Below are 57671 nucleotides of genomic sequence, written 5' to 3'. Positions count from 1 at the left end.
ATTGATACGTAGCCGGAACGTTTGGTTCAGGATAGGCGGTTAACTGAAATGAACCGCCCAACGCAAGATTGTACGCATCACTGTAAATTTGTACGATTGGCGTTCCGACGGTTATGCTGGTTGAACCGACATTGGAGCAGCCACCCGCGAATGTAGCTGTTACGCTATACGTTCCACTCATGGCCGGTGTAGCATTTGTCAACGCCGGGTTTGCTGACGTACTGGTAAATCCGTTCGGTCCACTCCATTGATAACTTGTTGCCCCGGTCGTTGGCCTAAGTTGAAATGTGCTGCCAGGGCAAAAAATCCGGTTGCTGATGTTAGATGTCGGTATAAAGCCAGAGACGTAAACAGACGGCGTTCCAACCGTAAATGTGAAGGATGATGTGGCCGTAGCTCCACTGCTGAAGGTAGCTGTCACGCTGTAAATGCCAGCCATGGCTGGGGTGACATTGGCGAGCGTGAAACTTCTGGCTGTGCTGGCAAATCCATTGGGGCCACTCCATCGGAACGTAGCATTGGGCGATGATGCGCTTGCCATCAGCTCTGGTGAACTGCCGGGGCAGGATGTGCCCCTTACAGACTGTAGTCGTCCGTTTTCGGAGCTATATATAGTAACCGAGGGCGTAACAACATTGACAAAATAAAAAGCGATGGCCGTGCCGGAACAGTTCCCGCTGAAGGTAGCGGTTACGCTGTACGTTCCGGTCATGGCCGTTGTGGCGTTAGCGAGGGTAAAGCTCTGGTTACTACTGGTAAATCCATTCGGTCCGGACCACTGATACGTGGCCGTTGTATTACCGCTGGATTGTGCTGATAACTGAATATTGTCGCCCTGACTGATATAGGAATTGCCGAAAATTTGTACTGAGGGTGTACCAATTGTTACCGTTGTTGACGCTGTATTGGTGCAGCCGCCGGGAAACGTCGCCGTGACGCTGTACACTCCGGTCATGGTTGTATTGGCATTCGTTAGGGTTGTGCTGGCCGTATTGCTCGTAAATCCATTCGGGCCGGACCATTGATACGTCCCGGCGCCAGAAGAACTGGACGCAAACACCACAAAATTGCTACTGGGGCATAGTGTCGGGTTTGTGTATATGGTGTTGCCGCTAAGAATGTAAGCCCAGACCGTTGGTGTATCAATAGTGATGGCGCGGGATGCGGTCGCTGTTCCGGAGCAGGTGCCTGAGATGGTGACCGTTACGCTGTAGGTGCCGCTCATCGCGGCTGTGGTGTTGGTGAGCGTAAAACTTTGGGCGTTGCTGGTGAAGCCGTTAGGTCCGCTCCACTGATACGATGTGGTGGCACCCTGAGGGATAAAGGATAGGGCAGCCTGAAAGCTGATAGCCTCACCAGGACATACCACCGTGGTAAACTTTGGAGTTGGCTCGACCGTGAGGGTGTTAATATAGGCCGATGGAGAAAAATTAGAAATCGTAACCGTGTCTTTGGCGGTGCCGCAGTTGCCCGGATACGTAGCTTCGACGATGTAAAGCCCCGCAACGACCTGGGGTACAACGGGTCGCTGTTCATCGCTGGTGAAGCCGTTCGGCCCGGTCCACCGATACGTTGCCGGGTTCAAACTCCACGCCCGATCGGGAAATGCGGTCAGCGATAAGCTCGTCGGGCTGCATATGGAATACGAGGGGCTCCAGTTCTGAAAGCCATTCGAGAAATACGTGACGTAGGCTTCAGGTTTGGATAGGCCGAGTGCTACCGTAGTTGAAGCCGTAGCCGTACCATTCGCCGTACCGGAATACGTCATTGTTACTGAATAAACGCCGGCCGTTGCTGGTGAGGCAATGATGTTATTCAACGTAGAGCTACCTTCACTGGTAAAACCATTCGGCCCGGACCAGCGGAAACTGGTTGTCGTACCGGTCGGAAAGGACTGGTACGTCGCATACATTCGGAATGATTGCCCTTCGCAGACGGGGCTGTTACTGATGATCTGAAGGTAAGGAGGAGAAGACTGGGCAAAAACGGAAACGGCTGTACCAAGTACAGTAAGCAACGAGTAAAGAAGGCGCATAAACGGTGGGTAAAAACACGCTCAAATGTACATAAGAAACCAAACAGGTTTTTATGTTGCCAACGGTTAATTTCCCACGGCGCTATTGAGCACAAACGCCGTGGGAAAACAAACGATTACAACGTTATGCCGAACCGCTCACCCAGTTCGTCCAGGCTCTTGATCACCGGTTCCAGCACCGGTATGCCCGTGACCAGGCGTTCGGCTTCCATGGCCCGCTCGGGGTCGCCGGGGACCAGCACGCGCTGCCCGTCTACGGCCTTCGCCGACCGGAACCGTTGAATCCAGGTATCCATGTGGGCTTTGAACTCATCGGCCGGGCGGAAGGCGTCGATCCGCATCGCCCCGAAAAAGTGGCCCGTTCCGATACCAACGCCTTCGTCGGCCTGCATGAATCCGGCCGTAGCAAAGGGCGGTACCCACGGGCCGTAGTTCGCTCCCGACAAGACGCCCGAAAAAATGTCGACGATAGCGCCCAGGCCGTAGCCTTTGTGGCTGCCGTGTTCGCGGTCAGAACCCAGGGGAAGGAGGGCCCCGCCGTTTTTGACCGCGTTGCTGTCGGTAGTTGGGCCACCATTCGCGTCCTGTGCCCAGCCGATGGGCGCGGGCTGACCTTTGCGTTGCAGAATTTCGAGTTTGCCGTAGGCAACGGCCGTTGAGGCAAAATCAGCCAGGAAAGGCGGTTCGGTAAGGGCTGGTACGGCCACGGCGATGGGGTTCGTGCCCAGCATCTTCTCCAGCGAAAAGGTCGGGGCTACGAGTGGTGCGGCATGGGTCATGGCCTGGCCGATCATGTCGTGCTCGGTAGCCAGCAGGGCGTGATACCCCGCAATGCCGAAGTGATTGGAATTTCTGACCGCTACCCAGCCGGTTCCGGCCACACGGGCTTTCTCAATGGCGATCTGCATGGCGGCTGGTCCAACCACTAGCCCTAGACCCCGGTCGCCGTCGACTACGGCCGTCGATGGGGTTTCGTGAATGACCCGGATGCGGGGCTGTGGATTGAGTCGGCCGTGGTCGTAGAGCCGGACGTAACCCGGTAGTCGGGCTACGCCGTGCGAGTCAACGCCCCGCAGATCGGCGCTGATCAGCACATCGGCGGAGAGTCGGGCGTCGGTCTCGGAGCAGCCGATTGCCACAAATATTTGTTCAGTGAAGGTACGAAGTCGCTTGGCGTCAATCATGGTCGCAAATTAGCCAAGAGCCGTCGAATGGGTTAAACTTTCCAAAAAATTCGGACCGATTGGGTGCATTTGGCGTTATTGAAGACAAATACCGTCATTCATTCTATGAAATTGGAGAACGTTCGCTACTTGCTTGTCTTGCTCTTAACCGGCTGTATGGCACTGGCGGCTACCGGCCTGATGGCCCAGCCAACCGATACCTTAACGACTGAACAACTCCTGCAACGCAAAGGAGCTTCCTACACAGCCCTGCTACGGCCATCCCGCTATCTCGCCCTCGATGTGACCCCGGCACTCGGTGGGTTTCGGCGGTATCGCTTCTTCGAAGGCGACGAAGTGCATTTCAAAGCCCGGGGCCAAAAATACCGCGAACAACTCTACGCCGTTTCTGATACGGCATTCACAATTTTACTGGCCAATGAGGTCATGAACCGCGACGAGCCCGTTACGTTCCGGCTGGATGAAGTGCAGCGCATATACATTCACCGCCGGATTCCGTTCGTAACGGCCGCCGGTACCATGCTGCCCATTGCCGGGGTGGTTTATTTTGCGGCCAGCGTGATTAATTCCGGGCAGGTTGATCCCACGTTACTGCCCGTCACCGGTATACTGGCCTTAAGCGGGGGCATTTTCCACCAACTGAGTAATCCACGGTACCGAATCAACAAAAATCATCGGTTGCGCGTGTTGCGGACGTATTGACGTTTTTCAGTGCTGAAGCCGGTAACAACGTCAGACTAAAAACATCAGGCTAAACAAGGTAAACCGGTCGGTGTTAGCCTCGCGCTTTCGTCTACCAATAAGGATACATTCTTTCTGTATATGGGTATTTTCTAATTTTTTAGAAAAATAGTATTAAAATATAGGTTAGCTTTTCCCGAAAATTTGATCATCATACCAAAGGCACTCCTGGTTATGGTCAGACGGTTACCCTCGGATGAAGCACAACAACTTTGGCAGGAATACCGGGCGGGCGACATCTACGCCCTCGCGAAGCTCATGCAAAGCTACTACGCCGACCTCTTTCACTGGGGGGTGCGTCTGCACGCGGATCGTGAGTTTGTAAAAGACTGCATCCAGGAGGTTTTTGTCAATCTCTGGAAGATTCAGGATTCCATCAGTTCGGTTGAGAATGTGCGGTCTTATCTGTTGGTCGTGCTCAAAACCCGCATCCTGCGTGAGTTGTCAAAAACGCAGGGTGCTCATCAGGCCGATCTTTCTGATGACTATTCGTTTTCGGTCGAGTTTGCTGCCGATATCCGGCTCATTGAAGAAGAACACGAAGTGTATCAGATCCGGCGGCTGGAGCGCGTACTGAATCATTTACCACAGCGCCAGAAAGAACTCATCTACCTGCGTTTCTACCAGAATCTTAGTTTCGAGCAGATTGCGGAGATCATGCATCTCGGTCGGCAATCGGTGTATAATCTGCTGCAAAAGTCGCTGAACAGCCTGCGTAAGAACTGGACAATCAGCACCGTAGGGGTACTGGTTCACCTACTGCAAAGTCTCGTATCCTAATCCATAGCCAACAGCGATGAAAAACTACGAAACCTATACGGTAGCGGATTTTATCCAGGACGAAAGCTTTCAGGAGTGGGTGCAGGGACAGGGCAATCGGCAATCCTTCTGGCTATCGTTTCCTGAGCGTTATCCCGAAAAACAGGAAGCGTTTCGGCAGGCCGAACAGTTCATCCGGGCGGCAACGGTTGCTCCCGAACGTATCAGTGACGCTGAAATCAGACGAGAAACGGAGAAGCTAATCGAAAGCGCCAGCTCGTACAGCCCCTATCGCCAACTGGTTTCGTCAGATCTCAGGGATGATGACGCACCGACGCCGTTCCGATACGCGTTTCGGTGGGGCATGGCCGTGGCCGCCGTTGTGGCGGTTGTTAGCGGCCTGATGTGGTACGGTTCGTTGGACAAGCCCGGTCAGTTACCGGCTCAGTTACGGGAAGCCCCAATCAACCAGCTGGTTGAGACAATCAACAACACCCGACATCCGCTTCGGGTCGTGCTGACCGACGGTTCGGACGTGTTGCTGAGTCCAAAAAGCCGGCTTCGTTATCCGTCCCATTTTGCCACTGATTCCCGGGTTGTACACCTGACGGGAGAAGCCAGTTTTTCGGTGACGCGACGTAACCAGCCGTTTATGGTCTACTCCGGTGAAACAGTCACGAAAGTGCTTGGTACCCGCTTTGTTGTGCGGGCTTTCGATTCGGACCAGAAGATCACGGTACAGGTGCTGTCGGGGAAGGTGTCGGTGTACAAAGCCAGGGTTACCCAGAAACCCGGCAATAAAGAGGTCAGTGGCTTGATTTTACACGCGAATCAGGCCGCCATTTTTGAGAAGAGCGATGGAAATCTGACGAAGACGCTGGTGGCTAACCCAGCCGTAGTTTCCAGAAGCAGTCAGGAAACGCAGTTTGTGTACGATGCCGTAGCGCTGTCGGTGATTTTGCGCCAGTTGGAAAAGAGTTACGGAATCCCGATTCAGTTCGATGAACAAAATTTTCAGGCGTGCAGAATTACGGCTACGCTGTCGAACGAATCGCTCTATGAAAAGCTGGATCTGCTGTGTAAGGCAGCTTCGGCAACCTACCAGATAACGGATGGTCAGATTGTGATCAGCCGACAGGCTATCCATTGATGCTTTTCCTTGCTCAGGGGCCACTCGTTGCGAGTGCTCTCAATCCTAACCCCTTTAACCGTCAAAACAATGAGAAAACACCTTTACAGGCAGCGCTGGCTGAAGCTCACGAGTTTTTCGCTGACGCAGGGTTTAGTTATGTTTTTGCTGGCGGGCGTATCCTACGCGCACCCCATAAAGGCGCAGGAGTATCTGAGTAAACGCCTGACGTTACGTGCCGAAAACCAGGAGATTAAAAAGGTATTGACCGACATCGAAAAGGCGACCGGTGTGCAGTTTGTGTACAGCTCCGAAGTAATTGACGCGAAGCAAAAGGTCAGTGTTCAGGCCACTAACTCAACCCTGGAGGAAGTCCTGATTAAATTCCTGAAACCCCTCAGAGTCAGTTATGAACTGGTAGGGAGAAAGATCGTTTTGTCAGCTACTCCGTCGGTTTTTAACCAGACTGGGGCTGTTGATCTGCACGAAAAGGCTACTGAACCCGCATCGCCCAAACGCACGGTGGGAGGCAGGGTGACCGACGAAAAGGGCACGGGCCTGCCCGGCGTAAGTGTCCTGATCAAAGGAACGCAACGCGGTACGAGTACGAACGCCCAGGGCGACTTTCAACTGGATGTTCCTGACGTACGCGATGCAGCTACGGTGTTGGTGTTCAGCTTCGTAGGGTACGAAAGTAAGGAGGTGATCGTGGGTAATCAGTCCCGGATAGAGGTGTCCATGACCCCGGAAAGCAAGGCGCTCGGCGAGGTGGTCGTAACGGCGCTTGGCATCAAAAAACAGGCGAAAAGCATCGGGTACGCGACGGCTACGGTAGCGTCGGAGCAGATAACGGTAAACCGTACGACCAACTTCATGAACGCCTTGCAGGGCAAGATTGCCGGGGTGAATATCACCTCGCTGGGATCGGGTCCGGCCGGAACCAGTAAAATTCGTATCCGTGGTCAATCGTCTTTCGGAGGGAATAATTCACCCCTGATTGTCGTCAATGGCGTACCGATCGATAATACGACTTACGGGGCCAGGGGGGACGTATCGGAGCGGGGCAGCAACCGTACCTCCGACGGTGGGGACGGCCTGAGCAGCATCAATCCCGACAACATCGAAACGATGACGGTTTTGAAAGGAGCCGCAGCTTCGGCCTTGTACGGGTCACGCGCCAAAGACGGGGTGATTATGATCACGACCAAAAACAGAGGCTCCGGGAACGGCATCGGACTGGAGTACAACACCAACTTCACGACCGATACACCCCTGGATTACACCGACTACCAGTACGAATACGGGCAGGGTGAGAATGGTGTTCGCCCGACGGCTCCTTTTCCAACTTCGGGGCAGTGGAGTTTTGGCGAGAAGTTTCAGCCTGGCATGACGCAAATTCTGTTCGACGGGGTGGAGGTACCGTACGTGCCGCAACGCAACCAAATCACAAATTACTACCGTACCGGAAGCACCTGGACCAATACCTTGACGCTTTCGTCGGGTAACGACTTTGGTGGGTTTAGCCTGTCGGTATCCAACCTGGACAACAAGACAATCTTACCGGGTTCGGGCTATAATCGGAAAACGATCAATCTGGGGTTTACGCAAACGCTGGCCAAAAAGCTGACCGTTTCAGGTAATGTCAACTATTCGAACGAAAGCCGGAAGAACCCGCCCAACATCGCCGAGCAGGACTACAGCCCGGTTGTTCTGTACAACATGGCTAATTCCATGCCGCTGGACCTGCTGGAAAAATACGCGACGGATACGAACGGTAATGAGGTAGTCTGGTCGAGGTTCACGAACCGGACAAACCCGTATTTTGCCCTCCAGCGTTTCGATAATATCAATACAGACCGCGTTTTCGGCAACCTGACGGCGCGGTACAATTTTACGGACTGGCTCTTCCTGCAGGGGCGCGTTGGTCAGGATTACTACTCGCGCGAACAGGATTACAACCTGCCTACCGGTAGCCAGCGGCAGCCTCCGGCCCCGGTTGGCTTCGTTAATGGGCAGTACGTGCAGGATGTCCGAAACGTACGTGAAATTAATGCTGACTTCCTGTTGGGTGCGAATCGTACGTTTGGCAACATAGGCGTCAACGTCAACGTAGGTGGTAATCAGATGTACCGGAAGATTAGCCGCCATAATGATTTCGTCCAGGACTTTTTCACAAGGGGGCTTTACACCTTAGGCAATGGCCGTCTTCGTGACCCTGTTTATGAACTATCAGAGCGGCAGGTAAACTCACTGTATGGGTCGGCTGAGGTGTCTTACAAAGACGTACTATTTCTGAACGGAACCGTGCGGAACGACTGGTTTTCCACCTTGTCGCCCGCCAACAGGAGCATTCTGTATCCGTCTATCACGGCCAGTTTTGTGTTCTCCCAGGCGTTTGCGTCCGTATTGCCGGGCTGGCTGACGTTCGGTAAAATCAGGGCCGCTTATGCCGAAGTAGGCAGCGATACCGACGTGTCGCCGTATGCCAATAACCTGTTCTACAGCATTAATTCCCAGCAGTTTCCCTCGGCTGGCGGAACCCCGCAGCCCCTAGCCAGTATCAGCGGTGCCACAGTTCCCAATGCGAATCTGCGCCCCATGCGGGTGTCCGAAAAGGAAGTCGGGCTGGAGTTGAAGTTGTTCAATAACCTCCTGGGGCTGGACCTGACGTACTACGATAAACTGTCGTCGGATCAGATTCTGCGCGCTCAGATCTCCAACGCGGGCGGTTATGCCAACCAGCTAATCAACGTAGGGGAAAGCCGGAACCAGGGCGTCGAAATGCTGGTCAACTTTTCGCCCATTAAGGTGCCCCGGTTTGACTGGAATATCACCGTCAATGCGGCCTACAACGTCACGAAAGTGCTTAATCTGGGCAGTGGCATCAGCGACAATATGATCACCGTTGGCACCGGCGATTTTACCGGTGAGCTCCGGCAGGTGGTTGGTTTGCCGATAGGTCAGTTGTTTGGATTTGGCTACCTGCGGGATGGGATGGGCCGGCAGGTTTTCGACGCCGGTAACGGACGACCGTTGCGGACACCCACGCAGATCAGCTTTGGCAGCGCATTGCCGTTGTGGGTAGGCGGTGTTACGAACAGCTTCAGTTACAAAGGCATAAACCTATCGTTCCTGATCGATTTCAAGCTAGGCCACAAGATGATTTCGGGCACCAATCATAACGCCTGGCGTCATGGTCTGCACAAAGCTACGCTGGTCGGCCGGGCCGAAAACTACGTGATCGGGAACGGGGTCAATCCGAACGGTGAAGTCAACCAGACCAAATCCGGCGTGCAGGCTTACTACGAAACGGTACGCTCGCAGAACATCGCCGAAGAGTTTGTCTACAACGCGGGTCTCTGGCAGCTTCGGCAGGTAACGCTTGGTTACGATTTCAGCCGTTTTCTGCCAACCACTTTTTTCATTAAAGGCGTCCGGTTGAATGCCGTGGCCAACAACGTCGCCGTACTGAAGAAGTGGGTGCCCAATATCCACCCCGAACAGTTTGGTTTCCCCTCCGACAACCTCATCGGCCTGGAAGCCACCGGTTTGCCCATCACCCGCAGCGTTGGCTTCAACCTTAATGTTCGGTTTTAACGATTTCATAGTGGCTAATTCCTGAACCACCAAACCGAGACGACCATGAAAAAGATTAATACACGCCTTCTGAGTTGGCTCATTGCCCTGTTCTGGCTGGCATCGTGCGATAGCGGGTTTGATGAAATGAATATTAACCCGATTGCGCTGACCGCCGTAGAACCCAGTTATCAGTTAAACACCGCCATTGTGGCCAGCACACCCGGCTACGGTAATCTGAGTTACGAAACGACCATCGTAAAGCAGATGATTACGCCGTTCAGCGGACAGGGGTCGGCAGCTAATTTCAATCAGGACAATCGAAACGTAGCGGCCGGAAACTGGAATGCCTACTATCCCAATATCATCCGGGAACTGGTTGATGTGATTGCCAAAACAAAGGATAATCCGGATCGCTCCAATCTCTACAACATGGCCCGGATCTGGAAAGCATATTCCTTCATGGTGTTGACGGATACCTACGGCGATATTCCGTACACGCAGGCTGGAAAAAGCTATCTGGAAGGCGTAATTGCCCCTGTTTATGACACGCAGGAATCGATTTACACCGACATACTGACCGAACTGGAAACCGCTTCGGCGGGGTTGAACGCTGCAAAACCTAAAGTGGCCAACGATGTACTGTACGACGGTGACATCGTCAGATGGAAACGGCTCGGCTATTCGTTGCTGCTGCGGGCGGCCATGCGGCTTTCTAAAGTCAACCCGACCAAAGCCGGCGAATACGTGGCCAAGGCAGTAGCAGGAGGTGTTATGCAGTCCAACGACGATAATGCCGTTATCCGTCATACCGCTAACTTTTCCAATCCGGTTGGGTCTCAGTTGAACGGTGGGCAATCCGCATTTTTCTATTTGGCCGACGATTTCGTCAGTTTTCTCAGCAAGACGAACGATCCGCGGCTGGCTTCCATCGCCGTCCGGTACGTGGGCGCTACGAGCGGTGCGCAGCAGGTGGAGTCGCGGGCGAACCGCAGTCCGGGTGTGCAGATTGGCGCACCGTTAGGCTACGATAATACGACAATCAGTGCCGCCGTGACAGCCAGTAAACTGGCCAGTTTGTGGGATTACAGCCAACTCGACCGTACACGCATGGCCGCCTTGCTGGCTCCGAGTTTTCTGGTTACCTACGCTCAAACGCAACTGTTACTGGCCGAAGCTGTGGTGCGGAAATGGACAACGGGCGATGCCGCGACTTTGTACGCCAATGGCATACGGGCTCACATGCGGCAGTTAGCCCTGTACGGTGCGAGCACAGCTATTGCCGAACCGGCGATCACCACGTACGTGCAAGCTAATCCGCTGGTAGCTGGTAAGGAGCTGGAGCAAATCAACACACAGTATTGGGTTGCTTCGTTCCTGATTGGGCCCGAGACCTGGGCCAATTTCCGGCGAAGTGGTTTCCCGGTCCTGACCCCTAATCCGTATCCCGGCAGCGATCTCAAAACGGAGCCTTTTATCCGGCGGCTGACCTACACCGACGCCGAGTTAAATGTGAACAAAATCAACGTCGAGCAGGCCATCGCTCGTCAGGGGCCTAATCTGCTGGATACCAGAGTTTGGTGGGATAAAAAGTAGAGCTTTCTCTTTTCTGTCTTCCTGCTACATGAAGAATCTCAAGCAACGATTAAAGCAAGGCGAAACCCTCAATGGGTGCTGGCTGAATCTGGGTAGTTCACTGACCGCCGAGATTGTCGGGCAGGCCGGATTTGACTGGGTACTGATCGATCTCGAACACGGAGCCGGGTCTGAAAAAGACGTACTGTTCCAGTTACAGGCGCTCGAACACACGGCCGCGGGTGCTATTGTGCGGGTGGAGAGCTCCGAAAGTCAGCGCATCCATCGGGTGCTCGATATGGGCGCAGAAGGCATTATGTGCCCCAAAATCACCACGCCCGCCGATGCGCAGAAGGTAGTCAACGGCTTGCATTATCCGCCCTATGGCAGCCGGGGCGTAGCGAAAATGGTACGGGCCAGCGGCTTCGCTCAGAATTTTAATCAGTACTACCAGGAATCGAGAGAAACGATTCTGGGCGTGGTGCAAATCGAGACCGTCGACGTACTGAACCACCTGGACGACGTAGCGGCCATTGACGGCGTTGATGTGCTGTTCATTGGTCCGGCCGACTTGTCTATGGAACTGGGTATTTTCGGGCAGTTCGATCACCCCCGGTTTAAGGAAGCGTTGCGGGAAACGGTCAATGCAGCCCAAAAGGCGGGCAAAGCGACCGGTATCCTTTTCTTCAATCCGGACGATTATCAGACTTACCACGACCTGGGTATTCGGATGATTGCCTGCGGAGCAGACGCTACGTTCGTTGCCGACGGTGCCCGAAATCTGGCCAGGAAGCTGAATGCTTTCAGGACTGCATATAAAGAAGCTTGAGTGTGAATAGAACGCTGATTGTTATGATTCTTATGTTTAATTATGATTTACAGCATCTTAGCTGATCATAAGAATCATAGCAATCAACGTTCCATTCATCGTTTTATCCTAACCATTCCTTAACCCTTTTCCTGAATGACTGACCCTCTTTTCATCTTAGCCGTCGGCGTGCTGATTGTGGTTGGCGGCATCATCGGGTTGAAACTGCACCCGTTCCTGGCCCTGCTGCTTGGTGCGTTTGTGGTAGCTCTGTTGACCCCGGCCACAACCATAGAACAATACGCGCTCGCAAAAGGAAGTGCCCCAACGGCAGCCGTGGCGTTGTCTAAAAAAGGAATTGGCGAACGCATCGCGACCGAGTTTGGTAACACCTGCGCCAAAATCGGTATTCTGATTGCCATGGCCGCCATTATTGGAAAATGTATGCTCGAAAGTGGAGCCGCCGAACGGATCATCCGGTCGATGTTAAAGCTGACGGGCATCGAAAAAGCACCGGTCGCGTTTTTGGTGAGCAGCTTCTTTCTGGGGATTCCCGTGTTTTTTGATACGGTCATTTTCCTGATGATGCCGCTGGCAAAAGCCATGACCCTGCGGATCGGCAAAAATTACCTGTTGCTGGTGCTCTGCATCATGGCGGGAGCTGCCATGGCAAACTCGTTGGTGCCACCCGCGCCCGGTCCTTTGTTCCTCATTGGTGAGATGAACATTCCGATCGGCATGATGATGATCGGCGGTACGATTGTTGGCCTGTTTACGATTACGGCCGGGTATTTCTTTGCGCGGTGGGCCAATCAGAAATGGCCTACTGCACTGCGCGATTCGCTGGATGCACGCCTGGACGATATTAAAGCCATTGCGGCTAAAGAGGACAAACACCTGCCTCCGTTGGGCGTATCGCTGCTGCCGGTTCTGATTCCCCTGGTCTTCATCTGCGCAGATACGGCCCTTGATGCACTATCAACCCCAAAAGTGGCCGTTACGCAGGCGTCTATCGGTAGCCAGTTGTTTGGACTTGTGCAATTCTTTGGAGATAAGAACATTGCGATCGTCACCGGTGGTATTGTGGCATTGGTCATACTGGCTAATCAGAAGAAAGACAGCAAAGAAGGGCTGACCTCCTTTGTTCAGGCAGCCCTGATGAGTGGAGGGGGTATCATTCTGATCACCGCAGCAGGCGGAGCGTTTGGGGGAATGCTCCAACAAACCGGCATCAGTGAACGCATTGCTGACATGACCAGAGGTTACCAGATGGCCCTGATTCCGCTGGCTTTTCTGATTGCGGCTATCGTCCGGACCGCACAGGGTTCGGCGACAGTGGCCTTAATCACTGCATCCGGTATTCTGTCGGGAATGGCGACTAACGCCAATCTTGGTTTTCACCCGCTGTACCTGGGCCTGGCAATTGGCTGCGGCTCAAAGCTGGTTCCCTGGATGAACGACGCCGGTTTCTGGATTATCTGTAAACTGAGCAATCTGACCGAACGGGAAGCGTTGAAAACCATTTCGCCCCTGCTGGTCGTGATGGGATTAACCGGACTCGTCGTCATCATGATTGCGGCTCAATTGTTTCCGCTGGTTTGATTGTCGTCCTGGCCAAGCTCTGGCTTGGCCTTTCATATACACGGGCCAAGCCAGAGCTTGGCCTAGACACAAGATGGAAAAAGTAGGATTTATTGGCCTGGGTATCATGGGCAAGCCCATGGCCCTGAACGTAATTAGGGCAGGTTATTCGGTATCAATATTGAGTCAAAGCAAAGCCGCCCAGGCATTGATAGCGGCTGGGGCTCAGTCGTTGCCATCGCCCAGGGCATTGGCCGAACAGTGCGACGTCATTATCACCATGCTGCCAGATTCGCCGGATGTGGAGCAGGTTGTGTCCGGGCCGGAAGGCGTGCTGGCTGGTATTCGGCCGGGGGCACTGTTCATTGATATGTCGACCATCGCGCCGGCTACGGCTCGGAACATTCATGCGCTGATGCAGGAAAAGGGCGTCGAAGCGCTGGATGCACCGGTGTCGGGCGGACAGGTAGGGGCGGAGGGCGCTACGTTGTCGATTATGGTTGGCGGTAGCGAATCGGCTTTTGAGCGAGCCTTGCCGCTGTTTCAGGCGATGGGTAAAAATATTGTGCACATTGGCGAGCCAGGAGCCGGTCAAACCACGAAAGCCTGTAATCAACTGATTGTCGGGATGACGATCCAGGCGGTAGCCGAGGCCTTTACGCTGGCTACCAAAGCCGGCGTGAACCTTGAGAAAATGCGGGAGGTCCTGCTGGGTGGTTTTGCCCAAAGCCGTATCCTTGATCTGCACGGCAAACGGATCATTGAGCGAAATTTTACGCCCGGTTTCAAAATTAAATTACACAGCAAAGACATGGGCATCGCCTTGCAGACCGGGCAGGAGTTTTCTATTTCGCTCAACGGCACCGCCCTGGTAGCCGCCCAGATGGAGGCCGCGCTGGCTCAGGGAAACGGTGAGTTAGACCACAGCGCCCTTGTGTTGCTATTAGAATAAGAATCAAGCTCTAAACCCTTAACACCATGAATCGTAAGAAGTTTATCCGAGTCGTTGCAACTGGCTCCGTAGGGGCGGCTGCGTTTGGAACGGAACAGGCTACGGCCAACGCCGAACGGAACAAGGCTAAGCCGAAGAAAGTGCTCATGAAAGTGGGTTGTCAGACGGGTGGTACGTCAAAGGAGAACCTGGAGTTTAAGGCGCGTCATGGCGTATATAATCTGGATGGTGGAGCGCCCAAAACAATCCCCGGAAAAGGCTGGGACCTCGATGACTCGCTGGCAAAAAAAGAAGCTTGTGAGAAATATGGCATTAGCCTCGACGCCTATCACTTCCCGTTGACTTCGGCAGGAATCGATAAGGTAGAATACCCAAACATCATGCTTGGGAAAAGCCCGGAGCGGGATCGTGAAATCGAGATTTTACAGCAAATGATACAGGTGGCCGGAAAAACCGGTATCAAGGTGCTGAACTACAACACCACAATTCTGCCGGTTCTGCGCACGGGAAAAACGATTGATCCCAAGCGGGGAAACGCCATGTACAGCACCTGGAATTATGCGGAGGCCTTGAAACGCAATGACCCGAAAACGATTGCGGGCGATGTATCAATTGACCAGATGTTTGAACGCATCACGTATCTTCTCGACAGAATCCTGCCGGTTGCCAAAGAGTATAAAGTCAAATTAGCCAACCACATCGCCGATCCGCCGACGCCCGTCGGTTACCGGGGCATAACACGCTGGAATAGTCCCGATGTGTTTGAAGGCATTAAGCGCTTTGCCAAACTGTACGACAGTGAGTACCACGGCTTCAACTTCTGTATCGGTTCCATTGCCGAAGGGCTGAAAGACCCCAAAACCGAAATCATGCCGATCATTAAGTGGGTTGGGGAGCGAAACCAGCTATTTAACGTTCACTTACGCAACATTAAGGGCGGTTGGAACAACTTTCAGGAAGTTTATCCCGACAACGGTGATATGAACTTTCTGCACGTTGTCAGAGCCCTCCGCGATGTTGGATTTAATGGTATGGTCATGCCGGACCACGTACCGACCCATCCGGACAGTAATAGTGGCCTACAGGCGTTTGCATTCTGTTATGGCTACATCAAGGGACTCCTTCAAACCGTAGCCGATGAAGCCGCATAGCGTGTTAGCTGACAATGGGCGCTACAGGAAAACTGGTCCCTTGATCCAGCAAATGTACATTACGCCCATTGCGATCGTGGACCCACCTTTGTTGAATGCGGCTGGTTTGCACGCGCCTTATGCGCTCCGGACAATCGTCGAATTAGTTACGGATGACGGTATTTCGGGCATCAGCGAAATTCCGGGCAATAGTGGTATCAATGCGGCTTTGGAGTCATCCAGAGACTTGCTTATTGGGATAGATGTATTCCAGTTAAATGAAATTCGGCAGGCTCTGGTCAATCGCTTCGGTACGGAGACGTCTGCGCAACGGGGTGAAGCTCCCTGGGATCAGCGGAAGCTGGTGCATATTTTCAGCGCCATTGAGGTCGCTTGCATGGACATCATCGGCAAGGTCGTTGGGCGGCCGGTGGTTGATCTGCTGGGCGGAAAGATGCGCGACCGGGTGCCTTTCTCGGCGTACCTGTTTTACAAATACGAAGGTGCAGGCGGTGAGCTTGGCTTTGGCACCGACCCTGCTGCCACAGGCTGGGCGGCCGCCCGACAAGCCGCTGCGTTAGATCCGGCAGGCATCGTGGCTCAGGCGAAAGCCATGTGTGCGGAGTACGGCTTTCAATCGATCAAGCTGAAAGGGGGTGTGTTTGAACCCCGCCAGGAGGTAGATGCCATGTTTGCCCTGCGGGAGGCATTCGGTCCGGACGTACCGCTACGAATTGATCCCAACGCCCTCTGGAACGTAGAAACGGCTATTCAGTACGGTCGGGAAATGGAACCGATTCTCGAATACCTGGAAGATCCGGTCAGGGGACAGGAGAACATGGCAAAGGTCCGTCAAGCCCTAAAAACTCCGCTGGCCACCAACATGTGTACTACGTCGTTTGACGAAATTGTCTCCAGTATCGTGCTCGGATCAGAGGATATCATTCTGAGCGATCATCACTTCTGGGGTGGTTTACGGTCTTCTATGACGCTTGCCGGCATTTGTCAGACGTTCGGGCGGGGTTTGTCTATGCACTCGAACAGCCACGTAGGCATTTCGCTGGCTGCTATGGTGCACCTTGGCGCGGCTTTGCCCGAACTCCCGTACGCGCTGGATACGCATTACCCCTGGCAGTCGGATGAAATCGTCACGACCGGACGATTTGCGTTCGACGAAGGAGCCGTAGCGGTGCCGCAGGAACCCGGCCTGGGAGTTGAACTGGACCGGGATGCATTGGCCAGGCTCCATCAGAACTACCTGAACTGTGGCCTGACCAGGCGCGACGATGAGATTGAGATGCAGAAAGTACAACCCGGCTGGCGGTTCCAGTCGGTTCGTTGGTAGACTTGTCCGGGCCAGGCAAGAACGGTCCGCCGTGCGGCCTGGCCCGGACTTTTTGCGTCACGTAAGTAGAAATTGCCCTACTGCAATCCTTTTACGGAAACACTGACGCTCCGCTGCCATGAACCGCAACGCTTTCCTGAAACAGAGTACTTTAGCCGGTTTCGGCCTGTGGGCCTCGGGTGGGCGTATCTGGGCCGCTGGCCGTACTGGAAAGCCGCTGGTGGTGCCGGTCAGGCCCCTGACGACCGGCCCACAGTTTCACTGGTTCGGCTACTACGATAAACTCCAGTTCGATCCGACGAACCGCTACGTGCTCGGGATGCAGGTCAACTTCGAAGGCCGTTCGCCGACGGCTGATGACGTGATAAAAATCGGCGTGGTTGATCTGCAACGAAAAGACAAGTGGATTGAACTGGGCGAAAGCCGGGCCTGGGGCTGGCAGCAGGGGTGTATGCTGCAATGGATTCCTGGGCACGCCAGCTCAGGCCCAAGGTCGGAGGTTATCTGGAACGACAGAATAGGCAATCAATACGTTAGCCATATCGTTGATGTGGCCACCCGGAAAAAACGGACCCTGCCGAAAGCTATCTACGCGCTGAGTCCAGATGGGAAATGGGGTATTGGCACGGAGTTCAGCCGGATTCAGGACCTGCGGCCGGGGTATGGCTACGCCGGTATTCGCGATCCGTTCTACGATGAGAAAGCACCGAAGGCGATTGGTCTGTACCGCATTGACCTACAGACGGGCGATACCAAACTGCTTATGTCGCTGGCCGAAGCTGCCGAGATGCTGCATAACGGGCAGTCCGTAGCCGACAACTTCCACTGGTTCAATCACCTCTTGGTGAACACGGACGGCACCCGCCTGACGTTTCTGCACCGCTGGCGGGCGAAGCGCGAGGACCGGCAGGTCATGGCCCGGACCAACTTCGTTACGCGGATGTTCACCATGAACCCCGACGGCTCCGACCGTTTCATTATTGATCCGTCGGGCTTTACGTCGCACTTCGTCTGGCGCGACCCGACCCATATCTGCGCGTTTACCAAACCGGAAGGACAGCCGCAGTCGTTCTACATCCTGGAAGATAAAACCGGCAGGATCGACCGTATTCCGACCGACAAGATGCCGGTCAATGGGCACCAGACCTACGTACCCGGCCGCGATAATCAATGGTTGCTGAACGACAACTACGCCGGGGCCAAAGATCGGAACCAGACGCCCTACCTCTATCATCTGCCAACCGACCGACGTATCGACCTCGGCAGCTTTCCGGCGGGTGAAAGCTACGTCGGCGAATGGCGATGCGATCTCCATCCGCGTAACAGCAACGACGGCAACTTCGTCTGCATCGACTCGACCCACGGCGGCAACGGTCGGCAATTGTACTTACTCGACCTCCGGCCCATATGGGAGCAGGAATTGGCTAAGCGCTAAAATTTCGACTTTTAGAGTGCAATTAATTATTGGTAATATTATAGCTTTGTTGGCTTTTCATAGAGGGAACTACTCAGTGTCACCTAACGTATGCATTCATTTACCCGCCTTGATGAGAATGGCTTACAAGGTCTCTGGCAGCGACTGCTACAGGGAGAGGGGGATGTTATGGCATCGCTCATGCAGGCGGTTTTTCGGTCGTTGTTTCACTATGGCACCAAGTTTACCACCGATCATGAATTAGTAAAAGACTGCATCCAGGATGTCTTCGTCGACGTATGGCTACACCGGTCGTCAGTTGATGGGAAAATACCGGCGAAGGCGTATCTGATGGCGTCGCTTCGGCGCAAAATTCACCGCAAATCCGTTAAACAGGGTTATTTTCAATCGTTCAGCGAGGTCGACGAATTATTGTTTCAGGTTGACTTCTCGGTGCAGGACGCCATCATCAGCGACGAAGTCACCCGCCAGACGGCCTATCGCCTGAAGCACATACTTGACCTGCTTCCCAAACGCCAGCAGGAAGTTATCTACCTAAAATTCTTCCATGATCTCGACCGGGAACACATTGCCGACGTAATGGGCGTGGCTCCGCAAACGGTCTCTAATCTGCTGCAACTGGCGTTGCAGAAACTCCGTCAGTATGCATCCGAGCTGCCACTGCTCTACCTGTTGCTGCCATTGCTCTCCTAATACGCACCATCTTACGCAACGAACACATAGATCGGTGACAAAGACTGCCTTTCTCAAATACGCCGTTGTACCTACTTCTACTTACTCTAAAAAAGTCTCAGAATTTAAAAAAGTAAAAATTTTTCCCGGAAAATTGGTATCTGCTTCAGTTCCGTGACTAATCGTCAGTAGAAAGGCATTTAGCAGCCAATGACTGATTATTCAACCTACACGGCCGACGACTTTGTATTCGATGACTCCTTTCGCCGATGGGTGCGCGGATCGGCTACGTTGGCGGAACAGGCGTTCTGGGAATCGTACGGTATCGATCATCCTGAACAAGCGGCCATACTGGCACAGGCCCGCCAGGTAGTGCAGGCGCTACGGGCCAACGAACCCGAATTGTCCGACGCGGAGGTGGTTGCTACTATCCAGCGAACGATCGAGCGCATGGAGGAGGTTCAGCCGGACGTTCCTGTGCGTCCGTTGCCGGTTCGGCGTTGGTATCAGCATCCGGCCGTTCGGGTAGCGGCCGTGCTGGTGGTTATGCTGAGCCTGGGATGGGCGTTGTGGCCCACCACCCGCTCTGTCGATCGGCCTATTACGTATCTGCAACTCACCCGGCAGGATGACCAACAACTGACCGAGCAGCATAACGAGACAAACCAGCCGCAGCAACTGACCTTGCCCGATGGTAGCCGCGTAACGCTTCAGCCGGGCAGTCGGCTGAGCTATCCAGCCCGGTTTGCTACTGACACCCGAACGGTTTACCTCACCGGCGATGCCTTCTTCGACGTAGTCCGGAATCCCCGGCAACCCTTTCTGGTCCACGCCAACGAACTGGTAACGAAGGTGCTGGGCACCAGTTTCCGCATTCGGGCGTATGAGCAGGCCAGCGAAACAACGGTCGAAGTCCGAACTGGCCAGGTGTCGGTGTCGGTGCGGCCGGGAGGGATTACGGGCAAGCCGAAAGAGCAGGCCTGGCAGGGCGTGGTACTGACGCCCAACGAAAAGGTGGTGTTTTCGCGGCCGGATGCCCGCCTGACCAAGATGCTGGTGGAGGAACCGGCTATGCTGATCGACAAACCGGCCGAAGCAGCTTTTGCGTTCACCGATGCGCCCGTGACGGAGGTATTTCAGGCGCTGGAGAAAGCCTACGGTGTGGACATCATCTACGATAGAGAAGCGATGCGGCATTGCCTGCTGACGATCTCGCTTACCGATGAGTCGCTGTACGACAAACTGACCATTGTGTGTAAAGCAATCGAGGCCCGGTACGAAATTCTCGACGCTCAGATCGTCGTGACCGGGCAAGGGTGCCAATAGAAGCGATCAATTAACCCGTTAGCGAATGATAGAGTAAAGAGTACCTGGAAAACTGGAGCCATGCGCCAACATGGCTCCAGCACAAACCCCGAACCGGATTGGCGTCCGGATGCATCCCGGAGTGGATGACGGGGGCGTTTCGTTGAATCCTCAAATCCCACAAAACCGATCAAACGTATGAAAAAACCTCCACTTCTGGAGTTGGTACGTACAGCTATGCGGCTCACGCTGATGCAATTAGTACTGCTTGGCCTGTTTATGGGCGTCGCCCTCGGGCATGACGGCAAAGCACAGGAACTACTTACCCGGCGCATTTCGGTGCGGATGGATAATCAGCCTGTGCGAACGATCCTGAATGACATTGAGCAAAAAGTGAAGGTGCGGTTCGTGTTCAGTTCGACGCTTATTCAGCCGGATCGGAAAGTAACCTTGCGGATGGAAGATCAACCCTTGGCCGACGTGCTCGATCAGTTGCTGAAACCCCTGCGGCTGAATTACGAACTGACGGGTAAGGTTATCATTCTAAACCGGCAGCCGGGTACGTCGCAGAACGAGACGGAGTCCGCTGACACCGAAACCCGCTACGCGGCCGTGCCGACCGATCAGACTGTTTCGGGGCGCGTAACGGACGGCTCGACGGGCAATGGACTGCCCGGAGTCAGCATCGTGGTGAAAGGCACTGGTCGCGGCACCACCACCGATAGCGAGGGCAGCTACCGCCTGAGCGTACCGGATGGCAACGCGACGCTGATTTTTTCGTTTATTGGCTACCTGACGCAGGAGGTTACGGTCGGCAACCGGGGCACCGTAGACGTAACGCTGGCTGTGGACGACAAGACCCTCAGCGAAGTAGTCGTTGTCGGGTATGGTACGCAGAACCGGCGCGAACTGACTGGAGCCATTGCTTCTCTTGAAACCAGAACACTGAAGGACCAGCCGATCACGAACGTAGTGGAAGGTCTGACCGGTCGGATGCCGGGCGTGCTGGTGCAGCAAAATACAGGGGCTCCCGGCAATAGCCCATCCATCAAAGTACGTGGTCTGGGATCGATCAGCGCCGGCAATGGCCCGCTCGTCGTGATTGACGGGCAGCCGGTCAATTCCGGTGGTTTGACGAACGCCGGTGGCCTTAACCAGTTGAACCCGAACGACATTGAGAAGATTGACGTATTGAAGGACGCGTCGGCAACGGCCATCTTCGGATCGCGGGGGGCCAACGGGGTAGTGCTCGTCACGACGAAGCGCGGTAAATCGGGCCAGAGCCGCATCAACGTCGACTACTACACCGGTGTGCAGCAGGTGAGCAAGAAAATGGATTTACTCAACTCGCAGCAGTTTGCCGAATACGCCAAAGAAGCGGCCAACAATGCGTATCTGGAGCGGGTGCCCGGTTCGTCGATTAACGATCCAAATGCCCAGCGGGCCTCCGGGCAGCGCTACCGGTACCCCCGTGGCGAATTTCCCGGCATCAACTTCGACGACCCCGCGAATCTGGCGTATTACGACTACCAGGACCTGATTTTTCAGCAAGCGCCGATCAGCAGCTACCAGGTCTCGGCGGCCGGTGGGACGGATCGGGTTCAGTTTTACGTATCGGGAAACTACCTGAAGCAGGACGGGATCATCAAACAGTCGGGGATTGACCGCTATTCGGTACGGTCGAATCTGGATGCGCAGCTTTCGTCTAAGCTGAAAGTAGGGGTGAGTTTTACGCCCGTTTACACCACAGAAAGGCGGGCCAATTCAGATGGTCACTGGGCCAGCAACGGGGTTATTAACGCGGCCCTGTCGATTATGCCGTTCCTGCCGGTTTATCAGGCCGACGGCATGACGTACAACTCCCAGGCCTCCATCGCCAGTCTCTACGACTATCCGGGGATCACAAACCCCGTGGCTAACATCACCGAAATCAGCAACCGATTCAATACGCTCCGGTTGCTGGGCAACGCCTACGCCGAACTGGCTATCTGGAAAACCCTGCGCTACCGTGGCACAATCGGGGGCGACCTGAACTATGTCCGTCAGAACCAGTTCCAGACGTCGGCGCTGCCCCTGAACCAGTTACTACCCCCAAATCTTAACACCGGGGCGGCCATTTCGTCGCAGAACATCAACTGGGTAACAAACCACACGCTGAACTACACCTGGGATCGGGGCACGGACCACCACCTCGAAGCGCTCGTCGGTCTGGAAGCGCAGCGGAACGACTACCAGGAGAACCGGGTAACCGCGAACAACTTTCCCAACGACAATATCCGTACGGTCAACGCAGGGGTGATTACCGGGGGAGGGTCGTTTCAGGATCAGTGGTCGCTGGCGTCGTATTTCGCGCGGGTCAACTACGCGTTTAAGGATCGCTACCTGTTCAATGCGTCGATCCGGCGCGATGGTTCGTCGCGGTTCGGGCAGAATCGCCGGTACGGTACGTTCCCGTCGGCGTCGGTCGGCTGGCGCGTCACGGAAGAGTCGTTCATGAAAACCATACCCGTCATTTCCGAACTGAAACTGCGGGCCAGCTACGGGTTGTCGGGCAACAATGCGTTCCAGAATTCGGATGGTACAACCAATAACTACCCGGCCATTGGCGTGCTTGGCAAAGAAAACTACGTGTTTGGTAATACGCTGGTTAACGGACTGGCGGCCAGCACGATCAGTAACAGTAATCTGACCTGGGAAAAGAGCCGCCAGACGGACATTGGTCTGGATCTGGGGTTGTTGCAGAACCGGATTTTCCTGACCGTCGACTACTACAACCGCATCACGACGGACCTCTTGCTGTCGGTGCAGGTGCCGACGCTGACGGGCTTCTCTTCGGCTGTTCGGAACATAGGAAAGGTTGAAAACAAAGGGATGGAATTTGCCGTCAGTACCCGCAACCTGACCGGGGCGTTTACCTGGACGACGGACCTGAACCTGTCGTTTAACCGGAACAAAGTGCTGGCGCTGGGACCCACCGGCGATCCCATCCGGAGCGGCACGGGGGTGGGCGAAACCAACATTACGGTCATCGGCGAGCCGCTGGGCAGCTTCTACGGCTACCGGCAGATCGGTGTCTTCCGCGACCAGACCGACCTGGACAGCTACCCGCACTTCGCCGACAGCCGGCCGGGGGATGTCAAGTTTGAGGATGTCAACAAAGACGGGCGCATCAACGCCGACGACCGGACGCTGATCGGTAACAATCAGCCTAACTTCGTGTATGGCATCACCAACAGCTTCTCCTTCAAAGGCTTCGATCTGAACGTGGTGATTCAGGGCGTTCAGGGCGGGCAGATCCTGAACCTGTCGCGCCGGTTTTTCGAGAACCTGGAAGGGAATGCCAACGCGCTGACGACGGTGCTCGACCGGTGGCGGTCGCCCCAGGAGCCCGGCAACGGCGTAACCCCCCGCGCCAACAGCCGCAGCACCGGCAACAACAACCAGGTGTCGACGCGCTGGGTAGAAAGCGCCAGCTACTTCCGGATTCGGAACATCACGCTCGGCTACAACGTACCACGCACGCTGCTGCAACGCATCAAGGTGCAGTCGCTGCGGGTGTACGCCGGGGTGCAGAACGCCCTCACCATCTCCGACTACCTGGGCTACAACCCGGAAGTGAGCGGCTACGAAGGGCCGCTGACGGGGGGCGTCGACTACGGTTCGTATCCGTTGGCGCGGACCATGACGGTGGGTTTAAATCTGGGTTTTTAATCGGTTAATCGCACAGGCAACATGAAAGCAACCTATATTTTCGCCAGTCTGCTCACGCTTACCCTAACGGCTTGTCAGGAGAAGTTTCTGGATCTGGCCCCTGTTTCGCAGGCCAATACGGCCAGTTTTTACCGGACCCAGTCGGATATGCTGATTGCGCTCAACGGTACGTACAGCGCCTTGCAGTTAGCCGGTCAATACGGTCAGTACTACGTCGTAGCCGAGATACCGTCCGACGATACCCGGCCTGTTTTGTCGGGGTCAGTGACTGACCAGGACGAATTTGACAAGTTCTATCTCCGCACGACAAATCCATTCCTGAATACGCGCTGGTCGGATGGGTACCGGGGGATTTACCGGGCCAATGCCGTCATCGATCGGATCGGGGCCGTTTCGATGAACGAGGACCTGAAGAAACGGTACGTAGCGGAAGCCAAATTTCTGCGCGCGCTGATGTATTTTAACCTGGTTCGGGTGTTTGGCGACGTACCGCTGGTCGTCACCGAAATCACGGACCCCTTGCAGGGCTATGAGTACAGCCGGGCGCCGGTGGCCGAGGTGTACACGCAGATTGTGAAAGACCTGACCGACGCGGAAGCCGTATTGCCCGCAAGCTACACCGGCGCGGAGGTGGGCCGGGCCACGCGGGGCGCTGCTAAGTCGCTGTTGGGCAAGGTGTACATGACCCAGCGCAAATACACCGAAGCTGCTGCCAAGCTGAAAGAGGTCATCGACGCCAACACCTACGACCTGCTGCCGAACTACACCGATCTGTTCAAAGCGGCCAACAAAAACAGCAAGGAATCGATCTTCGAGGTGCAGTACAGGAAAGGTAACCTGGGCGAGGGCAGTAACTTCGGGAATACCTACGCGCCGGAAAACTCCGGCAATGCCGTAATTCAGTTTGGCGGGGGCGGCAACAACCAGCCGACGCCCGATCTGATCAACAGCTACGAAGCCGGGGACGTACGGAAGGACGTATCGCTGGCGACCAGCTACGTCAATGCCGCCGGCCGGACGGTCGATTACAACTATATCCGCAAATACCTGGACCCGCCGGTTGTCAACGGCGATTCGGACGACAACTGGTACGTGCTCCGCTACGCCGACATCCTGCTGCTCTACGCCGAAGCGCTGAACGAAACCGGCCGGACCGCCGAGGCATTGCCATTCCTGAACCGGGTTCGGCAACGGGCCAAACTGCCGAACAAAGCTAGTACGTCGCCCGCCGAGATGCGGTTGGCCCTGGAGCAGGAACGGCGGGTCGAACTGGCGTTTGAAGGCCACCGCTGGTTTGATCTGGTCCGGACGGGCCGGGCGCTGCCGGTGCTTCAGGCCAAAGCGCAGACTATCGGCGTGAAAGGTAACCTGACGGAAAACAACCTGGTCTTTCCGGTGCCGCAGAGTCAGATTGACATCAACCGGCAAAAAATCACGCAGAATCCGGGGTATTGATTGGGCTGTCTGGGGCAAGCCGCCACGGCGGACCGTTCTTGCTTGACCACCTAGTATTTGTTCAAATCATTCACATGGGCCAAGCAAGAGCTTGGCCAGGACAAAAACACTGCTTTCCAGAAGGAGGGCAGTGTTTTTTTTATAAAAAATAGGTGTCAATTCATGTGATTTCAGGGCTCCTTGTCTTTTCCATAAATACGTTCGTGAAATACCGCCGATATGCCATTCCTGCAAACACGTTTTCCGCTTATGAAAAGAAGAATTCTATACACTGCGCTCCTGAGCGCCTTTGTTGCCATACATGCCCTGGCGCAGAAGTTTGGAAAGTTGCTGCCCGAACCTCCGGGCATTGTGTCGTACACCTTCCGTGAAGACTTTAAGAAAGACGTGCCCGGCACCCTCGACCGGGTTAAAGCGCTGGGCGTTACCAACATTGAATTCTCCAATCTATTTGGTAAAACGGCCGCCGAACTCCGCGCCGAACTGGATCGGCGGGGGATGCGCTGTACCAGTTTCGGAGTGAGCTACGATGACTTGCTCAACAAACCCGAAACGGTTATCCAGAACGCAAAAACGCTGGGTGCTGAGTTTGTACGGGTGGCCTGGATACCGCATAAAGACGCGTACGATCTGGATGAAGCCAAAAAGACCGTCACGGATTTCAATCGGTTTGGTAAGCAGTTGGGGGATAACGGCTTAACATTCTGCTATCATAACCACGGCTACGAATTTGAGCGCTACGGCGATGGTACGTTGTTCGACTACATCGTCGAGAACACCGACCCGAAGCAGGTCATGTTCGAGATCGATATTCTGTGGACATTTTTTCCGGGGCAATCACCGGCCGAACTGCTCAAGAAATATCCCAAACGCTTCGCCCTGATGCACCTCAAGGACCTGAAGAAAGGCGTTCAGGGCAATATGTCGGGAGGGACCCCGCCCGAGAACGACGTGACGCTGGGAACAGGTCAGCTCAATCTGCCGGAAATCCTGAAAGCGGCCCGTAAGACCAGTATCAAGCACTACTACATCGAAGACGAAAGCCCGACCTCCTGGGAGCAGGTGCCGAAGAGTCTGGCGTATCTGAAGAGCTTGTAACCCGGAGTCGATGCAACGAATTGGTTTACGTTTCTGTCGGATGGTCGGTTGTCTGCTGATCCTTATCGGCGGACCAAGTGTTCAGGCGTTGGCCCAGCCGTACAACACCGCCAGGCCCTGGACGTACTGGTGGTGGATGGGCAGCGCCGTCAACGAAAAAGACATCACGCACCAACTGGAGCAGTTTGCGAAGGCGGGTTTGGGGGGCGTCCACATCATTCCGATCTACGGCGCAAAAGGCTACGAACAGCAGTTCATCCCATTTCTGAGTGATCGCTGGCTGGCGGTGTTTAGCCACACGGTTAGGGAAGGGAAACGGCTCGGCCTTGGCGTCGACCTGACAACCGGTACCGGCTGGCCATTCGGCGGACCGAACGTAACGCCGGAGATAGCCGCCAAGCAATGGAAGGTGGAGAATGGCAAGCTGACCACGACCTTAACGAAACAGCAGGTGAAGCGGGCCGCGCCGGGGGGAGCGGGGCTGGTTGTCGACTATTTCAGCAGTGAGGCTATGCAGCGCTACTTGCAGCGGTTCGACTCGACGGTAAACCAGTTGCCCGACAAACCACGGGCTGTTTACAACGACTCGTACGAAGCCTACGGAGCTAACTGGACAACCAACTTTTTGGCGGAGTTTCAGAAACGGCGGGGGTATGACCTCAATAGCCAGCTACCGGCGTTGCTGGATACAACCGGCTCCGAGATCAGCGTGCGCGTACATCAGGACTACCACCAGACGTTGTCTGAACTGCTGCACGACGGTTTTACGGCTACCTGGACGAACTGGTCGCGGCAACGTGGCTACCAAAGCCGCAACCAGGCCCACGGTTCGCCGGGAAATCTGATCGACCTCTACGCCCTGGCCGATATTCCCGAAACGGAGTCCTTCGGCAGTAGCCGGTTCCCCATTCCGGGCCTGCGCGTCGATGAAAACTACGAAGTTGACCGCTTCGGAACGCCCAATCCGCTGGCTATGAAGTTCGCGTCGTCGGCCGCGCATCTGACGGGCAAGAAGCTTGTCAGTTCGGAAACCGGTACGTGGCTGGCCGATCATTTTAAGGTGTCGCTGGCGCAGATCAAACCCCAGATTGATGAACTGTTCACGTCGGGCATCAACCACGTGTTCTACCACGGGACAACGTACTCACCGCAGGTGGCATCGTGGCCGGGCTGGTTATTCTATGCCTCGACTAATTACGGGCCGTCGTCGCATAGCTGGCCGCACCTGCCGCTGCTGAATCAGTACGTAGAGCGTTGCCAGTCGCGGTTACAAAACTCCCAGCCCGACAACGATATGCTGGTTTATTTCCCGATGCACGACTTATGGGCCAAGCCGGCGAAATCGTCGGGAGGAACGCATCAGTTGGAGGTTCACCACGTTGACCGGTGGCTGCTGCAACTGCCGTTCGGACGTTTGTGTGAGCAACTTCAAAAACAAGGCTTCGCGGTAGATTTTATATCAGATGCCCTGCTTAAACGCCTGACGGTCGGTCGCAACGGCGTATTGCAATCCGGTAAAGCCACATACCGTGTCATTGTCGTTCCGGCCAGTACGTTCATGCCTGAAACGACGCTTCAGATCTTGTCGACATTGGCTAAACAGGGGGCACGTATCATTTTCGAAAAGGCTATGCCGCAGCAGGTGCCTGGCTATCAGAACTGGCAAGGACGGACAAACGAACTCAGACAACTCGGCCGATCACTGGAGAAAATGAAAAATGTTGCTGTCGGTAAGGACGTAGCTACAGCCCTGGCGCAGTCCGGAGCCCGGCGCGAAAGCTGGGCCGAACGTGGTCTGTCGTTTATCCGCAAAAAGCACGGCGACACCACGCAGTATTTCGTCGCCAACCTCAGTAATCAATTCACCGAAGACTGGATTGCTTTATCGACGGCGGGGCAATCCGTTACGAGCTATAATCCGTTAACCGGCGAAACCACACCACTGGCGACCCGCAGCGGAAAGGCTGGTCAACTGGACGTTTGGCTGCGGCTTCTGCCGGGGCAGTCGTGCTTTCTGAACGTAGTACCTCAGCAGGTGGAACAGGCTGGTCGGCTGATCCAACCGCCGAGCCGTCGTCCACTCCCCGAAGCTGGTGCCGTTACGTTGTCCAGTCCGTGGCAGATTCAGTTCGGCAGGGGTCGCCCGAACGTAACAACGACGGCTACGATGCCTGCGCTTACCTCCTGGACGACCCTCGGCGATTCGGCGGCTTACTTTTCGGGTACAGCCCGCTACACCACTACGTTTGATCTGCCCGCGAACGTAGACCTGACCCGGTCATTTACGCTCGACCTTGGCGATGTCCGCGAGGTCGCTGAGGTTCGGCTCAACGGCCAGCCGCTGGGAACGGCCTGGTGCCTGCCGTATCTGGTAACCATTCCGGCCAGCCAGCTAAAAAAGCAGGGAAACCGGCTTGAGGTAGATGTAACTAACCTGTCGGCCAACTACATGCGGCTGTACGACCGCCAGCATCCCGAATGGAAGCGATTCTACGACATCAATATCGTGGACATTCGTTATCGCCCGTTCGACGCGTCGCGGTGGGAACCGGTGCCGTCGGGATTGCTGGGGCCGGTGCGTATGAAGTGGTGACAACATGACGCCCAAGTGCTGAATTTATTACGTCTGCTCCTCCAGGGCTTCGGTTAGGCGATCCCTGCTATTTTTTTGGGGCAGTGTCTTTGCCAGCAGTACGTATCCGAGTACGCCCGACAGGAGCGAGGCAATCAGAATAGCCAGTTTAGCTATACCCTGTGAGGCAGGTTGTTCGGCAAAGGCCAGCAGCGTAACGAAGATGGACATGGTAAAGCCGATACCCGCCAGACAGGCAACGCCGATTAACTGCAACCACCTGACACCGGCGGGCAGACTGGCAAAGCCCAGCCGAACGGCAAGCCAGGCCAGCAGGCTGATGCCCAGTGGTTTTCCAATGAAAAGGCCGATCATGATACCCAGCGGCAATGGCGAAAGCAGTTGGTTAATCAGTCCCACGTCGATGAGCAGACTGGTATTGCAGAAAGCGAACAACGGAATAATAACAAACGATACAGGTCCATGAAGCTGGGCTTCGAGCCGCTGGGCCGGTGAGCTAATGTGCTCGTTGATGTCCTCTAACTCTTCGGTAATATCGCGCGGCTGAACATCGTTAACCTGAATCGCTTCCCTGATAACGGTCATTCGGTGGTGAAGAAACCGCATCAACTCCTGTTGTGTGTACCGAATCCGGAACGGAATGGTGATTGCCAGCAACACCCCGGCGATGGTCGCGTGGACGCCGGATTTAAGCGTGACGTACCACAGGACAAGGCCAAAGAGCAGATAGATGGTCAGAATTCGGACTCCCAGGTGATTCAGGATCAGCAGCAATACCCATATGCCACCTGCCCAGGCGAGGTAGTCCAGGTGGATGTCGTGGGTATAGAACAGGGCAATGACCATAACCGCGCCAAGGTCGTCGGCGATGGCCAGGGCGGTCAGGAAGATTTTCAGCGAGAGCGGTACCCTGTCGCCAAGCAGGTACAGGATCGCCAGGGCAAATGCAATATCGGTAGCCATGGGAATGCCCCATCCTGAATGCGTGGGTGTCTGCCAGTTGGTCAGGAGGAAAAGGAGGGCCGGTACCACCATACCGCCGACGGCACTGACCAGGGGCAGGGCCGCCTGCTGGATGGATGATAGTTCACCTTCCAGCACCTCCCGCTTGATTTCCAGGCCAACCACCAGAAAAAACAAGGCCATCAGGCCATCGTTGATCCAGTGGGCTACGGTCTTCTCCAGCCGGAAGTCATTCACCGACAGGCTAAGTGTACTGTCCCAGATGGCCGGAAAATAGCGGCCAATGCCAACATCGATGTTTGCAAGTAGCAACGCCGTTACGCTACTACCGAGTAGAATCAGTCCGCTGGCCGACTCTGTTCTGAAGAACTCGGCAAAAGGCCTGATTAACGGGTTGTTCGAGGTACTTAATAAATTAGTCATGATTGAAGGTCTTGGTAGCTACATACATTTACAAGGGGTAGTCAGGGAACTAACAGCAAAGCGTTTTTTGAAGTTGGGCAGATCGGCTGTTCGGAACTGAATCTAAGTTTTTTCTAATACCAACATCTCGTTTATGCAGCTTTTGACTCACTATTTGCTGAAGACAACGTTCCCGGTCTGGATTCTCTGCGTACTGCTCATAACCCACCCGATGTATGCCCAGAAACGGCCGGTCGCTTACGTCAATCCGCTCATTGGATCGGCACCGAGTCAGACGCCAACCGCCAGGAAACACAGCGAAGCGGGGAGCGAATTGAAAGGTCAGATTGTGCCGGCTATTGGGCAGCCACATGCGATGACGACCTGGACTCCGCAAACGCAGGCGACTGAAACCAAGTGCATTGCGCCGTACTACTACAACGACACCAAAATCAATGGCTTTCGCGGTACACACTGGCTGAACGGCAGTTGTGTGCAGGACTACGGTTCGCTGACCATCATGCCCATTGCCGGAACGCTGGCACTACGGCCCGCTGAGCGAGGCTCCCGCTTTAACCACGCAACCGAGACCGTTACGCCCGCTTACTACGACGTTCGCCTGACCGATTCAGACATTCGGGCCGAAATATCGGCGCACACGCGGGCGGGGCTGTTGCAGTTCACGTTCGGTAAGGGTGGCGAAAGTGCCATTCTGATCGAACCGAACAGCGATGAAGGCGAAGGGTACGTCGAAATTCACCCCGAGCGGAACGAGATCGTCGGCTACAACCCTGTTCACCGCATTTACCAGGGAGCGGGGCAGTCGGCCGGGTTCAGCGGCTATTTCGTTGTGCAGTTCGACCGGCCACTGGTAAAGGTGGGTACGTGGACTAATTACGAAGCCAGAGAGGGGCAACGACAGGCGAAGGGTGGGGGGCGTCGAGAAGCCGTTGGGGCCTACGTTGGCTGGAACCTCAGACCCGGCGAGGTGGTTCGGGTTCGGGTCGGTACGTCGTTCGTTGACGAAGCCGGTGCCCGGAAAAACCTGGAGTCAGAAATCAATCACTGGGATCTGGCCCGGGTTCGCCAACAGACCGAAGCGGCCTGGAATGCCGAGTTGAGCCGTATGCAGGCCAGGGGCAGCGATACCGATAAAACGCTGTTCTACACGGCGCTCTACCACGCAAATCTGACCCCTCGTATCTTCTCCGACGTGGATGGCCGTTACCCGGGTTTTGCTGAAGATACGACCATCCGGCGGGCCGAAGGATTCACGTATTACTGCGATTTCAGCCTATGGGATACGTTTCGGGCGTGCCAGCCGCTCCAGAACCTGCTGAATCCGCAGCGGTCAGGCGAGATGATGCAGTCGCTGGTCAAAAAAGCCGAACAGGGGGGCTGGATGCCGATTTTCCCTTGCTGGAACAGCTACACGGCGGCCATGATCGGCGATCATGCGCAGTCGGCCGTAGCGGATGCGTACGTAAAAGGCATCCGCAACTTTGATGTGAAAACGGCGTATCGGTACCTGCGCCAGAATGCCTTTGATGTCAACAAAGACCCGAAAAGCTACGAGTCGGGCAAAGGTCGCCGGGCGCTGGCGTCGTATCTGCAATACAACTACATCCCGCTGGAGGATTCGGTCTGGCAGGCGTTTCATAAGCGTGAACAGGTGTCGCGTACACTCGAATACGCATACGACGATTTCTGCCTGAGCCAGTTAGCGAAAGCGTTGGGCCATGCAGACGACCAGCAAGCGCTGACCAAGCGGGCGATGAATTACCGGAACGTACTGGACCCCAAAACCGGCTACGTACGCGGTCGCTACGCCAACGGGAACTGGGTCGACCGATTCAATCCGTTTGCGCTGCGCGCTTCCTTCATCACGGAGGGTTCACCGGCGCAGTACACCTATTTTGTGCCGCAGGATGTTGCCGGACTGATTGAGGGCATCGGTGGTCGCCAACGATTTGTGGCCAAACTCGATACGTTGTTCGAAGGGGGATACTACTGGCACGGCAACGAACCGAACAACCAGATCGTTTACCTCTACGCCTACGCCGGAGCGCCCTGGCAAACCCAGGCACGTGTTCGGCAGATTGTTCGGGAGGAATACAGCACCGGGCCGGGAGGTCTGAGCGGGAATGAAGACGGCGGACAGATGTCGGCCTGGCTGGCGTTCAGCATGGCCGGGATATATCCAGTTTGCCCCGGCACACCCTACTACGTGCTGGGCAGCCCATCGCTCGACGCCGTGACGATCAACCCACCCAGCGGCAAGCCGTTCCGGATTCTGGCCAGGAATAACTCGGAGCAAAACGTGTACATTCAGTCGGCTACGCTGAATGGCAAGCCGTTCACACGCACGTACCTGAGCCATGACGAAATCCTGAACGGTGGCGAACTGGTGCTACAAATGGGACCGCAGCCGAATAAAAACTGGGGTAGTCGGCCGGCAGATGCACCCCCGTCGTTGAGCCAGGCGGGCACACGACCTTAGCGAATTCTGCGCTATGGTAAGCTAATAACCTAACTGGCTCGTTATCTTCGTAGTATTACACCCCCTTCAGGATGTTGGGGGTGTAACGCCAAACCAGTCCAAGCTTACTTTCCCGGATGAAGACCTGTCTTGCCTTTCTTGCTGTCTGGCTGGTATGCAGCGTTTGTCTGCCCGCCAGGGGGCAGTCCGTAGCCGTCATCAAACTGGCCCAACTGGGACCGTTGCTGAACAAGACCGACGATACACTGCGTGTTGTCAACTTCTGGGCAACCTGGTGCGCCCCCTGCGTCAAGGAACTGCCCCAATTCGAAGCCGTCCGGCAAAAATACGCCGACAGGAAGCTGAGCGTGCTGCTGGTTAATCTGGACGAACCGGATGCACTGGAAACGAAGGTGAAGCCGTTCGTGAAAAAGCGGAACCTGCGTTCGCGGGTGGTACTGCTCGATGAACCCGACCAGAACGCCTGGATCGAAAAGATTGCCCCGGAATGGTCCGGGGCGCTACCCATGACGCTCGTTGTCAACCGGGCGAAAAATATTCGTAAGTTTATTGGTAAAGCGGTCAAAGAAGGCGAATTAGAAACCATAATCAACGCGTATAAACCACAATAACCATGAGAAAATCGAAGCTTTTACCGGGAATGGCGATGCTGCTGGCGGTGCTGCTGATGAGCATGCGGTTTGTGTCGGATGGCTACAAAGTTGGGGATACGGTAGCAGATTTTAAGCTGAAGAACGTGGACGGCAAAGCTGTGTCGCTCGCCGATCGGAAGGATGTCAAAGGGTACATCATTGCCTTTACCTGCAACACCTGCCCGGTTGCGAAAGCCTACGAGAGCCGGATCATTGCCCTGAACGAGCAGTTTGCGCCGAAAGGCTACCCGGTCGTGGCGATTCAGTCGAACGACGAGCAGCGATCGCCCGGCGATTCGTACGGCGCCATGCAGCAGCGCGCCAGGGGTAAATCGTATGGCTTTCCGTATCTGCACGACGAAACGCAGGCAGTGGCCAAAGCGTTTGGGGCAACGAACACCCCCCATATGTTCGTGCTCAAAAAAGAAGGGGACGCTTACAAAGTGGCCTACATCGGTGCCATCGACAACAACCAACGCGATGCAGCAGCCGCTGATAAGAAATACGTAGAACAAGCCGTGACTGAATTGCTGGCGGGTAAGCCCGTCACGATGCCCACGGCACGGGCCATCGGTTGCGGAATAAAATGGCGCGATGCCTAAGTTTCGGCCAGGTCCTCCTGAATAATAAATAGCTAAAATTCAGTTAAAAAGCGCGATTCAGACGTCTGGGTCGCGCTTTTTGATTTTTTATGTGCAAAATTTTCTTTGGTTCTATAAACTATATAGCAAAACTGTGGTAGTATATTTGTTTAATTTATCCAATACGAAGTATGAAAAAAATAGCATTACTACTCAACGTTTGGTTGTGGGTTGGCTTGTCGTTCGTTATGGCGCAACAGCGCGTAACGGGCACAGTCACAAGCGCTCCGGACAACTCGCCTTTGCCCGGTGTCAGCATCAGTATTACAGGGACTACACGGGGAACTACCACGGATGTGAACGGAAACTACTCACTCCAGGCAAATGACGGCGAAGTACTCCGCTTTTCTGCCATCGGTTTTACATCCGTTGACCGGACCGTACAGGGACCAACGCTCAACGTCGCGCTCCAGGAAGATACCCGTTCGCTGAACGAGGTGGTGGTAGTGGGTTACGGTACGCAGCGCAAAGCCGACGTAACAGGGGCCATTTCGTCGGTAAAGGCGCAGGATATAGCGAACCGACCGGTATTGTCGGCCGAGCAGGCGCTGCAGGGAAAGGCGGCCGGGGTGCTGATCACGACGGGGCAGGGCGCGCCCGGTGCGGCTCCGTCGGTTCGGATTCGGGGCGTTGGTACGACCGGAAACAGTAACCCGCTCTACGTCGTGGACGGAATGTTTGTGGACGATATCCGGTATCTGGCTCCCAACGACATCGCAAGTATTGAGGTCCTGAAAGATGCCTCGTCGCTGGCCATCTACGGCGTCCGGGGGGCAAATGGGGTCGTATTGATCACCACCAAAACCGGTAAGCCTGGCAAGGCGACGGTTACGTACGACGGTTACGGCGGCTTTACGCAGGTGACCAATCCTATTGAACTGGCCAATGCTACCCAATTTGCAACGCTGGTAAACGAAGCACTGGCCTATGAGGACCCCAACGCAACGCCCCGCTTCCCCAATCCGCAGTCGCTGGGCGAGGGTACGAACTGGTTCGATCAGGTGCTGCAACGCGGAGCCATTCAGAACCACCAGTTAACAATCGCCGGAGGCTCCGACAAATCGACCTTCAATGTGAGCGGTGGGTATTTCCGGCAGGAGGGCGTGGTGAAAGGATCGGCCTATCAACGGTTCTCGCTGCGGGTCAACAATACGTACCAGGTCCTGCCGGTACTGCGGCTGGGCAACAACATCGCGCTGACGCATTACACGTCGGACAACGTACCAAACGGCGTTGTACAGACAGCCTACGGGGCCGATCCGACCGTTACGCCCATCAACGCCGACGGTACGTATGGTTTCTCGAACGTGAATCTGGTCGCTAACCCAACGGCGCAACTGGCGTACAACGACGACCGCAGCCAGGGCGAACGACTGGTCGGTAACGTATTTGGGGAGGTGACGTTTCTGAAGGATTTTACCTTCCGGTCGAGCTTTGGCGTGGACGTGGGCTACAACCGGGGCCGGGTCTTTCTGCCACGCTTCCGCGTTTCGGCAACTCAGTTCCGCGAACGTAGCCAGTTAACCCGTACCAACGACCTGACGAGCACCTGGTTGTGGGAAAACACGCTGACCTACACCAAAACGTTTAACAAGATTCACAACGTAACGGTACTGGCCGGAGCCACGGCGCAGCAAAGCCGCTTCGACATCCTGACCGGCTCGGCGCTGGACGTACCGGGCTACAATGAGGACGTGAAGTACATCAACCTCGGCAACGAAATCGGCCGAACGGCCAATGACCGGGTTGGCGGACAGGTGCCCTACGTGTTCTCGTATGCGTCGTACCTCGGCCGGGTTAATTACAACCTGCTCGACAAGTATCTGCTGACGGTCAGCGTCCGGCGCGATGGTTCGTCGCGGTTCCCGCCCAACAACCGCTATGCTACGTTTCCGGCCGTGGGGCTGGGCTGGCGGATCAGCGAAGAACCCTTCCTGCGGGGTAAGATCGATAACCTGAAACTACGCGTCAGTTACGGAAAACTGGGTAACACCAACATCCCGAACTATCTGTACTACGCCCGCGTGACGCCTAACCTGAATGCTGTGTTTGGGCCGGATCAGAATCTGTATCCTGGGGCCACCGAATTGAATCCCGTTACGTCGAACCTGACGTGGGAGGTGGTAACCCAAACGGACATCGGTCTGGAATGGGGCTTCTTCAACAACCGGCTGTCGGTAGAAACGGATTATTACAACCGGAAAACGAACGACGTTGTGCTGACGGCCGACATCGGAAACGGTCAGAGCATCCAGACCAACGCGGGGAGCGTACAGAACCGGGGTTTCGAATTATCGGCCAACTGGCGCGATCAGGCGGGAGATTTCAACTACGAAATCGGCGCGAACCTGACCACGCTGGACAACAAACTGACGAGCCTGGGCAACGGCGGTATCCCGATCATCGGTGGTGGGCTGGGTAATGGCCGTACGGTTACGCTGACCAACGTAGGCCAGCCGATCGGGGCTTTCTACGGCTATGAGGTAGCGGGTATTTTCCAGTCGGAGGCCGACATCGCCAACAGTCCCACGCAGGCCAACGTCCGGCCGGGCGATCTGCGATTCCGCGACCAGAACAACGACGGTAAAATTGACGGCAACGACCGGGTGTATCTGGGCACACCGTTGCCGAAAGCGTTCTGGGGTTTCAACAGCCGGCTGAGCTACAAGAGCTTCGACCTGATCCTTGACCTGCAGGGCTCACACGGCAACAGCATCTATAACGGGAAGAAAGCCGTTCGTTTCGGTAATGAAAACTTCGAGGCTTCGGTCATCAACCGCTGGACGGCTGCCAACCCGTCGACAACGCAGCCCCGTGTTTCGACCGGCGGCAACAACTACGAAGTGTCGGATTACTTCCTTGAAAGTGGCTCGTTCGTTCGGATTCGTACGGCGCAATTGGGGTATAACCTGCCGGCTAAGCTGATCAACAAGGCGAAAATCCAGCGAGCACGTATCTACCTGAATGCACTGAACCCGGTTACACTCACGAAGTACACCGGCTTTTCGCCCGAGGTGGGTAGCAACGATGCCAACCAGGCCGACCTCAGCCGTGGGGTGGACGTGAGCCTGATTCCTGTATACGCTACGTACACAGCAGGGTTGAATATAACGTTTTGAAAACTTCACTTCCTCCCCTGAATGAGCTGGAGGTGTAACGATAACGATCAATGAAAACAGTCAATAAATTTCTAACTACCGCCCTGACCGGTGCTTTGTTGCTGGGCAGTCAGAGTTGCAGCGAGTCTTTCCTGGAGCGGAATCCGCAGGGAGAAGAAATTGTACAGGATTTCTTTCAGAGTGAAGATGGGGCCATCAAAGCCACCAACGCCATCTACGCGCACCTGCGGGCCTGGCAAACGCACGTATTTGCGTTTATCGCCGTGTCGAGCCTGACCTCCGACGATGCCGATAAGGGCAGCGACCCGACGGATGCGCCGTTTATGGGTGAGTTCGATCAGTTGACGATGACCCCTACTAATTTCATCCTGAACGATTACTGGACGGGTCAGTACCAGGGCATCAACCGGTGCAACGAGGTGATTCAGCGGGTGCCGCAGATTACGTCCATGAACACCACACTGCGTGATCGGCTGGTAGGGGAGGCCCGATTCCTGCGCGCCTATTTTTACTTCAACCTGGTCCGGACGTTCGGGGGCGTACCTCGCGTAACGGACATCGTGCAGGCCGGTGATCCACCGCAGCCACGGGCGTCGCGGGAAGAGATCTATCAGTTAATTGAGCAGGACCTGAACGCGGCCATTGGCGTACTGCCCGAGAAATCTGGGTATCCGGTTGCTGACTTGGGGCGTGCAACGAAAGGAGCGGCCAAAGGATTGCTGGCAAAGGTGGCTATGTATCAGAAGCGCTGGTCGGACGTGCTGCGGCTCACCGACGAGATTATTGCATCGAACGAGTATAACCTCAATACGCCCTACGAGCGTATTTTCACCGAAGCCGGAGAGAACAGTTCAGAATCCCTGTTTGAGGTGCAGAACGCAGCCCTGCCGCAATGCGGGGGCGGTTCACAGTACGCCGAGGTGCAGTCTGTTCGGGGGCAGTTGGGCTGGGGTTTCAACGTACCGTCTAATGATCTGATCAATAACGCTTACGAGACGGGCGATCCGCGCCGGGATGCCACGATCATCTTTCCGGGCGAAACCCTGTTTGATGGGGTGTCGATCAATCGGAACACGCCTAATCCGGCCTATAACCAGAAAGCATACGTAGCGCAGAGTGAAACCCGCTCGGCCTGCGGGATCGGCGATTCGAACAAAAACATCCGAATCCTGCGCTATGGCGATGTCGTGCTGATGAACGCTGAAGCCGCGAACGAACTGGGCAACGGCGCGCAGGCGGCTCAGCGTCTGAACGCCGTACGGGCCCGGGCGCGTGGTACCCGGACGGGGGTTCTGGCGGACGTAGCGTTTACCAGTCAGGAACAGATGCGACAGGCCATCTGGCGCGAGCGTCGGGTGGAGCTGGCGATGGAACACGATCGCTTCTGGGATCTGGTACGTCAGGGCCGGGCAGCTCAGGTGTTACGGGCGGTTGGTAAAAACTTTACGCCGGGTGTCAACGAGGTCATGCCGATTCCGCAAACCCAGATTGACGCCAGCGGTGGCGTGCTGACGCAGAATCCGGGGTATTAAGGTGGTGGGTAAAGCTGCGTCAGACGTACCGTCAGACGAGTATCCGAGTACTCATCGTCTGACGGTACGTCTGACGCAGCGCTTACAAACCAGTGTATCTTGACAATACTCGTCTGACGCAACACTACGCCAGGTGAGTGAGTACTCGGGTAGCCAGCGTCAGACGTGCCGTCAGACGATTCATACTCGGCTACTCGTCAGACGAATACTGGGCGTCCGACGCAACCTTCACAAACAGTACAATTACAGTGCTTTATCAATCATGATAAATAGAAACCTGCTATTTCTAATCATCAACACGGGCTTGCTGCTGGCTTTCTGTCGTCCGGAACCGCAACCTTTGTCTGTCGAAACGCCCCCAAAGCTCTCCGATAAGCAGCTTTTTGATAAGGTACAGGAAGCGGCTTTTCGGTATTTCTGGGACTTTGGCCATCCGGTATCGGGGCTGGCTCCTGAACGTACCAAAACACCGGAAGTGGTGACCAGTGGCGGGTCGGGGTTCGGTATCTCGGCGATTGTTGTGGCTACGGAACGCGGCTGGGTGAAACGCGACGAGGCCGTGGCCCGGCTGCTGACAATGGCGAAATTTCTGGAAAAAGCCGACCGTTTTCATGGCGCGTGGTCGCATTGGCTCGATGGAAAAACGGGCAAGGTGGTGCCGTTTGGTCAGAAAGATAACGGCGGTGATCTGGTCGAAACGTCGTATCTGGTCAATGGTCTGCTGATTGCACAGCAATACTTCAATCAGAACAACGCCCAGGAAACCGAGTTACGCGATCGCATACAGAAGCTGTGGGAAACGGTTGAGTGGGATTGGTACGTACATAATGGCCTGCTGCATTGGCACTGGTCGCCCAACTACGAGTGGGCCATGAACATGCCGATTCGCGGCTACAATGAGTGTCTGATTACGTACGTGCTGGCCGTCGCGTCGCCGACGCATGGCATTGATCCTGATGTGTACCAGAAGACCTGGAAAAACAGCCCGAATTATTTAAACGGCAAAACGTACTTAGGCTATAAACTGCCGCTGGGTTTTCCGTACGGTGGGCCGCTGTTTTTCACGCATTACTCCTATCTGGGCCTTGACCCGCGACAGGTGCAGGACAACGTGACCAACTACTGGGACCTGAACGTAACACACACGCTCATCAACCGGGCGTACTGCGTGTACGAAGCGCCGAAAGATCACCAGTATTCGGCCGAGAACTGGGGCCTGACCGCCAGTGATGATTTTAACTTCTACGGCGCGCACCAACCGACCGAGGACAACAGTACGATCAGCCCCACGGCGGCTTTGTCGGCATTTCCGTATACGCCCTATTACTCCATGCAGGCCATGCGGTTTTTTTACAACGAACTGGGTGACCGGCTCTGGAAGGAGTATGGATTTACCGATGCGTTCAGCCTAAAGAAAAACTGGTTTTCGCCCCAGTACCTGGCTATTGATCAGGGGCCAATTGTGATTATGATGGAAAATTACCGGACGGGCCTGTGCTGGGATCTGTTCATGAAACTACCGACGATCAAAACGGCTTTGGCGAAAATGCAGCTTGATCAGGTTCGATATCCGACGGGCTTCCATCTGGCTATCCCGAATGCGAAAACCGGCCAGTATGACATTCTCAAACATCCGCATCTTGGCCAGTACCCGATTCACGTTTATCTCAACCAGGCCGGGGCAGTTAGTCTGGATTTGCTGAAGCCAGACGGTACGGTAGTCAAGCGCATTGTGTCCGAGAAATCGATGCCGATAGGTGCCCAGCGCCTGACGTTTGATGCGCCGGCCGGCCAATACCAGCTTCGGATGAAAGCGCCGGACCAGACAGCCACATTGGCCGTAACCCTGCATTGAGTGAGTAGCTATCCGTCAGCCAACGGGGCAGGCTGAGGGATGGCGAAGTAGAAAGATTAATGCATCGCGATTGAAAAGTTAAATTGTTCAGTTTGGGTACGGACAAAGCCGGAATGGGTGGCAGACATGGGTAGAACTCGAGTTTACAGAGCAGCCAGCGTTTGCTGTTTGCCGGGTTCGCGGAGATACCTGTTCGTTACGGTGAAATACCGGTGACTGCCCAGAAACGACCGCTGAATGGAAACCCAGTTGGCAGTATCGGCCAGATGGCCATAGGCCAGCCACTCCAACAGCAGTAAATGACTAATCCGCGCGTAATCGTCGCGCCCGAGGTAGTCTAAGTCCGCATCGCACAGAATGGCCTCGGGAAAGGTAGTCGGTGCCTGCGGAACCCGCGTTGACCGGATGAGCTGGCAGACCTGGGTGACCTGAGCAGGCGCGTAGCCAAACGTTGGCAGGTACAGCGTGGCAAGCCGGCAGCTTTCGGCCTCGTGTTCGGCATAAGCGTTCAGAAATCCCGCATCATGATAGCAGGCTGCCGTCTGGAGCAGCTGCAGCAGATCAGGATCGTTGATCCCTTCGGCCCGGGCGATTCGGTCGGCCTGCTTCATTACGTCCTGCGTGTGGTGAACGCTGTGGTAGGTAAGCAGGGGGGACAGGTGTGCGGTCAGGGTATCCAGCATAAACTGGCAGGCAAGTTGCGTTTGCATGAATGCGGTTACTTACGCCCGTAACCGGGCAAGTTCATCGGGATGAAGTCCGTTGAGCACCTCTACAGCGTGTTCATAACCTTTCTGCACGATTTGGTCGTATGAGGTCCAGTTCATGATGCCGTAGCGGCTCACATCGGGGTTGAAATACAGATCAGTATGACGGATATTTTCGTTGCGCCGGGCGCTGCTGTACAGTAGGGTGGCATTGAGCATGAGCGACAAGAGCGAAGGGAGTCGGTATTTCCGTTGTCGTTTAGACCGAAACCGATCCCGGAGCAGGCTCGTCGGGCTGGGAATCTGCTCCATGGTCAGCTTGCGGGGTTTGTCGATGCTTAGGTCCACGCCGATGACCTTACCCACCCCGAACCGGCTCATCACATCGGCGGGGAAATTATTGAATGATCCCCCGTCCACCAGCAGGTCGTCGCCGTCGATTACGGGCGGAAACACCCCCGGAATGGCCGAAGTCGCCAGCAGGTATTTGAGCATGGGCCCCCGCGTGTGAATCTCCTCGCGGGCGCGGGTGTAGTTACTCGACAGAGCAAAAAAAGTTAGCCAGCTATCTTCAATGTAGGGGGTCGGGTTGCCGGTGAAATCGCTGATGCAGGTTTGAATCATCTGCTCGATACGTCGGCCCCGGATCAGCGAAATAAACGGCAGAACGTTGTAGTCTTTAGTAGGGTTGAAATGGGCGGCTTTGCGGAGGTGCCAGGTGGTGGGTTCAATGGCCTCGTCGAAAGAGAACGTAGCGGCTACCAGCCCCCCCACGCTCGTCCCACCCACAACATCAATCGGGATGTTCCACTCCTGCAACGCCCGCAGAACGCCAATGTGGGCGAAGCCTTTGGCTCCCCCCCCGGCCAGTACCAGCCCAACAGAGGTGCCGCTCAGAATGCGGGCCAGCCGGGCCATGTCACGGTTCAGTCCGGGGCGCAGGTGGTAATGCCGCTTCACCGCCGGACGCGGGGCCAGCCAGTGAGCCGTATCGCGCGGATGGGTCGTGTCGGACGGATGCAGCAACAGCAGCGTGTGCGGAGCGCCCGTCCACAGTTCATTCATCAGGTAGTGCTTTTCGATGAAAGTCAGGTCGGGTGGCTGGGTGGCATCGGCCAGCAGTAGGATTTCATCGGCCTGCCGCAAACATCGGCGCGTCCACTCCGAGAGAACCGGAAGGCCATTCCCCGAATGTTCGGGCCGGAACGGGTCTGCCAGGTACAGCATAAACTCGTGCTGCGACTCCTGGTCGTCGAGCCACTGACTCAGTTGCCGGTAGGCTATCGGATTGTCTTTGTCAACCTGAGCAAAATTAGGCTGGTTGAAGACTTCGTTTACCTCGTCGCTCGACACCACGAAGGTCGTTCCTTTCCGGCGCAACAGGGGCGACAGTTCGGCCGCCAGCCGCGTAGCCGGGCTGATGGAGTCTGCCGGGCCGTTGTGCAGAGCCAGCACACAGATGTTAACGGGTTTCTTGGTCGGGTGCGATCGGGTTGGGCGAGAGGTCACGTCTGACCCGGCTGCTCTGGGCTGCTCCTGCGAGGTACGAAGCCGGTTGATGATAAGTTTGGTTACGTTTATTGACACCGTGGGATAGGCGGCAATAACCTGTTCAAAGGCGTTTTGGGATAATTTTACCAAAACGCTGTCGCGCAGTGCTACAATGGTTGCACTGCGTGGGTCGCCGGTAAATATGGCCATCTCGCCCACGGTTTCGCCCCGGATGATCTCACCCATTACCTGATGGTTACCCTGTTCGTCGGTTGTGTACGCCTGCAAGCGACCGCTGATGACGAAATACAGGCAGTCGCCGGGTTCATATTGCCGGAACAAAACCTCACCTCCGCTGATCTCCACCCACTCCAGCATGGGTTCGAGCAGGGCGAGCATAGTCGTATCAAACTCACCGAAAATACGGTGCAGGTTCGTCAGTAGCTGTTCTTTCTGATGGGCGTTAGCTAAGGGTTCAATTGTAAGTCTCATTGGAAAACGTCGATTAACTACTTACAGGATTTAAGAGTTTGTCATGCTGACTATCAACAAAGTACATACGCATGTTGGCTTTATTCTTAGTGGCTATTTCACCCCGGTGCCGACAGTTGAACCGTGTCTGTACCCGCTCATAGGTGGCGCCGGAGATATTAATCTGCCCCGGCTCACTGGCTGATTCGAGCCGGGCCGCCGTGTTGACCGTGTCGCCCCATATATCGTAGGCGAACTTGGTAGCGCCTACCACCCCCGCAATCACCGGCCCGGTATGAATGCCAATCCGAATCTGAAAGCCTATTTTGCCCTCGCGGGCGCGTTGAGTTTCAAGTTCGCTGATGAAGTCCCGGATTTCCAGGGCGGCTGCTACCATCTCATGGGCATGATCGGGGTGAGCCGCGGGTAACCCGCCCGCGCACAGGTAGGCATCGCCGATGGTCTTGATTTTTTCGAGACTGGGGTATTTACCGATGATGTGGTCGAAGTGGCGGAAGCAGTAGTCGATCTCCTTCACCAGATCGACCGGCGAAAGCTGTTCGCTGATTTTGGTGAAGTCGCGGAAGTCGGTAAACATGATCGTCACCTCCTCGTGGTGGCGGGTGCGGGTGATGCCCTGGACCTTCAACTCATCAACCAGTTCACCGGGCAGGATATTGAGCAGCAGTTCATCGGAGCGTTTGCGGGCCAGATCGAGCTGGGTGTTTTTCTGAGCCAGTTCGCGGTTGGCGCGTTGCTTATTGATAATGAGTCGCCAGAGCAAAGCTGCCAGAGCCACCAGCAGGCCGGCCCCTACCAGCAGGGCATTCCGAATAGTGCGTTCATGCTCGACTTCGGCGGCTTTGAGGGCTTTCTCCTGTTCAAGAATTCGGAGTTGATCCTGCTGAAACCGTAGCGACAACTCCCGCATGGTCAGCATTGAATCTTTCTGACCAATCAACCGGTCTTTTTGCCCGATGAGCTGGTCTTTCTGCCCCATCAGCTTGCCTTGCTGCTGGAGTTGCTGCGCACGTAGCGAGAGTTGTTGATCCTGCTGAGCCAGCAAGGTCTGCTTTTGCTGGGCTTCGGTACTCAGCGTACTCACGGCCTGCTGGGAGTTGGCGGCCGTTTCTTCGGCCTGTGCTTTCTGGGTTTCGAGCCGGTTCAACTCGGCCATCAGATCAACCGAGCGCAACGCTTCCTCAGCTCGTTTGCGAAATCGCCGGGCTTTGGCTTTGTTGCCGAGGGTGGTGTGGAGTCTGGCAAGTTGCAAAGCAGCCAGTCCAATTACTTTGGTGGCGTTGAGCTTTTGACCGAGGTCGAGGGCATGCTGAGCGTAGACAAGCGCGCCGTTTGGGTTACTGGATTCAAGGTCTTTTGCCATGAAGAGCAGTACCTCAGCTTTGCGGGTAGAGTCAGTTTGCCGAGCCAGTTCGGTGGCCCAATGCGAAGCTGGAAGTGCGCCATCCTGCGCCCATCCGGGTGACGACAACCTGAATAGTAAGCCAATCAGGATAAGGCGAAGCAAATGATTAGTACGCATAACAAAGAGTGAAAAGTCGAAAATTTATTATGTTTTCTACCGTCAGGATGACGCTCTGCTCAAGAGGGTCGTTGGTAGCTGTCAGGTTCTGGCTGAAGGTGAACATCGGTAGTGGTAGCTGCCGAACGGACGTTGCGGGTTGGGCTGAGGGCTGTTACCACGGGTGCCTGGGCCAGCGTGGTCAGGCTACCAGTCATCCCTATCATTAGCGTGAGTAAACCCCGGATTTGGCTCACGAACAGACGGGAAGGATTGAGGTAGAACGATTGAATAAAAGGTGTCATGAGTACAAATAGATGCGTTCTGGGAATGGGGAGCCGACCTGCGTGAATGTGTCCTGGGGCCAAACCTTCGGCAAATACCCCAACGCCCAGCTTTTTCGCTAACACATTTGTTGCATTGTATACCAACTATGTAACATATGCTAAGAAACTTAATTGATTGCTGTAAAAGGCGAGCTGGAAGCCCATAAGGTATTGCTGAAAAAGCGTCGCCGTAAGGTGCGAACTCCCTTTTCTAAACACTGGCCGAATCGACCGCCTAAGCGACTCAGGCCATCCTGATCAATAATTCATTGCGAGCGCAAAGCCGTTGTGGCATGCTGAGCCCATAACAAGCCCATCAACCAAAGGGCGATTAGCGAAGACGCTGGAAGAATTACGATAAGAAAGAGGAGATAGATCCGGAAGTCGCCGACTGCTTTTAGGAGGGATACTGTAAACGGATAGTAGGGCTATAAGCTTGAACCAATCATATTCACTTAAAAAGTAAACTTATCTTAGGCCGCCATAAGCATCGTTGTTCAATACGTTTGGCCTGCATCTCGCTGTTCTGGATCTTGCTCACCAATGAGATACGGCCCTGTTGATCGGAGTTAAAGATAAGAGTCGCATCCAGGGGACGCCAATGCCCATGAGCTGATAACCACTGACCGTTCCCTGGGTGTCCCGTTCATACTGTAGTGTGGTCAGTGGGCTGGCCATGTAGAACAGATCTTTACCATAGGGGGGCAGGCGCGTTTTACTGCCGCCCTTGATGATGTAAAGCAGTTCGTCATCTTGATTCACTACGTAGCGTTCACCCTCATAGGGGTATAGGGTCTTCGGGGTCCCGTTTTGATACGGGGCTAAGCAAACTCCCCATTTTACACTATAACAGGCGGGTAAGAGCTCGCTATAATAATATCATGAGTCGCTCCTGCCCGCGTTTTTGTCTGGAAATGGGGGCGAAACAATACATTAATAAAGGGAGGAAGGTTACTGTACGAGTCAACATACATCGGAACGGCTTCCCCCGGACGGATACCCCGTTGCTGCGGTGACAGAAAAACAGACGAGAAGTAAGTCCAATCTCAAAACCTCTGTTCCTTGACGTTTAACTCCATTCATAGGAGGCTTAGCCAAAGCCCATTATTGGAAGGTATTTGTCACTAGTTCCGTATCCATGTACTCATTGATCGTTTGTAGTTTGCCCTCTCCCATACGGCATACCCAGCAGTAGCGATTATTATAGAGCTTGCCATCAGGCGTCATGTTTTCACCAGTTGCTTCCACAACTACGTAATCACCATCTGCCAGGATACGAGTAGCAGTCGCTTTATAGGGAGGAATCAAGGTAGTCTTTACCGCCCCCCAGAGATCGTTAACTACGGACTGCTTTCCCTGAAAGGTCTTCGCCCATTGTCCACTGCCCATCCAGATCCATTGCACATCTTCAGCCATCGCTTCCAGGAAAGGCTGATCGTTGCCTTTAGATAATTCAGAAAAGATGCTCTCTATCAGGCGTTTATTTTCTGTGGTGCTCATTCTTTAGTCAGGAATTAGTGGACGATATGTTATTGCCTGATCGAAACCTGGTCAGGTAAGACAGTTAGTAAAGTAGGTATAAATCATAAAAACGGTCCCATTTTAAACGGCTACATCGACCGGATAATGGAGGTATTAACAAAATGCTACAGGGAACCTATGCCTAAAAAACTACTATCAACCCTTACCTATTGGCTTTTGAAAGGTACGTCAAAATGTGTCAGCTTTTCCCAGTTTTATATCAATCCAGATTCCCGCTTCGTCTCCAGCTTTGCCTTATCATTTTAAGCAGAAAAATTAATGAGCAAAACCATCCTGATTACTGAAAGTAGACCAAAGCCTTTTTGCTTATGACCCCATGAAGGCGAGATTGCAGGCCGGATATGCCGACCTCTCAGTGGGTCAGCTCGAAGCAACTACCGCAGCGATTCTGCAACTCATCGAGAACGAACAGCCCCGATGCGGCCACTGCTGGACAAACTAGCCTATCCCTTGATTCAACAAGGCTACAGCAGCCGGTTTGCCGAATGGGACGCCTGAGCCGATATCGCTACGGCCACTCATGGCGATTAATCAACAAACGTCTTAAGCTGTTATCGACCGCATCAGCACCCGTCCGCGGCCCCGCGCAGTACGATTGTTCATAACCTAACTGCCTATTCACTCTTCAGAACTTCCGTTGGGTTACGCTTGGCTGCCTTCATGGTCTGCGATCCAATCAAAATGAAAGCAAGCAGCCATACGGCCAGCAAGCCCACGAACAACTCAGCGACCTGCACGGGTGTGTGATACGGAAACCGGGTGAGTACCACGTTTTCAAAGAAAAGATACGTTATCGGCAGTGCGATGAGTGCCGCTATCGACAACTGTACGAGAAAGCCGCGGCTCAATAAGTAGATGAGGTTGCCCGAACTGGCACCCATCACTTTGCGGATGCCGATCTCCTTCAGGCGGGTCTCGGTCGTATAGGCTACCATGCCAAACAGGCCCATCGATGCGATTGAAATGGCGAGGAAGGCAAGGAAACCAATAATGTTGATCAGGGTGGAAAATTCACTGTATGCTTCTTCGATGGCTTCGTCATAGAACTCAGCCCGAAACGGATGAACCCGATCGAGCTCCTTCCAGGCAGATTCGATCTTGGCTTTGGTTGCCAGCATGTCAGTACTTCGTATTTTGGCATTGATGACTGTTGGGTCTTCGGGCGTCCAGTGCAGGAAGGCAACCGGCCCGATGAGGTTGTCGAGCTTGCCGTAGTGGAAGTCGTTCATGACGCCCACGATGGTCAGCCTGCGCGTTCCACCGAAATTGCTGAATGTAACTTTCTCCCCGATTGCTTTCTGGGGGTCGTTGTTTCCAATGGTAAAGCGTTTTAAAAACTGCTGGTTAACGATCACCTCCGTGGCGGCTTTGGATGTAGTAGGTCGTGCCATAAAGTTTCCTCCGGCAATGAGTTTGTATTCATGCAGGGCCATGTAGTTTTCGTCGACGTGGTTGGTCATGACCAGGGCAGAGTCGCGCGAATCCTTATATTTCATGTAGCCGCCCCAGGCATTTCCAACGCTGGTGACGATTAAGGAGCGGGACAGTGCGGCTACTTCCGGCATCTCGCTCAGCTTCTTCTGGAACGCATCCGGCTTATTGCCCTGCATCCTGATGTTCAGGATATTTTCAGTATTGAATCCCAGGTCGAATGCCAGTAAGTTTTTATACTGCACGTAGCCGATGGCGGTTGTTGTGATAAAGATCAGCGTGAGTGTATATTGAACCACCACCAGCATGCGTCTGAGCGTCATGTGTTTGAATACTTTCACCGTTGCTACATTTCTGAGTGCACTGATCGCGCTGACTTTCGAAAAGAACAGGGCAGGCATAAAGCCGGCAATAGCACCTACGGTGGTTGAAAAGACGATAAAAGCTACGACCATAGTTGACGTGAGCTCAAGTTTCACCGTTCGCTGCATTTCCGGAGCCAGGTTTATCAGCAGCGGTCGTAGTATGAGAAAGAGGAGGAATGAAAGAACAAGGGCTGCCAGGGCGATCATGATCGACTCCGCCAGGAATTGCTGCCGTATCTGGCTTTTTTCGGCTCCAATCGCTTTGCGAAGACCTACTTCCTTAAAACGACGCATGGCTCGTGCCATCGACAGATTGGTATAGTTGAAGCAGGCCGACAAGATCACCACAAGGGCGAGCCCGCCGAGTATCCAGAGGGTACGGGGAGACATGTGAGGCCCCACAAACCCTGGTCCCCCTTCGGAAGGGCGGAACTTTTCTCCCACCACGGTTTCATATAAGGGAAGAAGCTCAAGCTGAATTTTCGTGTTTGCTTCAGCGAGATTTTCCACCCTGGCAATGGCGTCGAGCTGCGATTGGATGGAAGTCATGTCGGCATCTGTCGGTAGCCGGAGGTACACGAAGTTCGACGCTACGTTCGTCCAGTTGTAGAAGTTGTTGTCGTTCCTGTTAAGTTGTTCGGCCGTCGACAGTGATACCAACGCTTCGAATTGAAGGTGCGAAAAGAAGGGGACGTCCTTCATCACACCAGTCACCCTGTAAGCGAGGGTATCGAACCTGATTGCCTTACCAAGTGCCGATTGATTGCCGAAGAGTTTCCGGGCAGCGGTCTCGGTCAGGACGATCGAGTAAGGATCGTTCAGCGCCGAGTTGGGGTTACCTTCCAGCATCGGGAACGTAAAAATCCTGAACAGCGACGGCTCCGCCCAGAAACCCTTGATCGGGATAAGATCGTCGCCAACCGTTGCATCACCCGAAAAATCGTTACGTAGAATAGCTACGTCCTCAATGCCAGGCACTTTCTCCCGGATCAGCTTTCCGGTCTTTACGGAGGTAGTGGCAAACTTGCCCCGGTCACGATTGACAGTCACAACACTGGTAATGCGATAGATGCGGTCGCCATGCTCGTGGAATCTGTCGTATGAATGCAGGTCGAGTAAGAAGGCGATCAGCAGCAACCCGACGGACATGCTGATGGCCAGGCCAACAATGTTGATGAACGAGAAAAGCTTGTTGTGCATCAAGTTGCGTCTCGCTGTTTTGAGATAGCTTCCGATCATGATCCTGTTGATAAGAAGGTTAATAAGTTTTAAAGGAGTCTGGGTTATAACTTCGCTTCGTGCGACGCCCCCAGACTCGGCTCGACGTATTCGAAGCGCGTACACGAGTAAGCGGCTGCAAAATACCGGATTGGCACAGGTAGCATGAAAAAATGGGGTGAACTGGTTTAAAAATGGGACGAAGGCTTGGTGTCATTCAACCTCTTAGGCGGGTATTGTTGGAAACATATGGCGTTATCGGATACAGTTAGTTCGCAAAAAATGTAGAACTAATGGCGTCTGAACGTACCAAAACGCTCTTTTTATGTGATAGGCGTATTTGGGGTCCAACGAGATTCAAACGATGCTCGCTATAAAGCGACTCATTGGTTTGCTACGTCGGTTCAAAATGCGGGCTAATTTTTGTTGTTTTGCACAGTTTTGACTGCCAATAACCCCGCTTAATTTTGAACGCCGTTCGTTTAACTCCTCCTTCTGGCCCTGTTCGGGCAACAATTCCGTTAGCTTCTTCAAAGAGTGAAAGCAACCGCGCCCTGATCATCGACGCATTGACGGGCTTTCGCTGCCAGCTTCAGAACCTGTCGACCGCCCGCGATACGCAAACGATGATTCGGTTGCTGTCGTCGGAGGGTCAGAGCGCCGGACCGTCCACCGCCGACGTACTGGATGCCGGAACAACCATGCGCTTCCTGACTGCCTACTTCGCCGTGACGGGCCAGCAAAAAGTCATGACCGGCACACCCCGCATGTGTGAGCGGCCCATTGGGATTCTTGTCGATGCGCTACGGACGCTCGGTGCTGAAATCACGTACCTGAAAAACGACGGCTACCCACCTTTGCAACTGAACGGCTTCCAGGCGTCGGGGGTAGATCGGTTGAGCATCCGGGGCGATGTGAGCAGCCAGTACATTTCGGCCCTGGCGATGATTGCCCCGATGCTGCCGGCCGGCCTGACTATTGAACTGACCGGTGCTGTCGGCTCACGGCCATATATCGAAATGACCCTGGAGCAGATGCGCCATTTCGGGGCCGACGTAACCGCCGACTGGACAAATAACACCATCACCGTAGCTCCGAGGCCGTACGTCCCCACTACGTTTGCGGTTGAATCCGACTGGTCGGGGGCGAGTTACTGGTACAGTGTTGCAGCACTGGCCGAAGATGAATCGTCGGAGATTGACCTGCTGGGCCTCAAAGAAAAATCGTTGCAGGGCGACAGTGCCATCGTTGACATTATGCGGGCGATGGGCGTCGACAGTACGTTTACTGACAAGGGGGTTCGACTAACCAAACGCCCGGCTGAAACCTCGCTGGCCTGGGACTTCACCGACTGCCCGGACCTGGCCCAGACGGTCGCTGTCTGCGCGGCTATGAAAGGCGTTACGTTGACGCTAACGGGCATCGAAAGCCTGAAAATCAAAGAAACCGACCGCGTAGCCGCCCTTCAGGCTGAGCTACAAAAGATCGGTGCAGAACTGGTCGAGGTAGAAGCAAACCTCCGCTACGAGGTGCGCTCCCTGACTCCTCAGACCTTACAAGCTACCCCCCAAATTCATACGTACGACGACCATCGCATGGCAATGGCCTTCGCGCCCGTAGCGATGCGGCAGGAGGTTATTATTGAAGAGCCGGGCGTAGTGGCTAAATCCTACCCGTCGTTCTGGGATGATATGAAAAAGGTAGTAGAGGTTAGTCAGTTTTAATTGCCACAGATTACGCAAATTACGCTGATTGAACGTGCGGTCAGGTTGAGAACCTGACCGTACGAATTTCGGGTCTCGAAACCAGTCAATCCGTGTGATCTGCGAAATCTGTGGCAAATACGATTTGTGGCAAAGAATTAAGCAAGTTTTTCGTAATCCGTCATTCGGTTTTCATATTCTGTCACCTCCTGATCGGCGTTTGCGGCTGACCTTTGTATCAAACAAAAACGCAAACGAAAGTCATGAAAACGGTATTGAAACTCGAAGAATTCGCGCAGTTCGCCCTGTCTATCGTCCTGTTCAGCCAGTTGCCTTACGCCTGGTGGTGGTTCCCCGCCTTGATTCTGCTGCCGGACATTAGTATGGTCGGTTACTTCATCAACCCACGTATTGGGGCTATCGGTTACAACCTGGGGCACCATAAAGGTATTGCGCTGCTGGTTGGCACAATTGGCCTGTTGACGCAGCAACCGATCCTGATGCTGGCCGGGATTATCCTCTTCGGACACGCCAGCATGGACCGGATGATGGGCTACGGTCTGAAATACAGTGATAGTTTCAAACACACGCACCTGGGATTTGTCGGTAACCACGCGAAGTAGCCATGAACACACAACCGACAATTCTCGTTTTGGGTGCCACCGGTAGCATTGGTTATGCGGTAACTGAAAACCTGCTGGCCCGTCAACTGCCCGTTACCATTCTGGTCCGCAACCGGGCCAAAGCCGAAGCGCTATTTCTCAACCAACCGACGCTCACCGTTGTGGAGGGGGATGTGCAGGACGCTGAGTTGCTGAAACGCGTTGCGGCTGACAAAGACTTTATCTTCCACGGCATCAATTATCCCTACAATCAGTGGTTCGGCAACATGGATACCGCCACGCAAAAGGTCATCGATGCCGCGAGTCAGCGGGGAGGAGCTGTGATTGTCTTTCCGGGTAACATTTACGGCTTTGGTAAGGCCACGGAGCCGATTCGGGAGGACAGCCCTGTCAACCCAATCGCCAGAAAAGGTCAGCTACGGGTCGAGATCGAAGCGATGCTGGAAAAAGCGGCTAAGGCGGGGCACTGCCGGGTGTTGAACGTTCGGCTGCCGGACTTCTGGGGGCCAAACGTTTTGAACGACGGCGTTCGGCCTATTTTCGAAAATGCCCTGCAGGGTAAGGCGTTGCCGTGGCTGTATACCATTGACATTCCGCACCAGGCAGTATACACGAAAGACGCGGCTGAGGTGATTGTGCGGTTGATGCTGCGCTCGGTGGGGGCGGGGAACGCGTCTGACGCTGGAAAGTTGTCTGGAATCGCGTCAGACGCTGGAGTGCTGGGCTACTCGTCTGACGGTACGTCTGACGCTGGTTCAACCCCTGCCTACCAGGTTTTCAACTACGGCGGTCAGGTCCACCCCTCCATGCGCTCGTTTTTCAGCCAGATTGCCGAACTGACCGGTAAACCGCTCAAAACACAGGTGTACAGCCCGCTATTCGTATCGGTCATGGGTTTGTTTTTACCGATTCTACGCGAGGTGAAGGAAATGGGGTATCTCTACCAGAACACCGTCGTGCTCGACGATACAAAGGTCCGTTCACTCTTCCCGGACTTTCAGGAAACACCCCTAAAGCAAGCCCTGGCCGAAACCCTGACCTGGTTTGCCAATCATCAGCTTAAGATTGAGTTCACGCCGTCTGCCGGAGCGTTGAACCCCAGCCGTAATTCGTCGGCAAATGCGCAGCCCGAAACGCGCCAGGGGTTGATCCGGTCCATTTCTTGAACGATCGGAAAAAGACGCTGGGTTCAGAATAGCCCAGCAAGTAGGCTACATCCGTCGTGCTGAGGTGCGGTTCGCGCAGGTGCTTAACGGCCAGGTCGCGCCGTACTTCATCCAGTACCTGCTGGTACGTAACGCCCTCGTCTTTAAGGTGCAGTTGCAGCGTCCGGACACCCATCGCCAGCCGGTCGGCAACGGTCGCCAGGGTTGGTTCTTCGCCTTTGAGCATGGTCACGATTTCCTGCTTGACCCGGGCTGTTAACGACGGTTGCTGAAGTTTCCGGAGCAATTCGTCGGCGTGCTGCTCGAACAGCGTAAACAGACTTGGATTGGCGTTCAGAATGGGTGTATCGAGCAGGGGGGCATCCAGCACCAATACGGTTTCAGCTACGTCGAATACCAGCCGGGCCGGAGCGAAAATGCGCTCGTGTTCACGAATGTCGAGGGGGCGGGGGTAGGCAAATCGAATTTCCCGGGCGGTAACCGGTTGCCCGGTCAGCGCCCGGATAGCCGACAGGTAAATGGATAATTCGGAATTGAATACGTGGTCGGGAAAGATGATATCGTCGCTGATGATGCGCAGGGTCATCTCGTATCGATCATCGATCTGTTGCCCGGTCGTGACGAGACCCTCACAGACGATATCCTGATATTGACAGAGTTTTTCAAACGCCTTACCGAGCGTTGGGCAGTGCATCATAACATAGGCCAGCACACCCACCGAAACCGGATTGATCAGATTCCCCAGATGCAAGGGCAGGTAGGGGTCGCCGGTGGCCTGGATAACCTCCCGCCAGAGCGATTGCATCTGCCGGATCGGAATGCGGCCGTCGGGGTCGCGAAGCTGTTCGGGAGCGATGCCAACCGACTGGGCTATTGCATCCGTATCAGCGCCTTTCAGCCTGGCTGCAAATAGGACCAGATTAACCGAAGAAGCGGAAAGGGTGTCGTTCGTCGTCATGATGGACGAAGATACGACACCCTTTCTGAATTTGGTTCGCTACGGCGTTACCTATTGAACCTTGAAATCCACCTCAGTATCGGCCCACATCATGGCGACGGTTCCCTGCGGTTTAATGTCGATGGTAAACTTCTCCATGAACTCTTTGGCTTTCTTGGCCGGAACCGTCACCCGCAGTACGTCTTCGTCTTCCTTGTAGCTAAACGCCCCCCACTTCGGTGTTTTGTTGAAGATGACCGTCCATTCTTTTTCGCCCGGAATAGTAAACAGTGCATACTTACCTTTGGGCAATGACTTACCTTCAATTTTCACGTCGTCGGAGAACTCAATCGTCGTCGACTCATTGGCACCCGTCCGCCACACCTTACCGTAGGGCGCTACTTTACCGTTCGGGTCCCATACGCTACGACCTTTTACGGACGGCTGGCTGTAGTCAATCGTGACGGTTTTGCCGTTGACGGTTTCTTTTTCCTGAGCGGGTGGACTTGGCCGTTTTGACTTATCGTCCTGAGCGAACAACTGTACGGCTGCGAGCAGGAACACCGCAATAAAGGCTACTTTCTTCATGGTATTTTGTGTTGTTTGGTTGGAATTAAACCTGTTGACGACTCAAAAGTCGAGAAAGTGTCGCAAACTACCTATTCAGGCGCTGTTCAAATGTGTTCAAGTTTCGTCACACTGAGGATCAGTGGCTTGCTAACCGTATATTCTGCCGTAATGATTCGAGGTAGTCGGCCGTTTGCAGTAACCGACTGCCGTACCAGCTAAACAGTTCGCCATCGACCAACATCACCTGCGCCGATGGACAGATGGCTTGCAACTCCGCGATGTGTTTGTCTTTAAAGGGATACGGCTCGGATGACAGGAAAATACAATCTGGTCGGGCGGCTTGCAGATCGGTTTCGGAAATCGCTGGGTAGCGAGACAGATTGTCAAATGCGTTTTGAAATCCGGCGGCTTCGAGCATAGCGTTGATGAACGTATCGCACCCGGCAACCATATAGGGTTTCCGCCAGATGAAGTAGGCAACGGATACCCCCCAGCCCCCTGAAGGGGGAGCCGACCCTGGCATTTCCGGCTTTTCTCCCCGTTCAGGAGGCTGGGGGGCAATCTTTCCGAACGAAGCAGCAATTTGCTGGGCCATCCGGTCTGCTTCCAGCTCTCTCCCGACCAGCCTCCCCACCTCCCGAATCATTGTCAGCGCGTCGGCCAGCGTACTCATATCCGTTATGTGAACCGAGTAATGCCGTTGGAGTTCTTCGATCTGCTCGCGGGTGTTTTCCTCCTTATTGGCAATGATCAGATCCGGCTGCAACTCGTGAATGCGCTCGATGTGCAGTGTTTTGGTACCGCCAACGATGGGTTTGTCCTTGACCTTGTCAACTGGGTGAATGCAGAACTTTGTAATGCCGACGATATCTTCGTCTAAGCCGAGGTCAAAAAGCAGTTCGGTTTGCGAAGGAACGACGGAGATGATACGTTGAGGAAGCATTTGAAGATCTATTAACTATTGACAGGTCGCCCTTACAGGGCTTTGTTTAACACGAACACTAACCGGAATTTGATGTCAATTCCTCGCTAAAAATCGCTAAATTTGTTTAAACTAATACTACTCATTCGGTGAAGACAGCCACTGCAACGAAACCCACTAAACCCGCTAAAGAAACCCCCTTAAATCGGCAATATAACCAGGTTAAAGCCAAGTATCCCGGCGCTTTGCTGCTCTTCCGCGTCGGTGATTTTTACGAAACCTTCGGCGAGGACGCCATCAAAGCCAGTAAGATTCTGGGTATTACGCTGACCAAGCGGAACAACGGCGGAGCCAATGAAGAACTGGCGGGTTTTCCGCATCACGCCCTGGATACCCACCTGCCCAAACTCGTCCGGGCGGGCGAACGCGTGGCTATCTGCGACCAGCTTGAAGACCCGGCTCAGGCCAAAGGTATCGTTCGGCGGGGGGTGACCGAATTAGTGACGCCCGGTGTTTCCTTCAACGATAACGTACTGGATACGCGTCGGAACAACTACCTCGCGGCTGTTCATTTTGGGAAATCGGACGATCAGTTTGGTATCGCTTTCTTAGATATTTCAACGGGCGAATTCCTGGCGTCGCAGGGCAACTCGGCCTACATTGATAAACTGCTGCAAAGCTTCAACCCATCGGAGGTGCTGTACTGCAAGCGCAACCGGGCGGAGTTCGGCGGCCTATTCGGCGACAAGTTTCATACCTACACGCTGGAAGATTGGGCCTTCACCTACGACTTCGGCTATAACTTTCTCAAGCAGCATTTTCAGACGACCTCACTGAAAGGCTTTGGGATTGAAGGTCTGCCCGACGGTATCATTGCGGCCGGGGTAATCCTGCATTACCTCAACGAGACCGAGCACAAAGACCTGCAACACATCCAGCGCATTACGCGGCTGGAAGAAGATCGCTACGTCTGGCTCGACCGGTTCACCATCCGTAACCTCGAACTCGTTGCGGCTCAGCAGGAGGGGGGCGTTCCACTGATTCAGATTCTGGACCAGACTGTTACGCCGATGGGGGCGCGTCTGTTACGGAAATGGCTGAACCTGCCTCTTAAGGAGAAAGCCCTGATTGAGGAGCGGCTGAACATGGTTGATCTGCTGCACCAGGACGATGAGTTGCTGGAAATTATGGTTGGCCACCTCAAGCAAATAGGGGACCTGGAGCGTCTGGTGTCCAAAGTGGCCGTTCGGCGGATCAACCCGCGCGAACTGTTGCAATTGAAGCGATCGTTGCAGCACGTATTGCCGATTAAAGAACTGCTGATAACGGCCTTGTCGCAGAAGCCGGAATCGCCTTCGTTGAAAAAGTACGCCGACCAACTGAACCCTGTCAGCTTCCTGATTGACCGTATTGAGGCCGAACTGCGCGATGATCCGCCGACGCTATCGAACCAGGGAAATATGATTCGCTCAGGGGTGAATCCTGAACTGGACGAACTGCACAAGATTGCCTATTCGGGCAAAGACTACCTGTTGCAATTGCAGGACCGCGAGATTCAGCGGACGGGTATCAGCTCGCTCAAGATCGCGTATAACAAGGTTTTTGGCTATTACCTCGAAGTGACGAACGCGCACAAGAACCGCGTCCCCGACGACTGGATTCGGAAGCAGACGCTGGTCAATGCTGAGCGCTACATCACGCCGGAACTTAAAGAATACGAAGACAAGATCCTGAACGCCGAAGAGCAGATTTTCAGCATTGAGTCGCGGATGTTCAGCGAAATGGTTATGGCGGCTGGCGAGTATGTCGCGGCTATTCAGCAGAACGCGCGGGTGCTGTCGGTGCTGGACGTATTGGCGTCGTTTGCGCATATAGCCCTGAAGAATCGGTACGTTCGGCCGGAGATTACCGAGAGTAAGGTGCTGAACATCAAGGACGGTCGCCACCCG

Annotated in this window: 41 protein-coding genes (2 of these 41 running past the window's edge); 28 read left to right on the top strand and 13 right to left on the bottom strand. The window is 54.7% G+C overall.

Annotated features, from left to right (window positions below; all coding sequences use genetic code 11):
• A protein-coding gene (locus BN8_RS16180) for a PKD-like domain-containing protein (protein WP_144051683.1) crosses the window boundary here: on the bottom strand, positions 1–2035 show its 5' portion. It extends 2630 nt beyond the left edge of the window; the window shows 2035 of its 4665 coding nt (coding positions 1–2035); its start codon is at positions 2033–2035; its stop codon lies off the left edge, out of view.
• A 116-nt stretch (positions 2036–2151) separates the two neighbouring features.
• Positions 2152–3219, bottom strand: a complete 1068-nt coding sequence (locus BN8_RS16175; RefSeq protein WP_009282988.1) for an Ldh family oxidoreductase — start codon at positions 3217–3219, stop codon at positions 2152–2154.
• 105 nt (positions 3220–3324) lie between these two features.
• Between BN8_RS16175 and BN8_RS16170 the strand changes: the two genes are divergently transcribed.
• From BN8_RS16170 to BN8_RS16090, 17 genes are all read left to right on the top strand, one after another.
• Entirely contained in the window at positions 3325–3921 is a 597-nt protein-coding gene (locus BN8_RS16170; protein WP_009282987.1) for a hypothetical protein, read from the top strand.
• A 213-nt stretch (positions 3922–4134) separates the two neighbouring features.
• Positions 4135–4740: an RNA polymerase sigma factor gene (locus BN8_RS16165; protein ID WP_009282986.1), complete on the top strand. Its 606-nt coding sequence runs from the start codon at positions 4135–4137 to the stop codon at positions 4738–4740.
• 16 nt (positions 4741–4756) lie between these two features.
• A complete protein-coding gene (locus BN8_RS16160; RefSeq protein WP_009282985.1) occupies positions 4757–5869 on the top strand; it encodes a FecR family protein in 1113 nt (370 codons plus the stop codon).
• Between the two features lie 69 nt (positions 5870–5938).
• The gene (locus BN8_RS16155; RefSeq protein WP_009282984.1) at positions 5939–9445 is read left to right on the top strand and encodes a SusC/RagA family TonB-linked outer membrane protein; all 3507 of its coding nucleotides are present in this window, start codon (positions 5939–5941) and stop codon (positions 9443–9445) included.
• Between the two features lie 45 nt (positions 9446–9490).
• Positions 9491–11020: a SusD/RagB family nutrient-binding outer membrane lipoprotein gene (locus BN8_RS16150; RefSeq protein ID WP_009282983.1), complete on the top strand. Its 1530-nt coding sequence runs from the start codon at positions 9491–9493 to the stop codon at positions 11018–11020.
• Positions 11021–11048: 28 nt separating this feature from the next.
• Complete coding sequence (locus BN8_RS16145) at positions 11049–11828, top strand: HpcH/HpaI aldolase family protein (protein WP_009282982.1); 780 nt, start codon at positions 11049–11051, stop codon at positions 11826–11828.
• A 135-nt stretch (positions 11829–11963) separates the two neighbouring features.
• On the top strand, positions 11964–13409 hold the full coding sequence (locus BN8_RS16140) for a GntP family permease (RefSeq protein WP_009282981.1): 1446 nt from the start codon (positions 11964–11966) through the stop codon (positions 13407–13409).
• Between the two features lie 73 nt (positions 13410–13482).
• The gene (locus BN8_RS16135) at positions 13483–14340 is read left to right on the top strand and encodes a 2-hydroxy-3-oxopropionate reductase (RefSeq protein WP_009282980.1); all 858 of its coding nucleotides are present in this window, start codon (positions 13483–13485) and stop codon (positions 14338–14340) included.
• Between the two features lie 26 nt (positions 14341–14366).
• Positions 14367–15491, top strand: coding sequence for a mannonate dehydratase (locus BN8_RS16130; RefSeq protein ID WP_009282979.1), 1125 nt, complete (start codon positions 14367–14369; stop codon positions 15489–15491).
• Positions 15478–16815 (top strand): enolase C-terminal domain-like protein, encoded by a 1338-nt coding sequence (locus tag BN8_RS16125; protein ID WP_009282978.1) that lies wholly within the window; start codon positions 15478–15480, stop codon positions 16813–16815. Before BN8_RS16130 ends, BN8_RS16125 begins: the two co-directional genes overlap by 14 nt.
• A gap of 118 nt (positions 16816–16933) precedes the next feature.
• Positions 16934–18250, top strand: a complete 1317-nt coding sequence (locus BN8_RS16120) for a hypothetical protein (protein ID WP_009282977.1) — start codon at positions 16934–16936, stop codon at positions 18248–18250.
• A 90-nt stretch (positions 18251–18340) separates the two neighbouring features.
• Positions 18341–18943 (top strand): RNA polymerase sigma factor, encoded by a 603-nt coding sequence (locus tag BN8_RS16115; RefSeq protein WP_009282976.1) that lies wholly within the window; start codon positions 18341–18343, stop codon positions 18941–18943.
• A gap of 189 nt (positions 18944–19132) precedes the next feature.
• Positions 19133–20248 carry a FecR family protein gene (locus tag BN8_RS16110; RefSeq protein ID WP_009282975.1) on the top strand — a complete coding sequence of 372 codons (1116 nt, stop codon included), beginning with the start codon at positions 19133–19135 and terminating at the stop codon, positions 20246–20248.
• 177 nt (positions 20249–20425) lie between these two features.
• Positions 20426–23938, top strand: coding sequence for a TonB-dependent receptor (locus tag BN8_RS16105; protein ID WP_009282974.1), 3513 nt, complete (start codon positions 20426–20428; stop codon positions 23936–23938).
• 21 nt (positions 23939–23959) lie between these two features.
• Positions 23960–25393, top strand: a complete 1434-nt coding sequence (locus BN8_RS16100) for a RagB/SusD family nutrient uptake outer membrane protein (RefSeq protein WP_009282973.1) — start codon at positions 23960–23962, stop codon at positions 25391–25393.
• Between the two features lie 249 nt (positions 25394–25642).
• A complete protein-coding gene (locus tag BN8_RS16095; protein WP_040005874.1) occupies positions 25643–26491 on the top strand; it encodes a sugar phosphate isomerase/epimerase family protein in 849 nt (282 codons plus the stop codon).
• A 10-nt stretch (positions 26492–26501) separates the two neighbouring features.
• Complete coding sequence (locus BN8_RS16090; RefSeq protein WP_009282971.1) at positions 26502–29084, top strand: glycosyl hydrolase; 2583 nt, start codon at positions 26502–26504, stop codon at positions 29082–29084.
• Positions 29085–29111: 27 nt separating this feature from the next.
• Here the strand turns inward: BN8_RS16090 and nhaA are convergent, their stop codons facing one another.
• Positions 29112–30470 carry a Na+/H+ antiporter NhaA gene (nhaA, locus tag BN8_RS16085; RefSeq protein WP_009282970.1) on the bottom strand — a complete coding sequence of 453 codons (1359 nt, stop codon included), beginning with the start codon at positions 30468–30470 and terminating at the stop codon, positions 29112–29114.
• A gap of 133 nt (positions 30471–30603) precedes the next feature.
• Between nhaA and BN8_RS16080 the strand changes: the two genes are divergently transcribed.
• The 6 genes from BN8_RS16080 (at position 30604) to BN8_RS16055 (ending at position 40728) form a co-directional block, all read left to right on the top strand.
• Positions 30604–32949: a GH92 family glycosyl hydrolase gene (locus tag BN8_RS16080; RefSeq protein ID WP_009282969.1), complete on the top strand. Its 2346-nt coding sequence runs from the start codon at positions 30604–30606 to the stop codon at positions 32947–32949.
• 116 nt (positions 32950–33065) lie between these two features.
• A complete protein-coding gene (locus tag BN8_RS16075; RefSeq protein WP_009282968.1) occupies positions 33066–33560 on the top strand; it encodes a TlpA disulfide reductase family protein in 495 nt (164 codons plus the stop codon).
• 2 nt (positions 33561–33562) lie between these two features.
• Positions 33563–34183, top strand: coding sequence for a thioredoxin family protein (locus BN8_RS16070; RefSeq protein WP_040005873.1), 621 nt, complete (start codon positions 33563–33565; stop codon positions 34181–34183).
• Positions 34184–34353: 170 nt separating this feature from the next.
• Positions 34354–37341: a SusC/RagA family TonB-linked outer membrane protein gene (locus tag BN8_RS16065; RefSeq protein WP_009282966.1), complete on the top strand. Its 2988-nt coding sequence runs from the start codon at positions 34354–34356 to the stop codon at positions 37339–37341.
• A 50-nt stretch (positions 37342–37391) separates the two neighbouring features.
• Positions 37392–38873, top strand: a complete 1482-nt coding sequence (locus BN8_RS16060) for a RagB/SusD family nutrient uptake outer membrane protein (RefSeq protein ID WP_009282965.1) — start codon at positions 37392–37394, stop codon at positions 38871–38873.
• Between the two features lie 262 nt (positions 38874–39135).
• Positions 39136–40728 carry a glucoamylase family protein gene (locus BN8_RS16055; protein WP_009282964.1) on the top strand — a complete coding sequence of 531 codons (1593 nt, stop codon included), beginning with the start codon at positions 39136–39138 and terminating at the stop codon, positions 40726–40728.
• A 143-nt stretch (positions 40729–40871) separates the two neighbouring features.
• Here the strand turns inward: BN8_RS16055 and BN8_RS16050 are convergent, their stop codons facing one another.
• The 6 genes from BN8_RS16050 to BN8_RS16030 all read right to left on the bottom strand — a co-directional run bounded on the left by BN8_RS16050 (position 40872) and on the right by BN8_RS16030 (position 46745).
• Positions 40872–41438, bottom strand: a complete 567-nt coding sequence (locus tag BN8_RS16050) for an HD domain-containing protein (RefSeq protein ID WP_009282963.1) — start codon at positions 41436–41438, stop codon at positions 40872–40874.
• A 12-nt stretch (positions 41439–41450) separates the two neighbouring features.
• On the bottom strand, positions 41451–43418 hold the full coding sequence (locus tag BN8_RS16045) for a cyclic nucleotide-binding domain-containing protein (RefSeq protein ID WP_009282962.1): 1968 nt from the start codon (positions 43416–43418) through the stop codon (positions 41451–41453).
• A 13-nt stretch (positions 43419–43431) separates the two neighbouring features.
• Positions 43432–44940 (bottom strand): adenylate/guanylate cyclase domain-containing protein, encoded by a 1509-nt coding sequence (locus tag BN8_RS31855; RefSeq protein ID WP_009282961.1) that lies wholly within the window; start codon positions 44938–44940, stop codon positions 43432–43434.
• A 59-nt stretch (positions 44941–44999) separates the two neighbouring features.
• Entirely contained in the window at positions 45000–45224 is a 225-nt protein-coding gene (locus tag BN8_RS32905) for a hypothetical protein (protein WP_144051682.1), read from the bottom strand.
• Between the two features lie 558 nt (positions 45225–45782).
• Positions 45783–46007, bottom strand: coding sequence for a hypothetical protein (locus BN8_RS16035; RefSeq protein WP_009282959.1), 225 nt, complete (start codon positions 46005–46007; stop codon positions 45783–45785).
• 342 nt (positions 46008–46349) lie between these two features.
• The gene (locus BN8_RS16030) at positions 46350–46745 is read right to left on the bottom strand and encodes a nuclear transport factor 2 family protein (protein ID WP_009282958.1); all 396 of its coding nucleotides are present in this window, start codon (positions 46743–46745) and stop codon (positions 46350–46352) included.
• 358 nt (positions 46746–47103) lie between these two features.
• On the opposite strand from BN8_RS16030, the gene BN8_RS33765 reads away from it, so the two are divergent.
• On the top strand, positions 47104–47229 hold the full coding sequence (locus BN8_RS33765) for a hypothetical protein (protein WP_262493832.1): 126 nt from the start codon (positions 47104–47106) through the stop codon (positions 47227–47229).
• A 172-nt stretch (positions 47230–47401) separates the two neighbouring features.
• On the opposite strand, the gene BN8_RS16025 is transcribed toward BN8_RS33765, so the two are convergent.
• A complete protein-coding gene (locus tag BN8_RS16025; RefSeq protein WP_009282957.1) occupies positions 47402–49822 on the bottom strand; it encodes an ABC transporter permease in 2421 nt (806 codons plus the stop codon).
• Between the two features lie 446 nt (positions 49823–50268).
• Between BN8_RS16025 and aroA the strand changes: the two genes are divergently transcribed.
• From aroA to BN8_RS16010, 3 genes are all read left to right on the top strand, one after another.
• Positions 50269–51525, top strand: coding sequence for a 3-phosphoshikimate 1-carboxyvinyltransferase (gene aroA / locus BN8_RS16020; protein WP_009282955.1), 1257 nt, complete (start codon positions 50269–50271; stop codon positions 51523–51525).
• A 242-nt stretch (positions 51526–51767) separates the two neighbouring features.
• On the top strand, positions 51768–52127 hold the full coding sequence (locus tag BN8_RS16015) for a DUF4260 domain-containing protein (protein WP_009282954.1): 360 nt from the start codon (positions 51768–51770) through the stop codon (positions 52125–52127).
• A gap of 2 nt (positions 52128–52129) precedes the next feature.
• The gene (locus BN8_RS16010; RefSeq protein WP_009282953.1) at positions 52130–53293 is read left to right on the top strand and encodes an NAD(P)H-binding protein; all 1164 of its coding nucleotides are present in this window, start codon (positions 52130–52132) and stop codon (positions 53291–53293) included.
• On the opposite strand, the gene BN8_RS16005 is transcribed toward BN8_RS16010, so the two are convergent.
• The 3 genes from BN8_RS16005 to BN8_RS15995 form a co-directional block, all read right to left on the bottom strand.
• Positions 53199–54251, bottom strand: a complete 1053-nt coding sequence (locus BN8_RS16005; RefSeq protein ID WP_009282952.1) for an AraC family transcriptional regulator — start codon at positions 54249–54251, stop codon at positions 53199–53201. The two genes, BN8_RS16010 and BN8_RS16005, sit on opposite strands and share 95 nt — an antisense overlap.
• A gap of 51 nt (positions 54252–54302) precedes the next feature.
• Positions 54303–54818, bottom strand: coding sequence for a DUF2911 domain-containing protein (locus BN8_RS16000; RefSeq protein WP_009282951.1), 516 nt, complete (start codon positions 54816–54818; stop codon positions 54303–54305).
• Positions 54819–54936: 118 nt separating this feature from the next.
• Entirely contained in the window at positions 54937–55743 is an 807-nt protein-coding gene (locus BN8_RS15995; RefSeq protein WP_009282950.1) for an ABC transporter substrate-binding protein, read from the bottom strand.
• 128 nt (positions 55744–55871) lie between these two features.
• Here BN8_RS15995 and mutS point away from each other — a divergent pair, with 128 nt between their 5' ends.
• On the top strand, positions 55872–57671 hold the 5' portion of the coding sequence (gene mutS / locus BN8_RS15990) for a DNA mismatch repair protein MutS (RefSeq protein ID WP_009282949.1). Its footprint extends 852 nt past the window's final position; the window shows 1800 of its 2652 coding nt (coding positions 1–1800); it begins with the start codon at positions 55872–55874; its stop codon lies beyond the right edge, outside the window.

The organism is Fibrisoma limi BUZ 3, assembly GCF_000296815.2.
Lineage (GTDB): Bacteria > Bacteroidota > Bacteroidia > Cytophagales > Spirosomataceae > Fibrisoma > Fibrisoma limi.
Note: the sequence above shows the minus strand (reverse complement) of the source record. Positions and strands in the feature narration are given on the sequence as shown.

Bases quoted from the DNA above. Each gene is read 5' to 3' on its own strand.
- BN8_RS16175 (WP_009282988.1), bottom strand. From the start codon at position 3,219: ATGATTGACGCCAAGCGACTTCGTACCTTCACTGAACAAATATTTGTG.
- BN8_RS16170 (WP_009282987.1), top strand. From the start codon at position 3,325: ATGAAATTGGAGAACGTTCGCTACTTGCTTGTCTTGCTCTTAACCGGC.
- BN8_RS16165 (WP_009282986.1), top strand. From the start codon at position 4,135: ATGGTCAGACGGTTACCCTCGGATGAAGCACAACAACTTTGGCAGGAA.
- BN8_RS16160 (WP_009282985.1), top strand. From the start codon at position 4,757: ATGAAAAACTACGAAACCTATACGGTAGCGGATTTTATCCAGGACGAA.
- BN8_RS16155 (WP_009282984.1), top strand. From the start codon at position 5,939: ATGAGAAAACACCTTTACAGGCAGCGCTGGCTGAAGCTCACGAGTTTT.
- BN8_RS16150 (WP_009282983.1), top strand. From the start codon at position 9,491: ATGAAAAAGATTAATACACGCCTTCTGAGTTGGCTCATTGCCCTGTTC.
- BN8_RS16145 (WP_009282982.1), top strand. From the start codon at position 11,049: ATGAAGAATCTCAAGCAACGATTAAAGCAAGGCGAAACCCTCAATGGG.
- BN8_RS16140 (WP_009282981.1), top strand. From the start codon at position 11,964: ATGACTGACCCTCTTTTCATCTTAGCCGTCGGCGTGCTGATTGTGGTT.
- BN8_RS16135 (WP_009282980.1), top strand. From the start codon at position 13,483: ATGGAAAAAGTAGGATTTATTGGCCTGGGTATCATGGGCAAGCCCATG.
- BN8_RS16130 (WP_009282979.1), top strand. From the start codon at position 14,367: ATGAATCGTAAGAAGTTTATCCGAGTCGTTGCAACTGGCTCCGTAGGG.
- BN8_RS16125 (WP_009282978.1), top strand. From the start codon at position 15,478: ATGAAGCCGCATAGCGTGTTAGCTGACAATGGGCGCTACAGGAAAACT.
- BN8_RS16120 (WP_009282977.1), top strand. From the start codon at position 16,934: ATGAACCGCAACGCTTTCCTGAAACAGAGTACTTTAGCCGGTTTCGGC.
- BN8_RS16115 (WP_009282976.1), top strand. From the start codon at position 18,341: ATGCATTCATTTACCCGCCTTGATGAGAATGGCTTACAAGGTCTCTGG.
- BN8_RS16110 (WP_009282975.1), top strand. From the start codon at position 19,133: ATGACTGATTATTCAACCTACACGGCCGACGACTTTGTATTCGATGAC.
- BN8_RS16105 (WP_009282974.1), top strand. From the start codon at position 20,426: ATGAAAAAACCTCCACTTCTGGAGTTGGTACGTACAGCTATGCGGCTC.
- BN8_RS16100 (WP_009282973.1), top strand. From the start codon at position 23,960: ATGAAAGCAACCTATATTTTCGCCAGTCTGCTCACGCTTACCCTAACG.
- BN8_RS16095 (WP_040005874.1), top strand. From the start codon at position 25,643: ATGAAAAGAAGAATTCTATACACTGCGCTCCTGAGCGCCTTTGTTGCC.
- BN8_RS16090 (WP_009282971.1), top strand. From the start codon at position 26,502: ATGCAACGAATTGGTTTACGTTTCTGTCGGATGGTCGGTTGTCTGCTG.
- nhaA (WP_009282970.1), bottom strand. From the start codon at position 30,470: ATGACTAATTTATTAAGTACCTCGAACAACCCGTTAATCAGGCCTTTT.
- BN8_RS16080 (WP_009282969.1), top strand. From the start codon at position 30,604: ATGCAGCTTTTGACTCACTATTTGCTGAAGACAACGTTCCCGGTCTGG.
- BN8_RS16075 (WP_009282968.1), top strand. From the start codon at position 33,066: ATGAAGACCTGTCTTGCCTTTCTTGCTGTCTGGCTGGTATGCAGCGTT.
- BN8_RS16070 (WP_040005873.1), top strand. From the start codon at position 33,563: ATGAGAAAATCGAAGCTTTTACCGGGAATGGCGATGCTGCTGGCGGTG.
- BN8_RS16065 (WP_009282966.1), top strand. From the start codon at position 34,354: ATGAAAAAAATAGCATTACTACTCAACGTTTGGTTGTGGGTTGGCTTG.
- BN8_RS16060 (WP_009282965.1), top strand. From the start codon at position 37,392: ATGAAAACAGTCAATAAATTTCTAACTACCGCCCTGACCGGTGCTTTG.
- BN8_RS16055 (WP_009282964.1), top strand. From the start codon at position 39,136: ATGATAAATAGAAACCTGCTATTTCTAATCATCAACACGGGCTTGCTG.
- BN8_RS16050 (WP_009282963.1), bottom strand. From the start codon at position 41,438: ATGCAAACGCAACTTGCCTGCCAGTTTATGCTGGATACCCTGACCGCA.
- BN8_RS16045 (WP_009282962.1), bottom strand. From the start codon at position 43,418: ATGAGACTTACAATTGAACCCTTAGCTAACGCCCATCAGAAAGAACAG.
- BN8_RS31855 (WP_009282961.1), bottom strand. From the start codon at position 44,940: ATGCGTACTAATCATTTGCTTCGCCTTATCCTGATTGGCTTACTATTC.
- BN8_RS32905 (WP_144051682.1), bottom strand. From the start codon at position 45,224: ATGACACCTTTTATTCAATCGTTCTACCTCAATCCTTCCCGTCTGTTC.
- BN8_RS16030 (WP_009282958.1), bottom strand. From the start codon at position 46,745: ATGAGCACCACAGAAAATAAACGCCTGATAGAGAGCATCTTTTCTGAA.
- BN8_RS33765 (WP_262493832.1), top strand. From the start codon at position 47,104: ATGAAGGCGAGATTGCAGGCCGGATATGCCGACCTCTCAGTGGGTCAG.
- BN8_RS16025 (WP_009282957.1), bottom strand. From the start codon at position 49,822: ATGATCGGAAGCTATCTCAAAACAGCGAGACGCAACTTGATGCACAAC.
- BN8_RS16015 (WP_009282954.1), top strand. From the start codon at position 51,768: ATGAAAACGGTATTGAAACTCGAAGAATTCGCGCAGTTCGCCCTGTCT.
- BN8_RS16010 (WP_009282953.1), top strand. From the start codon at position 52,130: ATGAACACACAACCGACAATTCTCGTTTTGGGTGCCACCGGTAGCATT.
- BN8_RS16005 (WP_009282952.1), bottom strand. From the start codon at position 54,251: ATGACGACGAACGACACCCTTTCCGCTTCTTCGGTTAATCTGGTCCTA.
- BN8_RS16000 (WP_009282951.1), bottom strand. From the start codon at position 54,818: ATGAAGAAAGTAGCCTTTATTGCGGTGTTCCTGCTCGCAGCCGTACAG.
- BN8_RS15995 (WP_009282950.1), bottom strand. From the start codon at position 55,743: ATGCTTCCTCAACGTATCATCTCCGTCGTTCCTTCGCAAACCGAACTG.